A 56601-nucleotide genomic window follows, 5' to 3' on the forward strand; every position below is an offset into this window, starting at 1 on the left:
CGGCGGCCTCGAGGCGCGCGCGTACTTCGGCCTCCTGGGCTTCGAGGCCGTACTCGTTCAGTGGCTGTGGACTCGTCGTCATCTCGGCGTTGTGGAGGCCGAGTTCCTTCTCGAAGCCGACGAACTCGAGGAGGCGTCGCGGGATGCGCGCGAGCGACCCGTCGTCGGCGACGCCGTAGAACTCGTACTCGAGGCCGACGATGGCTTGGGGGTTGTCGAACGTTCCCGCCTCGATCTCGGCCTTGATGACTTCGGCGTCTTCGCGCACCCGCTCCTGGAACGCCTCCGGGTCCACGTCCAGCACCGCCTCCACGTCGCGTGCGAGTTCCGACTCGGCCATGGGGCCGCCTTCGTCCGGTCGCGACTTGAAAGGCCTGCCCGCGCGCCGGCTATGCTTCCTCGTAGGTCTCTCGGAGTTCCTTCAGGTGGCTTTCGAGCACGTGGAGGGCGGCGTCGGCGTCCGTGTAGCCGCGTTCGTAGTCCTCGTAGACGGCGTCCGCGCCCGCGAGGAACTGCTTGACCGCTTCGTCGAGGTCGGCGTCGTCGCTCACGTCGTCGCTCATACTCGCGTGTAGGCGCGGGTCCGTGTTGAAGGTTGGAGTGTCGGCCGCCGCCGTACGCGACGCCGCCGGAGCCGGACGGCACACCACGGGCCGATACTGATAGCCGCCGCAACCACCACTCGACATACTGATAGGGACTACCTATATTCAAGCAGATGTCGTTACCCCAGACACTCCCTGCTGGGGGGCAGGGAGCGGGAGTCGTGCCACACGTTCCGTGGGGGGACGTGGTGGCCACATCGGAACCGTCGACTCGTTCACCGTTCGCCGCGTCTCCGCCCCGCCCCTTTCATGTCGTTCTGTCGTCCCGCCTGTCGTCGAACAGGAGCTCCAGGACTTTCCGCTGGGCGACCCGAAGTTGCTCCGATACCGTCGGCTGTGAGACGTCAAGCATCTCGGCGACGTCGCTTCCCGTGCTCCGCCGCGGCGTCTGGAAGAACCCACCGTAGTACGCCGTCTCTAGGACCTCGCGCTGGCGCTCCGTGAGGTGCGCCTCGAGCTCGGCGTAGAGCCCCTCCCGCGTTCGTGCGGGGCGCTCGCGCTCGCGACGCGCGAGGAACTCCGCGCTCTCGTAGCGCGACTGGAGCCACTCGACGAACTCACGAACGTCCGCTGTCTCCGGCAGTTCCGCGCGTAGCTCGATACCGTCGCCGGAGAGTCGGAGCGAGCGGAGCGACGCGCCGTACTCCGAGAGCGCGCCTGCCACCGTCGACCCGGAGGCGACTGCCTCAACGAGGTGGCCCTCCTCCGAGGACGCGACGATGCGCCCGGAGTCGACGCTCACCGACTCCTCGAGGGCGTCTTGGACCGCGTCCGCGGCGACGTCCTGTACGACGAAGAAGACGCGCACGCGCTCGTCCGCGACCGGCGTCATCCCCTCGAACGCGACGGTGCAGTCGAGGTCGCGCGCGAGCCGGCCGAGCAGGGATGTCGACTCCTCCGCGAGGCGGACGTCCACCTCGACGAGCCGGTCGCCGAGGAGCGCGCGCTTCGTCTCGACGGCGTGAATCGCGTTCGCGATGGTCTCGCCGAGTTCGCCGAACACCGACTGCTCCATCTCGTCGAACGCCCCCGGCCGGTCCGCGTAGACGGCGAGGACGCCGTAGGTGACGTCACCGTATCGCAACGGCACGCCGATGGCGGACTGGAACTCCCGGGAGAACGCCTCGCGGCGCCACTGGCCGCGTCGGAGGTTGTCCGCGACGTTCGAGACGACTGTGGCCGCGCCAGTGGCAAGCGCGCGGACTGCGGGTTCGGCCGTCTCCACGCCCGAGAGCGCCAGGTCGACGCTGTCGAGATAGCCGCGTGCGTCCCCGCTGCGTGCAGCCGGGACGAGTTCCTCCTCGACGTCGTCCGGCGCGCCGACCCACGCGAACTGGAACCGCTCGCTCTCCGTCAGGCGCTCGCAGACGACGCGCTGGATCTCCGCGCGCGTCGTCGCGCGGACGAGCCCCTGGTCGACCTCGCGGATGAGCGTGTTCACTTGGTTGAGACGCTGGAGGCGCTGGTTGCGTTCCTGGAGGAGTTCGTCGCGCTCGCGGAGCGTCTGCTGGCTCTCCACGCGGTCGAACGCCGCCTCCGTCGTCGCCGCGACGAGTTCGACGAGGCGCTCGGTGTCGTCGTCCAGTGACCCCGTCGAGGGGAGCGCGACGGCGAGGACGCCGTGGTCGCCGAGCGGCATGACCCGCGCGTCCCGAACGCCCCCGCCCGCGACGGGAACGGCGTCCGACACGACGGCCGCCTCGCCTTCGACGAAACTCCGCCATATCGGCGAGTCCGTCCCCGCCTCGAGCGACACCGGCCCGGGGTCGTGGGCGTCCGCGCCGTGGCCCAACCCGACCGCGTCGAGCGTGTTCTCCGTCGTGTCGAAGGCGTAGACGCGCGCGCCGTCGAGTGCGAGGTCGGTCGTGAGCATGTCGACGACGGTGGACCCGATTTCCGCGGGCGTCTCCGCGTGCAGGAGTTCGCGCGTCGTCTGCTGCAGCGCGGTCAGCGTCCGCTCGCGCTCCTTGCGTTCGAGCGCCGCGATGGCGTGACTGACCGTCTCCCCGAGTTCGCTCACGACGTCAATCTTCCGCTGGTCGAACGCCGTCTCGCTCTCCGCGTACACCGTGAGCACGCCGTACTCGGCGTCCTCGTAGACGAGTGGGACGGACACCGCCGACTCGTACCCCTCCGAGAGTGACGTCTCGCGCCACGGCTCGCCCGACTCGTCGCCCCGAAGGTCCTGCACCGGCTTGGCCGTCCGCGTCCGGAGGGCTTCCGCGCCGACACCCATCTCCGTCGGCGTCGTCTCCGCGTCCTCGATGGCTTCGAGGTACTCCTCGCTGATGCCGGCGGCCGTCCGGGGCGTCACCTCCTCGTAGTCGTCCGAGTACTCCGCAAGCCACGCCGCCGAGTACGTCTCGGAGCTCGCGAGGCGCTCACAGACCGCGCTCTCAATCTCGTCACGCGACGCCGCCGAGACGAGCGCCTGGTCGATGCCGCGGATGACTTCGTTTATCTGGGCGAGCTCGTCGAGTTCGTCGCGCTGCGTGCGGAGACGCTCCTCGTACTCGTGGCGCTCCGTCATGTCCCGCGTCACCTTCGCGTACCCACGAATCTCGCCGTCGTCGTCGTGGAGGGCAGTGATGGTGACGTTCGCCCAGAAGCGCGTCCCGTCCTGCCGCACGCGCCATCCCTCGTCCTCGACCTGCCCGTACTCCCGGGCCTGTTCGAGGTTGCGCTCGGGGCGGCCGGCCTCGCAGTCCGCCTCGGTGTAGAACGCCGAGAAGTGCTCACCGGTGATCTCCTCCTCCGTGTAGCCCTTCAGCTCGCGTGCGCCGTCGTTCCACGTCTGGACGTGCCCTTCGTCGTCGAGGAGGAAGATGGCGTACTCCGTCACCTCGCGCACCAGCGTCTCGAAGCGCTCCTTCTGCGTGCGGAGGCGCTCCTCGTACTCGTGGCGCTCCGTCATGTCCCGCGTAATCTTGATGTAGCCCCGAACGTCGCCGTCGTCGTCGTAGAGGGCAGTGATGGTGACGTTCGCCCAGAAGCGCGTCCCGTCCTTCCGTACTCGCCACCCCTCGTCCTCAATGCGGCCGTCCTCGCGCGCGCCGTCGAGGTTTCGCTCGGGGCGGTCGTTCGCGCGGTATTCCTCCGTGTAGAAGGTCGAGAAATGCTCGCCGACGATTTCCTCCTCGGTGTACCCTTTCAACTGGCGCGCGCCGTCGTTCCACGTCTGGACGCGCCCCTCGTCGTCGAGGACGAAAATGGCGTAGTCCGTCACCGTCTCGATGAGCTCGTTGAACTGGGCGCGCTCCAGGGCCGACTCGGGCTCTCCCGCGCCGTCCGGGACGCGCCACCAGATGCGTCCCCGCGCCCCGACCTTCTTCGTCTCCAACTCGCCGCGCTCCGCCAGCGTCTCCAGTTTCCCGTACGCCGTGCGGCGCGCACAGTCCAGTTCGTCGGCGACTTCGCTCGTCGTCAGCGGCGTGCCGGGCGCGTCCGTCCGCGCGAACACGTCCAGCGTCTCCTCCAGCGTGTGCCGCGACGACGGTCCCGGTGTACCCATGCGGACATGTCTGTCCCCGACACCGATAAACTATTCCGTCAACGGCAAGCCCATTCGCCTCCGCGTGGCTCACGGCACACTCCGTTCGGCGCTCGCTCTGCCCGCGGACGCCGAAGGCGTCCGCGTGCCTTAAGTCCGCACTCCGGCTACCACCACCAAATGGAGTTCGCCGAGTTCGCCGCGCACGCCGCCGACATCGAGGCCGAACCCGCCGACCTCGAAGTCGTGGCGCTCGTCACCGACCTCTTCGCCGACGCGGGCGACGACCTCTCGATCGTCGCGCGCTTCGTGCAGGGCCGCGTCTTCCCCGCCTACAGCGAGCGGAAACTCGACGTCGGGCCGAGCCTCTGCCACGAGGCCATCGCGCGCGCCGCCGGGCCGAACGTCGACGGCGACGACGTCGAAGCGCGCCTCGCCGAGGCGGGCGACATCGGCCGCGTCGCCGAGAGCTACGACTTCGGCGGGCAACGCGGCCTCGGGGCGTTCACGTCCGGCGGCGGCCGCGACAGTCTCACCGTTCGCGAGGTGTTCGACGAACTCTCCGAGTTGGCCGCCGCCGAAGGCGCCGGGAGCCAGGACGAGAAGGTCGCGACGCTCTTCGGGCTGTTCTCGCGATGTGAGGCCGACGCCGAAGCCCGATATCTCGCGCGCCTCGTCCTCTCCGAGATGCGCATCGGCGTCGGCGAGGGCACCGTCCGGGACGCCATCGCGGAGGCCTTCGACGTTCCCGTTGAGGCCGTCGCGCGCGCCCTCCAAGTGTCGAACGACTACGGTCTCGTCGCCGAGACGGCGCGCGACGACGACGAGGACGGCCTCGCGGCCATCCACCTCGAGGTCGGCCGGCCCGTGCAGGCGATGCTCGCACAGGCCGGGAGCGTCGCGGACGCGCTGGAGGCGTGGGAGACGGCGGCCGTCGAGACGAAGTTCGACGGCGCGCGCGTCCAACTCCACCACGACCCCGACGGCGAGACGTCGCTCTACAGTCGGAACATGGAGGACGTGACGGGTGCGCTCCCCGAAGTCGTGGAGTTCGCCGAGGCCCACCTCGACGTCCCCACCATCCTCGACGGCGAAGTCGTCGCCGTGGACGACGACGGCAGCCCGCTCCCCTTCCAGGAGGTGTTGCGGCGATTCCGTCGGAAGCACGACGTCGAGCGGATGCGCGAGGAGGTCACCGTCGAGTTTCGCGCGTTCGACTGCCTGCACGCCGCTGGCGAGGACTTGCTGGACGCGCCGCTCGTGGAGCGCCACGACGCGCTCGCCGACCTGCTCGGCGGGACGGGTGCCGTCTCCGACCTCCTGCGCTCCGACGACACGGCGAACATCGAGGCCTTCGAGGCCGACGCGCTGGAGGCCGGCCACGAGGGCGTGATGCTCAAGGACCCCGAGTCGGCCTACACGCCCGGCAAGCGCGGGAAGCAGTGGCTGAAGCGCAAGCCCGACGTCGAGACGCTCGATCTCGTCGTGACGGGCGCGGAGTGGGGTGAAGGCCGGCGTGCCTCCCTCCTCGGGACGTTCCTCCTCTCCGCGCGCACCGAGGCGGGCTACGAGACCATCGGGAAGGTGGCGACGGGCATCACGGACGAGCAACTCGCCGAACTCACTGACCTCATCGAGCCACACGTCGTGAGCGAGGACGGACAGACGCTCGACGTCGAGCCCGCCGTCGTCTTCGAAGTCGGCTACGAGGAGATTCAGCGCTCCCCGACCTACTCTTCGGGGTACGCGTTGCGCTTCCCGCGCTTCCTCGCTGTCCGCGACGACAAGGAACCGGAGTCGGCCGACTCGCTCGAACGCATCACTCGCCTCGCCGACCGCCAGTAATGCCTGTTCTCGACCCGCGCGCCGCCGTCGTCGACCTCGACGGCACGCTCCTCTCCGGCGACTCGCTCCTCCCCGGCGCGCGCGAGGCGATGACGACGATACGCGGGCGCGTCGAGGCCGTCTGCTTCGTCACGAACAACCCGACCGTCCCGCCCGAAGCCTACGCCGCGCGCCTGCGCGAGTGGGGCATCGAGGCGTCCCCCGAGGAAGTCGTGACGGCGGGTGTCGCCACCGTCACGTACCTCCGCGAGCACCACGCCGAGGACCGGATTTTCCCCATCGCGGGCGCGGACGTCGTCGCGCAACTCCGCGACGCCGACCTCTCGCTCGTCGACGACCCCGAACCGTCCGAATGCGTCGTCGTCGGCTACGACCCCGCGTTCTCCTACAACGACATGCGCGCGGCACTCCGCGCGTTCGCCGGCGACGGCGAGACGGGCTTCGTCGGCACCGACCCCGACCGCACGATACCGACGCCCGACGGCCCCGTCCCGGGATCGGGGGCACTCATCAACGCCGTCGCGGGCGTCGTCGACCGCGACCCGGACGCCGTCCTCGGGAAGCCCTCCGCGGAGACTGCCGACATCGTCCTCAACCGCCTCGGCGTTCCCGCCGAAACCGTCGTGCTCGTCGGCGACAACCCCGCGACGGACGTCGCGTTCGGCGAGCGCGCGGGCATGACGACCGTGCGCGTCGAAACCGGCCTCGGGACGGACGGCGGCGACGGCGCGCCCGACGCCGACTACGTCGTTTCGGACGTCGGCGGCGTCGCCGGCCTCTTCCGGGACGCGTAGCTTTAGGAGCGCGTCCGCACAGGTCTAGGTATGACCGTCACCTTCGGTTCGCACACGGTGGAGTGGCTCGGGTACGCGTGCGCGCGCGTCGAGACGGCGGACGGCACCGTCGTCTACACCGACCCCGGCCGCTACGGGACGCTCGACGACACGTGGGACGAGGAGTACGGCGACTACGCCCACCCACACGGACGGGAGTACGACGCGCGGGACGGCGACGTCGTCCTCGTCACGCACGACCACCACTACGACGACGACGGCGTGCGCCGCGTCGCTAAACCCGACGCGACCGTCCTCGTCTACGAGGCGGTGTCCGCGGAGGGTGTCGAAGAGAACTCGGGACGGGACGTCGCCGAACCCGAGGACCTCGACTACGACGTCCGGCGCGTCGCGTACGGCGACAGCCTCGACGTCGCCGGCGTCGGCGTCGACATCGTTCCCGCGTACAACCGCGAGGACAGCGGGCGCTCCGGGCATCCCTACGAGTTCGGCTGTGGCTTCCGCTTTACCGCCGACGAGCGCGCGTACTTCTGGCCGGGCGACTCCGACGTCGTCGAGGAGCACGACGGCCTCGACGTCGACGTCCTCCTGCCCTCGATCGCGCAGTCGTTCACGATGGACCGCCACGACGCCGCCGACCTCGCCGAGACGCTGCGCCCGGACCTCGTGCTCCCGATTCACTACAACACGTTCGATGCGCTCGCGGCCGACGACGAGGCGTTCGCAGCCGATGTCGCCGCCCGCGGGGTGCCCGTCGTCCTCGACCGACCCGACGCCGAGTAGGGCGGCTGGGCGACACCTAAAGTGCTAGGTGTTCATATCAACTACCACCGTCCCATACGAAGGAACGTGGCCGACGTACTGGCCACGTCTCGCTGGAGCTCGGTCGCTCCCCCAACCGAGTTCCCGTCCCCCCACTCGTCGCCGGACTCCCTACTCCCCACCCCCGGTCCGGCGCCGACTCCCCCTTTCGCAGCTCTCTCGTTACAGGATACCCATCTCGGTGAGACGCTCGGGCAGATAGGTGTCCGTCACGAAGTCGAGGCCGCGCGAGGCGAGCGCCTGCTGTTCGGCCTTCTTCCCGATGTCGAGTTGGAGCTCGATCTGCTCCGTCCAGAACTCCGACTGGAAGCGCGGGTCCTCGAGTTCGCTCTCGAGGGCGTTCACGTCCGAGTCGCTGAGCGGGTCGGTCGGCAGGTCGTACTCGACGATGTCCGCCGGACGGATGCCGATGAACTGTGCTTCCGGCGTCGCGAGGTACTCCGAGAGGTGTGCGGACTTGATGGAGCCGTAACTGACGGAGCCGAAGATACGGTAACTCCACGGGTCGCCGTCAGTAAAGACCGTGACCGGGAGGTCGAGCTCGTCGTGTAGGCGCTTCGTGAGACGGCGCGTCGCGCGCGCCGGCTGGCCGCCGAGGTGGACGACGAGCGCGTTGTACTCGTCGTCGAAGCCGTTCTCGACGAGGCGGTCTCGCATCCCACCGGTCTCCACGCAGAGGACGAAGTCGACGTCGTGCTCGAGGAACTCGATGGTGTCGGGGTTGTTCGGAATCTGGTAGCCGCCTTGCCCGACGTCGTCCTGACAGTGAATCTCGCGGTCCCCGCGGTTCGTCTGCTCGCGGATGCGGAGGGGGCCCATCACTTTCGCGCCGGACTCCTCGGGGCGCATGTGGAAGTCCTCGCGCTTCACGCCGGAGACGATTTCGAGGTCCTCGACGAGCTTGTCGGACTCCGACTGGTCGTTGAACTGCGCCTCCTCCTCACCCCAGGACTCGGAGAGGTAGTAGAGTTCACGCAGCGTCGAGGAGCGGTCCTCATCGAGCTGCTGGGCGAGGAAGTCGATCGTGTAGACGGCCTTCAGGAGCTTGCGCGCGCCGTTGACGGAGTTCGCGGAGCGCGTCGACGTCCGGTCGCCGTAGACCCAGACCCCGGCGTCGTCGTCGAAGACGATGTTCGACTTCGAGCGCGTCGGGAGCGTCATGGACGGGACGTCGCCCTCGGCGAACTGGTCGTAGAACTCTGCGGCCATGTCGATGAGGCGCTCGCGCGCCTCGCCGTCGGATGTGTTGTCTGAGCTCATTGGTTGACGGTGAGTTTTTCCTCTTCGACGCCGCTGACGGAGAGGTCGCAGTCCGCGTCCGCGGCGACGGTGTACTCGAGTGTCGCCTCGTCCCCACCGGAGACGGCGGGCGACCATTTCACGAACCACTCGCCGTCCATCTCGACAACGGTGCCCGCAGAGAGGTCCGCGGGTTCGTCGGAGACGATTTCGGTGACGTCGAGGTCCGCGCCGGTGCTCGTGTGGTTCTCGACGGTGAGCGTCACGCTCTCGCCGTCGCGCTCGCGCTCGACGAGGACGTTGTTCATGATGCGCGCGAGCGAGTCCTCGACGTCCACGGGTTCGCGCCCGGTCATCTCGGAGACCTTGTCGGCCATCTTCGGCAGCACGTCCATGATGACGTTCTGCTTCTCGCGGCGCTTCTGCATCGAGCGGCGCTTGTTCAGGAAACTCTTCAGCTCGCGGGCGGCCTCGCGGACCGCGAGTTCGATTTCGTCCTCGATTTCCGGCACCGAGGCGAGCGCGTCCTTCGACTCGCTCGTGAACGGGACGTTCGTGGAGGCGACGTGCACCATGATGACGCAGGGGCCGTTCGGCAGGCCGCTCCCGCCGGGTTGGTCGAGGCCGTAGTTGCGCCAGCCGATCTGCTTGAGGACTTTCGTGGTGGCACACGCGCCGCGCTGGTAGACGAGTGGGACGCGGTTCGCGAAGCGCATCACGTCCACTTTCCCCTCCGCTTTGAGGTCGCCGCCGTAGGCGATGCCGGCCTCGACGACGAACGGGTCGCCGCCGTGGACGTCCGCGTCGCGCGTCGCCGCCGCGTAGAAGTCCGCGTCGAACTCCTTGCGGAGGCCGGCCTCGATGAGGTCGGCCTCGATGGGCGCGAGACAGGACGTCGGGGGCGACATCACGTCGACGGCCTGCATCGCGGCGAGCAACTCGCGCGCGAGGTTCCGGTCGGACGCGACCTGCGAGGCGCTCGGGAGGTCGTCCGTGACGGTGTGTGCGTTCGTCCAGAGCTCCTCGGTGATGTTCTCGCGCGCCGTCTCGCCGACGGTCACGTCGTCGACGTCCTCGGTGGTCTCGGCGGCGCGCGCGACGAAGTCGTAGAGGTCGTCGCGCGTCAGGCGGTCGCGTGGCGTCTCCTCGCCGAACTTCGCGGCGAGGCGCTCGGCGAGCGCGTCGACGGTTGCGTCGTCCTTCTGGTTCGAGGTGGCGGCGTTGACGTGCCGGTAGAGGTCACTGCGTCGGTCTGCAGTGAGGGCGTCCCACGCGGCGTCGACGACGTGGCCCTGGACGGTCGCGCCGAAGGACGACCCGGAGGACTCGCCGACTTCTTCGGCGGCGTCCGCGACGAGCGTCTCGAGGTCGGTGTAGGAAAGTTCGCCGCGCTCGCGGATGGCGTCCGCGACGTGGTCGGCGAACGCCTCGGTGTCCGCGGCGGGCTTGTTCGCGACGGCCTCGCCGAGCGCAGCCTCGAGGTCCGTCTCGGTCTGCGTGGGTGGGCGCCACGCGAGCTCGCGGCCGTAGTGTCGGTCGCGGAAGGCGTCACAGATGTTGTCGGCGGTCTTCGCGCCGACGCGCGTGAACTCCTCCTGGAGGAAGCCCCGAATCGTGCGCGAGTCCGTCTCGCCGAGCATCTTGATGAGCGCGCCGAGTTCCACGCCGTGGGGGTGCGGGCGAATCTCCTCGGTCTCGGCGGGGAGCGTCGCGCCCTCCGCGCGCTCGAACTTGAACTGGCCCTTGGGTTCGCGGAGTTCGAGGCGTGCGTGCGGGTTGACGACGGCGGTGTGCTCGATGTAGTCGTGGAGCTGGCTGCGCGCGCGCATGTTCGCCTCCATCTCCAACTCGATGCGGGTGCCGTGCGAGCGGTCCCACGACGTCGTCTCCTCCTCGCTGATGACAGGTTCGTTCGTGTCGGTGTCGATGACGAGTTCGTAGTAGTTCGCCTCGCTCGCGCCCTGTGTGCGCGAGGTGATTTTCGCGGGCGTCCCGGAGGTGAGCTGCGAGTAGAGCACCGCGGCGGAGATACCGATCCCCTGCTGGCCGCGACTCTGCTCGCGGGCGTGGAAGCGCGAGCCGTAGAGGAGTTTCCCGAAGACCTTCGGAATCTGTTCTTTGGTGATGCCGGGCCCGTTGTCCTCCACGACGAGCGTGTAGTAGTCCCCGCTCTCCTGGATCTCGACGTAGATGTCGGGGAGGATGCCGGCTTCCTCCGTGGCGTCGAGGGCGTTGTCGACGGCCTCCTTGACCGCCGTGACGAGCCCGCGGGCCCCGGAGTCGAAGCCCAGCATGTGCTTGTTCTTCTCGAAGAACTCGGCGATGGAGATCTCGCGCTGGCTCGCGGCAAGTTCCTCCGCGATGCCGTCATCTCCGTCGGCGAGTGTCGACTGGAAGGACGTCATTTCCGTGTCTCCGACGTTGGGCATACGGCTATAAAACCCCGTGGGTACAGCGTGGTGAAAGTGAAGGACGGCGCGGGGAACGGGCGCGTCCGGCCCGCACGAACCCGCGACGGTCGACCTTTCACTCACACCGCGGGCACCGACAGAGTTGACACGGCGGCGCTCGCACGGACGGCCATGAGCGTCGACACGGTCGCCGTCACGGGCGGCAACGGCACCATCGGGCGGACGTTGCTCGCGGAGTTGAACGACCACGGCTACCACACTGTCAACCTGAACCGCGGGCGGCGCCGCGAAGACGAAGCGGACGGCTTCCGTCGGACGGACCTCACGGACGCCGGCGAGGTTTACGGGTCGCTCGCGGCCTGCGACGCGGACGCCGTCGTCCACCTCGGGATGATTCCGACGCCCGAGAACACCCCGGAGCACGTCACCTACGAGTCGAACGCGATGAGCACCTACCACGTCTGCGAGGCCGCCGCCGGGTTAGACATCGACGACGTGGTGCTCGCGTCGTCGCTCTGCGCGAAGGGCGCGGGCTTCGAGGACCGGCGCGTCCCCGTCGACTACCTCCCCATCGACGAGGCCCACCCGCTCCGTCCCTCGACACCGTACGGCATGGGGAAGGAGGCGCTCGAGCGCATCGCGGACGGGTTCGCGCGCCGCGACGGCGGTCCCGCGAACATCGCCTCCCTGCGCTATCCGTGGGTGCTCACCGAGGCCGACATCGAGGAGACGTTCGTCGGCGAGGACCGCTCGCTCGCGGGCATCGAGGACGTGCGCGGCCTGCAGAGCGAGCGCAACGCGATGTTCTCCTACTGCCACATCGATGATGCGATGCGCCTCACCCGCCTCGCGATGGAGGCCGACCACAGCGGGCACGAGCGCTTCTACGTCTCCGCCGACGACACGCTCACGTCGACACCGACGCCCGACGTCATCGAACGGTGTTACGAGGAGACGGACGTCGTCGCGGACCTGAGCGGGCACGACGCGCTCATCGACACGTCGAAGGCCCGCGAGCTGCTCGACTGGACACCCGAGCACTCGTGGCGCGAGTCCGTCTGAGCGCGCGGAGCCGCCCCCTCGCGCGCTGAAACAGTTGCAGCGGTGGTGGGTCTAGAGGGAGAGGCCGCGCACTTCGACGCTGTCGCCCTCCCGGACGGTGCCGATGCGCTCGCCGTCCGTCCCCGCGACGAGGTCGTCGGCCTCCTCCTCGGGGAGCGCGACGACGAACCCGGTGCCCATGTTGAACGTACGGTGCATCTCCTCATCAGAGACGTCGCCGCGCTCCTGCACGAACGCGAAGACGTCCTGCGCGGGGAGGGGGTCGGTGACGTCGTACTCGAACTCGCCCATCCGCGAGAGGTTCGTCCATCCGCCGCCGGTGACGTGCGCGGCGGCGTGGACGTCGAGGTCGTGGAGGAAGGGCAGTAGGTAGGTGTAGATACGCGTCGGCTCCAGCAGGGCCTCGCCGACCGTCTCGTAGCCCTCGTAGGGGTAGTCGTCGTGGTAGCTCCCCTCACCCTTCGTGGCGGCTTTCCGGGCGAGCGTGAGGCCGTTCGAGTGGATGCCCGACGACGCGAAGCCGACGAGCGCGTCACCGACTTCGGCGTCGCCCGGCAGGAGGTCGTCCTCGTCGGCGAGGCCGGCGACGGTACCGGCGAGGTCGAAGCCCTTCACGACCTCCGGCATGACGGCCGTCTCGCCGCCGACGAGCGCCATCCCCGCTTCCTCGGCACCGGCGGCGAGGCCCTCGCCCACTTGGGCGGTGAGTTCCTCGCTCGGTTCGTCGACGGCGAGGTAGTCGACGAACGCGGCGGGTTCGACGCCCGCAGCCGCGAGGTCGTTGACGTTCATCGCGATGCAGTCGATGCCCACCGTCGAGTAATCCTCGAGTGCGTCGGCGACGAGGAGTTTGGTGCCGACGCCGTCGGTCGCGAGCGCGAGGTACTGCTCGCCCATCGGGACGAGACCCGCGTAGTCCGTGGTGTTCCCGACGTCCGCGACGGCATCGACGAGCGCCGCAGTCGCGGCCTCGCTCGCGTCGATGTCGACGCCCGCCTCGGCGTACGTCATGCCCTCGGCATCGTCCTCGGTCATACACGACCGTGCGTAATCGGGGGCGAAAAGGATAGCGATGTATGCTCAGACGTACAACAGCGCGGCGGCCGCGAGCAGCACCGACGGCGCGGCGACGAGGACGTAGACGAGCTTGCTCCACGAGAGGACGCTCTTCCCGTCGAGCGGGCCGACCGGGAGCATGTTGAAGCCCGCGAGGAGGAGGTTGATGGAGAGCCCACGCCACGCGAGGTCGATACCGAGCACGGCGAGCGGCGCGAAAATCACGGCGAGCACGAGGTTCGTCACCGGCCCGGCGAGCGCGATGAGGCCGTTCTGGCGCTCGGTGAGCCGGCCCCGATGAACGACGGCACCCGGCGCGGCGAAGAGGAAGCCCGCCAACCCGCCCAGCACCGCGAGCGCGAGCATCCCGTAGTCCGCGCGGAACGCCGCGATTTGGCCGTAGTGGACGGCGACGACCTTGTGCGCGAGTTCGTGCAGGAGGAAGCCGATGCCGGCCGTGAGCAGGCTCGCCGCGAGCGCGACGAGGAACGCCTGCGAGCCGACGAACGCCGCAATCGACGTCGCAGTGACGCGCTCGTAGAAGAACGTGAACGCGACGCCGAGCGCGACCCACGCGAGGAGGAGGTCCTTCAACTCCTCCGTCCCGAACGTGAGACGCGACGCGAGCGACTGCGGCCGGCTCATCCGAGAACCCCCCGCAGGAGTTCGAGGCTGTTCTGCGCGCCCTGTAGGAGCACGGCGAGGATTTCCCCGACGCTGTCGAACGGCCCGCCGACGAGCGGGAGGACGAGCGGGATGAAGAGGAAGCTCGCAATCATGCTCCCGACGTTCGTGAGCGCGACGACGGCGATGAGTCGGAAGAGCGGGACGTCCGTCATCCGCGAGAAGACTTCCCGGACCGGGAGCGTCTCGTCGCTCAGGATTTCGTTCAGCGTCCCGATGTCGCTGATGCGCACCGGCGTGTAGCGGAGTTCGACGTAGCCCGCGAACCACCCGGGCGCGAGCAGCGGGTTGATGCTCGTCAGCCACGCGACGGCGCCGCCGACGCCCGCGGACGTCCAGTGCGCGCCGCCGAGGAGCGCGAGGCCCGCAGCGCAGACGCCGTTGAAGAGGAACCACGCGAGGAACAGTCGGAGGAGCGTCGCGTTGTTGACGCCCGCCATCAGCACGAGGCCGAAGAAGGCGAGGAAGACGAGCGTGAGCAGGGTTCCGACGACCTTCGCGACGGAGAAGCGCTTCTCGGCGCGGCCAGTCAGCGACTCCATCGGCGGGAGTTCCTCGGGGTGCTCGAGGTAGCGTTCGATGCCGGCCTTGTGGCCGGCGCCGACGACGGCGACGACGTGCTTGCCTTGGTCGCGCAGGTCGACGATGTTGTGCGCGAGGTAGGCGTCGCGCTCGTCGATGAGCGCCTCGGCGCCCTCGGGGCTGAACTCGCGGAACTCCTCCATCATCGCGGAGACGACGTCGGTGTCGGTGAGGTCCTCCATGTCGAGTTCCTCGCCCTCGGTCGAGCGGGTGCCGAAGAGCGCGCCGAAGACGCCGGCGAGCGCGAGGCCGCTCGCGCCCGCGACCGCGAGGATTTCGAGGAAGCCAGCGCCGAGGCCGAGGACGCCCCCGCCGGGGAGGAGGAACGGCCCGGCGAAGAGTTCGGCGACGAACATGAGGAAGCCGCCGACGACGGCGCCGAGGCCGAGGCCGACGCCGGGCGGCGTCGCCGCCTCGAACGCCAACTGGCCGACCATCCGCAGTTTCTCGAGCGCGCTCATCCGCGCCCAGAAGCGCTGAATCGTCACCTGGATGTCCCGGTCGACGAGCGCCACCTCCGAGCCGACCTCCTCGGCCTTCTCGACGGCGGCGAGCATGTCCGCGCCGGGTTGGATGTCGAAGCGCTCGCCCATCCGCTGCTGGACGTAGGACAGCAGCCAGTAGGCGAGGAACTGGAGCGCCATGCTCCCCTGCAGGAGGTCCGCGGGCGCGATTTCGTCGGGCGTCTCGCCCTTCATCTGCCGGTAGCGGCCCTCGTCGAGTTCGACCGCGACGGTGTCCGGCTCTTCCTCCTCGATGACGCGTTCGACCTCCGCGACGCTGTCCGCGGAGACGTGCGCGGTCCCGACGAGGCGCACCGACCCCTCGCCGTCGCGCGCGCTGTCACTCATTGCCGCGAGAGTAGTCACCACCGGGCCTTACGTGTGTCGTCACTCGGTGCCGACGGCCGACGCGCACGGCTCGGACGCGACCGGGGACCGTCAGTCGGCCAGCGCGGCGTCGACGACTTCGAGCGGGTGTTTGATCTCGTAGCCGGTGCCGTGTTCCATCTGCATCGCGCAGGTCGGACATTCGGTCATGCCGACTTCGCCCTCGACGTCCTCCATGTGGTCGAACATTTCCTCGCCGATTTGCATCGACGTCTCGTAGTTCTCCTCCTTCCAGCCGTAGGTCCCCGAGATGCCCGAACAGGAGTCGCCGACGTCCTCGGCGTCGACGCCCGTCAGGTCCTCGAAGAGGTCGAGCGCCTGCCCGTCGAGGCCCTGGTTGCGGGCGTGACACGGCGCGTGATAGGCGAGTTGCGCGAGGTGTTCGTCCTCGACGTCCGCGGCAGCGAGTTCGCCGGAGAGGTCCTCCTGCACGCGGAGGTATTCGAGGGCGTCCCAGGTGTTCGCGGCGACCTCTCGGACACCGTCGATATCGAACAGCTCGGGGTATTCTTGGCGAATCGCCATCGAGCAGGACGTGCAGGACGCGACGGCGTCGTAGCCCTGTTCCACGAGGTCGCTCATCGAGGAGACGTTCACCTTCGCGTGGCGCTCGGCGTCCTCGAGCATCCCGTTGGCGAACATCGGCGTGCCCGAGCAGCGCTGCTTCGGGACGACGAGCTCGTAGCCGAAGTGCTCGTAGACGCGGACGAGCGCCTTCGCGACCTCGGGCGTGTTGTAGTTCGCGTAGCAGCCGTGGAAGTAGGCGACCTTCTTGTCGGCCCCGACGTCCTCGCCACGACGTTCGCGGGCTTCGCGGGCGCGCTCGCGGGAGCCGTCGGCGCCGCCCTGTCGCGTCCACCACTCCCGGAACGTCTCGGTGGCGAAGTCGGGAAACTCGCGCTCGCTCGTGACGCCGAAGGCCTTCTCAAGCACCCAGCGCGCCGGCCCGAAGTCCATCGCGGCGTTCGCGAGTCGCGGGACTTTGCTCGCGAAGAACGCCGAGGTGCGGTAGTTCGCGAGGACGCGGTTGCGCCAGTACTCGACGCTCGTCTTCGACATCTCCTCCTCGACGTACTCGGCCCGCGCACTGTTGTGCATCTGGGAGAGGGGCACGTCGGAGGGACACGCACTGTCACAGCGCATGCAGTTCGAGCATTTCTTGATGGAGTCATCAACCGACGTGTCCTCCTTGCGCTTGAGGCGCCACTGCTCGGGGCCCTGGAACTTCGGGCCGGGGAAGTCGTCGTCGACCTCCGCGACCGGGCAGTTCGTGTCGCAGGTCGAGCACTTGTAACACGAGTCCGCGCCCGGCCGGAGGTCGGGCGAGTCCTCGTCGGGGAATACCTCTATCGGGTCGAAGTCGTCTGCTGGGGATTCTGCGTCACTCATTGTGTCTCTTGGCCCGCGGCGCGTCCGGCGGCGTCGCCCGTCGCGAGGCTGACGCCCGTCCCGGAGCACTCCGCGGCGAAGTCGTAGCCGCCGACGATACTCCCGGCGGCGCGGAGGTTCTCAAACTCGATGCGTCCCTCGTCGTCGCGCGGCCGCAACTCGTCGTCCACGACGACGCCGAAGCGCGCGTAGGGTTGGTCGCCGAACACCTCGTCGACGAACCACTCGTAGCGGTCCGCAGGGTGGGGGACGTGGCAGTCGAAGACGGGCTCGCGGACCGCCTCGCGGTCGGAGTCGAGGCCCTTCCCGACCAACCCGCCCGTCGCGAGGACGAACGAGTCGGCGTAGTGGGGGATGTGCTGGCCGTTGCGCTCGACGACGGCGGCCGTCAGGCGGCCGTCATCGTCCGTCTCGTAGTCGACGACGGGGTTGCGGACGGTGTGGACGCCCGCGTCCTCGAGCGCCGCGCGGAAGGCGTACTCCAACCTGATGCCGGGGAGGCTCGGGGGCCCCATCGGAACCTCGAAGACGTCGGCGTCGAGTTCGGCTTCGAGGGCGGTGCGGACCTCGGTCGGGTGGTCCGAGCCGAGGACGGCGGGGAAGCCGACGCGCGGTTCGCCGTCGTGGACGCGCGCGACGCGCCGCGCGAGGCGCTCGCGCTCGCCGTCGGCGTTCTCGTCGAGCAGGTGCGCGTAACGCGTCACCTTCGCGTCCGCCCGGAGGTCGCCGGGGAACGCCACCGTTTCGCCGCGCGCGTCGAAGGGCACGCCCGCCGCACCGAGGTGCTCGGCGGCGAGCGGCGCGTCGAAGTCCGTCAGCGTCGCGAAGCCGACGAGCAGGGCGTCCCGGTCGTCGCTCGCGAGGCCGGCGGCGGCGCTCGCGGGGTAGCGCGCGGTCGGCTTCACCGTCCCGCCGTGCGTCGGCAGGAGGGCGTTCGTCTCCGTGTGTCCGCCCCGGTACAGGTCGCCGGCGACGGCGTCGAAGCGTTCGAGGCCGCGCCGAATCGCCGCCGTGCCGACGAGCGAGTAGGGGTGTTCGGCGGGGAGGTCCGCGATGGCCTCGAAGGGGTCGGCGAGCAGTTCGCCGTCGGGAGAGTACCCCAGGACGTCCACGAGGCCGCTCGCGTGCCGGAGCGTGCTCTGCTTCTTCGTGACGAGGCGGACCGACGCACCCTCGTCGGCCGCCGCGAGCGCCGCGGTCATCCCGGCGACGCCGCCGCCGACGACGAGGACGTCGTCCTCAATCGCCATGCTCGCCCTCCGGGCCGCCGTCGAAGGCGTCCCAGTCGACCGTCTCGCCGCTCGCCGCGGGGTCGTTGTCGCGGTTCATCGTCGCGCCGTGGAGCGCGTGGTTGAGCATCGCCTGCGAGAGCTGTTCGCCCCAGAGCGCGTGGCGCTGGCCTTTCCAGCGCTCCTGCCAGAGCTCGTCGAGCGCCGCGCGCGCGGTCGCCTCGTCGTGCTCGGGGTGGAGTTCAGCGGCCATCCGGTGCGCACACCGCCCACCCTGACAGTTCCCCATCGACGCGCGCGTCCGGATGCGCACGGCGTTCAGGTCCGTGCCGGCCTGCTCGATGGCGTCCTGCACTTCCGCGCGCGTGACGGCCTCGCAAGCGCAGACGACGGGGTTCGGGTCGGCCGACTCGAGGACTTCCTCGGTTCGCGAGCCAAGCCGTTGGGCGCTCCGGCGGGCGACCGGCGAGCGCAGGCCGAAGCGCTCCATCGCCGCCTCCAAATCGCCCGGGTTCTCGCTGCCCGGGAGGGGGACGTCCGCGGTGTCGCACTCGGCCTCGACGCCGAGTTTCTCGCAGACGTGGTCGGTGATGGACTCGGCCATCATCCGGTAGGTGGTGAGTTTCCCGCCGACGATGCTCGTCATGCCCGGCAGGTCGTCGCGCTCCTCGTGGTCGAGCGTGAAGTAGTCGCGCGTGATGTCCGTCGGGTCCTCGGTGCCCGTCCCCGGCGGCTCGTAGAGCGGCCGGACGCCCCAGAAGGAGCGAATCGTCCGCGCCTCCTGCAGGATGGGGACGAGTTCGCTCAGGGTGTCGATGACCAAATCGACCTCCCACTCCTCCTCGGGGTAGTCCTCGGGGTCGCCGACCTCCTCGTCGGTCGTTCCGAGGATGCAGGCCGTCTCGTGGGGGACGATGATGTCCGCGTCACCCTTCGGCCGACAGCGATTGACGACGGTGTCGACCTGCCGGGTGTTCATCACGGTCATCACGCCCTTCGAGGGCCGGACGGCGACGTCGAGACCCGCGAGGTCGCCGATGCGACCCGCCCACGCGCCCGCGGCGTTCACGACGTGGTCGGCGTAAATCTCCTCGACTTCGCCGGGCGTCCCGTGCTCGCGTGGCCCCTTCCCGGAGGCGTGCGTCACCTCCGCGCCGGCGATTTCGCCGTCCTCGACGAGCAGGTCGGTCACTTCCGCGTGCGTCTCGACGCGCGCGCCGTGGTTCTCGGCGTCGACGGCGTTCGCGACGCAGAGACGGAAGGGGTCGATGGCGGCGTCCGGCACCGCGATGGCCTTCTCGACGTCCGTCGCGAGGTAGGGCTCGCGCTCGCGGGCCTCCTCGCCGGTGAGCACTTCCGCGGGGATGTCGCAGTCCCGACAGCCCTGAAGTTTCTCCTGGAAGTACTCCTCCGAGTCCTCTGGGCGCTTGACGAAGAGGCCGCCGGTCTCCTCAACGCAGTGGCCGGCGATGTCCCGGAGGACGCGATTCTCCTCGATGCACTCGCGCGCGCTGGCCTGGTCGGAGACGGCGTAGCGGCCGCCGGAGTGGAGCAGGCCGTGCATCCGACCGGTCGTCCCGTTAGTGAGGTTGCCCTTCTCGACGAGGGTCACGTCGACGCCGCGTCGCGCGAGGTCGCGGACGACGCCACAGCCCGTGGAGCCGCCGCCGATGACGAGCACCTCCGTTCGCGTTCCCATACAGTTCGTGCGTACGTCACACTCACGCACCTTATCTTTACCCCTGTTTCGGGGGTGCGAGTAAACGACCGGGAGGGCAACCTACTTCGGCCAGCGCGCCCTTCGTGCGGTATGAGCCTCGACGTCGAGACACCCGACCCACCCGAACTCGAAACCGACGCCGACCTGAGCGACTACGACGACGTGGACGTCGCCGGCGCGAACGACACTCACCGCGACGACCTTGACGCGTTCCTCCAAGAGGGCGCGTGGGAGGACGGGTTCGCAGAGTGGGCCGAGCAGAGCGACCTCGACGAGGCGGAGTGGCAAATCGTCGAGGACCTCGGGCTCGTCGAGGACTTCGACTTCTTTTGGGACGACTTCGCGGACCGCGTGGGCTACCACGCGCCCGGGCTCCCCGAGGACTGGAAGGAGCGCGACCTCCACCCCGACCTCGACTCGTGGAGCACCGTCTCGGCCATCAACGCCGAACTCACAGAGCTGGGTCGTATCGTCTCCGACCGCCTGAAGGCTGACTACGTCGACTGGGACGCCGACTACGAGGCCCCCGACGACCTGCCCGATTTCTGAGGGGTTTATCGGCGACGCCGGAGCGACGGTATCGACGTCGCGCACGGACTGACGACGGAGCGGTCGCCGGACGACTCGACGACCGACCCCGTCCCGCTGTGACGATGGCTGAACGACACGTTTTCTCGGCCGGACGTCTCCACCGACGCGCGATAGTGTATGAGGAAATACCTGTACCGACGGCAGCGCAGCAGCAGTAATCTTTATTATTGTTAATTTGTATTGACCACTAGGGCGGCGATGGTGGTAAAGAAACTGCCGTCCGACGGAACACAACCCATGGCAGACACATACGTCGGTTCGATCGATCAGGGGACGACCGGGACTCGCTTCATGGTCTTCGACCACAGCGGCGAGGTCGTCGCGAACGCCTACGAGAAACACGAGCAGATCTATCCCGAACCGGGATGGGTCGAGCACAACCCGGTCGAGATCTGGGAGAACACGAAGGAAGTCGTCACGCGCGGGCTCGAGGAAGCGGGCCTCGAGGCCACACAACTGGAGGGTATCGGTATCACGAACCAGCGCGAGACGACGCTCGTCTGGGACGCCGAGAGCGGTAAACCCGTCCACAACGCGCTCGTCTGGCAGGACCGCCGGACGACCGACCGCGTCGAGGAACTCGAAGCCGAGGGCAAAGTCGAGTGGATTCGCGAGAAGACCGGCCTCGAGGCCGACGCCTACTTCTCCGCGACGAAGACCGAGTGGATTCTCGACAACGCCGAGCCGCTCAAACTCGAGTCCTCCCGGACGCAGGACCTCCGCGACCGCGCCCGTGAGGGCGAACTCCTGATGGGCACCATCGACGCCTGGCTCATCTACAACCTCACCGGCGAGCACATCACGGACGTCACGAACGCCTCGCGGACGATGCTCTTCGACATCCACGAGATGGACTGGGACGAGGAACTCCTCGCGGAGTTCGACGTCCCCGCGGAGATGCTTCCCGAGGTCCGCCCGTCCTCCGACGAGAACTACTACGGCCACACCGACCCCGACGGCTTCCTTGGCGCGGAAGTCCCCGTCGCCGGCGCGCTCGGCGACCAGCAGGCCGCGCTCTTCGGGCAGACCTGCTTCGACGCCGGCGACGCGAAGAACACCTACGGCACCGGGTCGTTCTACCTGATGAACACCGGCGAGGAGGCCGTCGAGTCCGACCACGGCCTGCTCACCACCGTCGGCTTCCAGATGTCCGGCGAGCCCGTCCAGTACGCCCTCGAGGGCTCCATCTTCATCACGGGGGCCGCCATCGAGTGGCTCGAGGACGTCGACCTCATCGACAACGCCGCCCAGACCGCCGAACTCGCACGCTCCGTTGACTCCACCGACGGCGTCTACATGGTTCCGGCGTTCACCGGCCTCGGCGCCCCCCACTGGGACGGCCGCGCGCGCGGCACCATCGTCGGCATGACGCGCGGCACGAAGAAGGAGCACATTGTCCGTGCGACCCTCGAATCCATCGCTTACCAGACCCGCGACATCGCCGAAGCCATGGAGGCGGACTCCGGCGTCGAAACGACGAGTCTGCGCGTCGATGGCGGTGCGGTGAAGAACAACTTCCTCTGCCAACTGCAGGCGGACATCATCCAGACCGACATCGCGCGCCCCGAAGTCGACGAGACCACCGCGCTCGGGAGCGCGTACGCCGCCGGCCTCGCCGTCGGCTACTGGGACACCATCGACGAACTCCGCTCGAACTGGCAGATCGACCGCGAGTTCGAACCCGAGATGGCGCCCGAAGAAGCGAACCGGATGTACGGCCGCTGGGACGACGCCGTCGAACGCTCGCTCGACTGGGCGCAGGAGGAATAATCGATGTTCGTACCACTCCAAACCGTCCCGGTCATCGGGATGGAACTCGAGTCGTTCCTCGTGCTCGCGCTCACCGCGCTCGCCGGCGGCGCGTTCGGTGCGGCACTCGGCGCGCTCCCGTCCTTCGTCTTCACGGGCTTCGTCGTCTTCCTCGGTGAAGGCATCGCCATCCTCGAACGAGAGCTCGGCGGCCTCGACGTCATTCCGAAGGGCGAACTCGCCGCCGGAATTACTGGCGTCATCGGCTTCGGCGCCATCACCGGCCCGCACATCGCGTTCGCCGGCGGCGTCGCCGCCTCCGCCTACGTCGGGAAGAAGTACCCCGAGATGAACCCGAAGGGGTGGGACTACCACCTCGGGAAGAACATCACCGAGGCCTACGGCACCAAGCCGGACATCCTCGCCGTCGGCGCGATATTCGGCCTCCTCGGCATGCTCATCGCGCGCGTGAGCGGCGGCCTCGGCCTCCCGACCGACGGCATCGCGCTCTCCGTCTTCCTGACCGCCGTCATCGCGCGCGTCGTCTTCGGCTACCCCATCCTCGGCAAACCCGCCGGGAAGGGCTACTTCGACATGGGGCCGTTCGAGCGCGAGGAGCCGCGCGACCAACCCGAGGACGTGCCCGACGGGAACGCCGGCCGCCTCGCCGTCGAACCGTGGCTCCCCCACCAGTACAAGTGGCTGAACGTCGCCGTCATCGGCGTCGTCGGCGGCATCCTGGGTGGCTACATCTGGCTCCAGACGGAGAGCATCTTCCTCGGCTACGCCATCTCGGCGATGAGCCTGCTCTTCCTCAACCTCGGCGTCGCGAAGATCCCGGTCACCCACCACATCACGCTCCTGGGGTCGGTCGGCGCGGTGCTCGCGATGCCGATGTTCGGCAGTCCGTTCGTCGCGCTCGTCATGGCCGGCGCGTTCGGCGCGCTCACCGGCGTCGTCGGCGAGGCCTCCCAGCGCGTCTTCTACTCCCACTCCGGGACGCACGTGGACCCGCCCGCGATGGCCATCGCCGCGATGATGCTCGTCGTCGGCGTGCTCTACATCGTCGGCGTGCTCCCGAACGCAGGCTATCTGGGCCTCTAAGCCGGTACCCATCGCCTTTTCACCACGCAGTTGATACCCAAGACAACAACTCACGATGGACATCGACGCGAGGATACGGCGGCGACGACAGGGCGCTGACTCCCGGCGGCTCGTGCGGGACTACGACGCGCTCTCGCCGGTCGCCCACACCGACGAGCCGGCCGGGCGCGGACCGGTCGTCGAGCGACTGCTCGACCATCTCGACCCGGTGTTCGACGGTACGCTCCCGCCGAACGCGTACGTCCACGGGCCGTTCGGCTCGGGGAAGAGCGCCGTCGTGAGCGCGCTCTTCGAGCACCTCGGGCGACACTCGACACGGTCTCGGGAAGCCATCTACACGACGACACGGGCGCGCTCCTCGGCGACGCCGTGGTTCGTCTACGTGGACCTCCGCGAGACGTCGAGCGAGTTCGCGTTCTACCACCGCGTCCTCGACGCCCTCGTCGACGAGACGGTCCCGGAGCACGGCGTCGGCACGGACGACATCCGCTCGCGCCTCCACGACGTCCTCGGGGAGTCCCGGACGGGCGCCGTCATCGCGGTTGACCACATTGACGCGCCCGACGTCGAGGACGCCGCCCTCGTGGAGTGGTTCGCGGGCCTCCCGAGCAACGTCAGTTGGTTGGCGGTCGGCCGCGGCCACCCCGCCGAGGTCGCGCTCTGCGAGTACACCGCGCGCGACATCGGCATCGAGTCCTACCAGCGCCGCGTGCTCATCGACGTCCTGATGACGCGCGCGTCGAACGCCCTGACACGACAGGCGCTCGACCACCCGATGGCCCGCCGTCTCGCCGGGTGGGCGGACGGGAACGCTCACGACGCGCTCGCGGCGCTGTTCGTCGCCGTCGACCACGCCGAGCGGGCGGACCGGGACCACCTCGTCGAGGCGGACGTCTCGGCCGCCATTGAGGACGTCCCGCACCCCTCGGCGTCGCTCGGCGTCGTGTTGACGCTCTCGACGAACAAGCAACTCGTCCTGCGGACGCTCGTGGACCTCGACCGGGAGGAGCGCCGCTCGGTCACCGCGACCACGGAGGCGATTTCGGCTGCCCCCGACGTCGACCTCTCCCCTGGCACCATCAAGCGCTACCTCTACGAGATGGCGGAGGTCGGCATCGTCGAGCGCGTGCAGGCGACGGCTCGACCCGGGAAGGGGCGCTCGCCGAGCCGGGTCGAGCTCCGCTTCTCCCCGACGGCCTTCCGGAAACTCTACGACCTCCGCCAGTAGCGCACCCCGGTCCGTCCGCGCCGTCACACGTCCGAAGTATCAGTAAAGAATACACCAGCGAGCGCGCTCTCTGCGGAACCCCGAACGGCGGAAAACCTTAAGCATCTATGGTTATATCCACATACCATGTCTCACTCACCGGAGCAAGTGGCGCGCTACATCTGTAGTAGTTGTCAATTAGTGCACGCCGGCACACCGAGCCGGACGCCGGCGGGCAAACGACGCTTCGACCCTCCGGAGGCGTGCGGGGGCTGCGGGGAGGAGAAGCTCGTCCCCCTCGAAAACTGGATCCACTACAGCTCCGAAGAGTAGCCCCCTTTTCGCGCCGCGTCAGCGCCCGAGGACGAGCGGCACGTCCTCGACGTCGTCCGCCTGGTCGTCGGTGAACGCCGCGGCGTGCGCCGCCTCCGCGGCGGCGCGTTCCTCATCGCTCCAGTCGAGGCGGTCCGCGAAGTCCGCCCACACGCGCCCGGACACCGAGAGGTAGTAAGCGTCCGACGTGCGCTCGACGAGCGGGTCGTCGCGGAACGCCGTCCGCCACTCGTAGACGAGGTCGTCGACGCTCTCGACGCCGGGCGAGTCGCTCGCGAGCGACTGGAGCGCGCCGAGTGCGTCGGACAGGTCGGCGACCGAGAGCGGCGCATCGGCCGCGACGGCCTCGACGGTCGCGCGCGACACCGGCGTCTCAGGGTTCGGCTCGGACATACAGGAGCGAAGGCGCTCGACGACCTTGAGGCGTTCGCCGCCCCGTCAGTCGATGACGACGCCGCCGCCTGCGCGTTCGAGCGCGACGATGACGACGATACCGAGGAGCGCCGGCCCGGCGAACGCGAGGGCGACGCCCACGTCCACGGTCGCAACGTCGGCGAGCGAGAGGCGAATCGGCGCGCGGAGCGCGCCCGCCATCAGCGCGACGAGGAAGGTCAGCGTCGCCGCGTGGTAGTGCTCAAGCGCCCACGCGACGACGCGTGCGAACGAGAGGAGGCCGACGACGGCCCCGACGGTGAAGACAAGGAGCGTCGTACCCGAGTCGCCGAGCGCGCCGAGGTTCCCCGAGAGGACGGCGCCCGTCGCCTCGTGGACGGCACCAGTCATCCGGTCGTACTGGCCGAGCGTCAGGAGGATGAGCGACCCCGAGACGCCCGGGAGCACCATCGCGCAGATGGCGAGCGCGCCGACGAGGAACGTCACGACGGGACCCGTCGGCAACTGGCTCTGCGCGGGGCCGCTCGCGAGGAACGCGAGCACGAACCCGAGGACGGCGACGACGATGCGCCGTGGCGTCTCGAGGTCCACCTCGTCCAGGAGGACGAGCACGGACGCGAGCACGAGGCCGAAGAAGAACGCGTACGTCGCGACTGGATGGGTGTCGAGGAAGTACTGCACGAGGTTCGCGACGGTGACGACGGCCGAGACGAGGCCAACGCCGAGCACGGCGAGGAAGTGGACGTCCATCCGGACGAGTTCCCCGCGCACCGTCGCGCGGGCCTCCGCGTCAACGGGCGCGCGAACGGCCGGGCCGACGAGCGCGAGACACGCTCGCGGGTCGAGGCTGGCGACGGCGGCGACGAGCCGGCCGTAGATGCCGGTGATGAGCGCGATGGTGCCGCCCGAAACGCCCGGGACGGCGTCAGCCGCGCCCATCGCCACGCCCCGCAGGTAGACGCCCAGCCACTCGCGCGCCGTCATCGCGCGTTCAGGCCTCTGCCTCGCTCGGCGAGACGGACGGTTCGGCGAGCGACTGCGTTGAGGCGTTCCGCTCGACCGTCTGCAGTTGGCGCTGCTGGAGTGAGACGGTGACGTCCGTCTCGTTCGCGCCGTTCACCTGGCCCTCGGAGACGTGCGTGGAGCCGGTCCAGTAGCTTCCGTTCCCGATGGCGGTGAACTGGTAGGGGCTCTCAGCGCGCACGCTGACGTTCGTGTAGCCGTTCTCCGGGCCGTACTGGTCGTAGCCCGTCGTCGAGTACGGGAGCGTCATCGTGAACTCGCCGTCGGGGCCGGTCTGCGCACGCTGCGTGTAGGTGAAGTTCGAACCCACCTGCGTCGCCTGCATCGTCACGGACGCGGTGACGGTGGCGTTCGCGGGCCCGGTGCCGTGCACCGTCGCGCCGGGGACGCGCTCGTAGAGCTTCGCCCAGTAAGGCAGCTCCTGGAAGTACGAGCCACCGAGGCGCTGCTGGAGCGAGATCGCCTGGTCGCTCAGGCCGACGAGCCGGTAGTGCTGGAGCGCGGGGACGTACTCACTCGGGTAGCGCCCGACGCCACCGAGTTGCGACGTCGAGTCGTTCGCGACGTACGCGCGAGCTTCAGCGGTCGAGTTGAACTGCTTGACGACCTGCGTGCTGCTGTCGGCGACATAGAGGTCACCCTGCGTCTGGCCCCAGTCGAGGACCACCGCTTGCGGGCTCATCGCGGAGCCCTGATAGCGGAACAGGCGGACCATCATCGAGTCGTAGTACTTCTGGGTGTGTGCGTACGTCCGGAGGCTGTAGCCGGCCGTCCGGTTGCCCTGGTAGATGGGGTGGTAGAACTCGAACTGGCTCGCGTTCTCCGCGAAGACGATGGGCGCCGTGTACTTCGAGTAGACGGACGCCATCTGCCAGTCGACGGCGACGTAGCGGGTGCGCTCGTTCGGTGCGCCCTTCGAGTCGAGGATGTTGTTCGCCGTCGTCTCGTTGCCGGCGAGCAGGTAGTTTGCGGCGTAGCGCGCGTTACCCTGGAACGGGTTGGCGACCGGGATGCGCTCGCCGAGCACCGTAATCCAGTGCCCGTAGTCCCACCAGCTCATCACGCCGTAACTGCCGTTCGGATAGGCGTAGTCGCTGGTCTCCTGATAGGTGCCGTAGTAATCGAGCTGCGCCGCGTTACCGGCGCCGCCGAGGTTCCCCTCCTCGGGGGTATTGTTCTGCATCCAGTCGAGCATCGGGTTCCACCCGAGCACCGACCCGGGCTGAGCGGAGCCACCCACCTGTGCGGCGGTGTTCGTCTGAAGCTGTCCCTGCGGCGTGCTGAGGCTCACGGACATCGTGAGCGGCGCGACAAGCAACAGCAGGACGGCGACGACGGCGATGACCTGCGTCGACTCCACGTTCTGCACGGCGTCGCGGGCCGAGCCGAGATCGACGTACTCCGAGTGGAGGACGGTCGCGCCGGCGTAGCCGCTGAGAACCGCGACTGGCACTGCGAGGTAGTAGTTGAAACGGATCTGCGTGAACGCCGCCGCGATGAGGAACAGCGTCCAGACGACGACGAAAGACTGCTCGGCGTCGTGGTCGCCGAGGACGAGCGAGGCGAGCAACAGCCCGCCGACGATGACGAGCCCCGCAATCGTCGGGGAGAGCGCGCCGCCCGCGACGGTCGAGTTCAGCCAGCCGACGATGCCCGGAATGAGGCTGGGCACCGCGACGACGATGCCGGTGACGACGAACGCGACGACTGCGAACCAGCGCTCGCGGTCGTTCCCGGTGCCGTAGAATGGCCGCCAGATGAGCCACGCGAGCGCGCCCAGCATCGCGAAGAAGCCGAGACCGTAGTAGCTGAAGAACATCGCGAAGCGCGACCCGCCGTAGCGCGAGAGGCTGGAGAGCCACGGTTGGGCCTCACCGACGGTGCGCTGGGCGGCCGTGCCGCCGAACCCGACGAACCGCATCAGGTTCTTCACAAGGCCGCTGAAGACGTCGGGCATGACCACGGAGACGAGTCCTGCGCCGACGAGGACGATGCCGAAGACAGCCACGGGGTAGAGCGAGCGGTCGACGTTCCGTGCCTCGAATTCCCGTGAGAGCCACGCGAGGAAGACGCAGGCGACGGCGACGCCGAGGGCGCCGACGACCTGCAGGAGCGAGTACTTGACGGCGACGAAGCCGACGGTGCTGAACGGCACGAACATCAGAACGCCCGCGACCGCCATGCTCGTCACGCCGACGAACGCGAGGTGGTCGGGGCTCCGGCCGTTGTAGTGGACGCTCGCGAGTTTCACGAGGAAGAAGGTGCCGACGATGCCGACGAGCAGGACGCCGGGTGGCCACGCCCACATGTAGAGTGCGGCAATAATGCCGGCGAGTGCGCTCCAGCCGAGGACGGGCTTCAGGGCGGCCCATTCGCGTGCGAGGACCTGCTCCCAGACAGGACGGTCGCGCTCGGCGACGTGGAGCGCGACGAGGAGGGCGACCACCGCCGACGCCTGGAAGAGCGGTTCGGCGATGTTGTGGTCGGCGGTACCGACGAGGCTGCGCTGGAGGAACATCCCGGGGAGCACCGCGAGGACGGCGGCGGCGATGACGCCCGCGGAGCGGCCCGCGAGACGCTTCCCGAGATAGTACGTCGGAATCGCCACGAGCGCGCCGACGACGACGGGCGTGAACAGGACGGTGAGGCCGACGAGGTGCTCGCTGGGACTGCCGAGCCCCAGAATCAGGGCGGCCGTCGCCATTAGCTGGTCGAACAGCGTGCCGAACTGGTCGACGCTCGTCCCATACGGGAACTCCGTCCACGGGTCGAACGGCATCGTCTGCGGCCAGTGTTTGACCGTGTACATGGTGTTCCGGTAGTGGTACCATGGGTCGTTCCCGCCGAAGAACACCTGTCCGTTCCGAACGAACTGTTGCCAGGACTGTGCTCGGACCCACAGCATGAACGCCATGAGGAGCGCGAGCACGGGGACCTGGTACCAGTCCGCCGCTAAATCGAGGACCGAGCGCCCGGCGATGGAGGGGCCGCCGGACCGGTCGGTATCGTCGCTCATTGTGTTCGTGGAGACGCAAAGTGAGGATAAGCCTTGTCATATGCCTACGGCGGAACCCGTCCGTCTCACGTCCGTCAGACGATGTGTCCGGATTCTTCACTCGCCCGACGGCGGTAGAAATCCCTTTGTCGACCCCTCCATTAGGTGGAGGAAACGATGCGCGTCTCCGTCGTCCTCTGCACCTACACGCTCGAGGAGTACGACCACTTCCGCGAGGCCGCGAACAGCGTGCTCGCCCAGACCCACGAGGACGTCGAACTCGTCGTCGTCGTCGACGGCTACGAGGACGTCTATGACGTCGTCGCCGACGACTACGGCGACCACCCCGACGTGCAGGTCCACTGCAACGACGAGAACGAGGGCCTACTCGTCAGTCGTAACCGCGGCGCCGAGTACGCCACCGGCGACGTCGTCGCGTTCATCGACGCCGACGCCGTCGCCGCACCCGACTGGGCCGCCGAACTCGTCGCGAGCTACGAGGCCCACGACGCCATCGCGGTTGGCGGGAAGATGACGCCGCGCTGGGTCGCCGGCAAGCCCGCCTTCCTCCCCGCGGAGTTCTACTGGCTCGTCGGCGTCACCCATCGCGGCTTCGCCGACGGCGAGGGCGAAGTCCGGAACACCTTCGGGTCGAACATCTCCTTTCGTGCGGAGGTCTTCGGGGAGCTCGGCGGCTTCGACCCCGAAATCGGTGGCCGAAAGGGCGAGAAGAACCTACAGGGTGGCGAGACCGAACTCTGCGCGCGCATGCGTGAGGAGTACGGCGAGGGCGTCTGGTACAACCCCGACGCCGTCGTCGAACACAAGGTCTTCGACTACCGCACCGACCCGCGCTGGCTCGCCGACCGGGCGTTCTGGCAGGGCTACTCGAAGCGCGCGATGGAGACCATCCTGCCCGAGACTGGCGGCGAGGAGGGAGATTTCTTGAAACACCTCGTCACCGACGCGACGCCCGCACACGCTCGTGACGTCGTCCGGCAGCCGTCGTTCGCAAGCGTCGCACAGTTCGTGATGCTCTACGTCTTCACGGCGCTCGTCGGTGCAGGGTATCTGTACGGGACCGTGGACTACTCGGCGTAGCCGAGCATTCGGAGGCGCTCGTTCGTCTCCTCGCTCACCTCGCGGTCCGTGCGCGTCGGCTCCTCGGCCGTCACGGACCGGCGCTCCCCGTTCTGATGCGTGAGCCACGGGACGTCGGTGAGTGCCGGAATCAACACGCCGAGCGGGTGGCCGTAGACTCGGACCGGGAACGGCCACGCGCGCTCGCCCATCGCGTTCCCGTGGTCCGACGTCACGGCAATGCGGCCGTCGAGTTCCGTGAGGAGGAGACGAACGGACGGCCACGCGTACTCAAGATTCGCCCGGTACGCCTCCCAAACCTCCTCGTAGGATGCCTCGCCCGCCTCCAGCATCTCGAACGGCGTCCGCTGGCGCCGTGTCGAGTCCTCGTTCCCGAGTGCCTGCTCGCGGATAGCAACGGTGTCTCGCTCACCGAGTCGGACGTCGCCGACGAACGGCGCGTGGGGCTGGAGGAAGTGGCTGATGATGCGCTTGTCAGGATACTGTTCGGCGACGTCAAGAGTACGATCAGCCATCGTCTCAGGCGTGACAGTCTGGCGGTCGTCGTCCCACCCATCCTTCCAGACGGACTCGACGGCGTGGAACGTCCCCTCGGGAAGATCCGTGTCGACGTAGGGGTTCCCCGTGACGTAGACGATGTCGTGGAAGGTACCGTCGCCGAAGTTCTCCGCGAGGAATCCCGGCGTTCCCGACTGGACGCTCGTCCGCCGGTCAAGCGTTCCGGGAAGTGGGTCGTCCTCGTACACGTCCTCGAAGAGGTCGAACCGGCAGGCGTCGAGGACGACGAGGTGGTCCCAGTCTTCCTCGACAACTGGGTCGGCGTCGGGGCGGCCAGGGCCGGTGAAGTAGCGGCTCACGGCGTGCGTCAGGAAGCGCTTTCGCCACCACGTCCGATCAGCGCCGTGTTTCCGAATCTCTGAGAGGGCGTACCGGAAGTTCATACACCCGCGTAATGCTGGTGGCATTAAGTCGTTGTTCCCCTGTTCCAGCAGAATTATGCCGAGTCGGTGTCGGTTGAGAACTATGTCCGGCACCGTCCTCCTTGTCTCTAACCGACGCCCGACGGACTCGGGTGGCCGTGCGGAAAAAGTCGCCACCCGCAAACGCCTCTTGGAGAACCACGGATGGCACGTCGTCGTCGCGCACGCGCCCGAACCGTACGTTTCGGGGTTCCCCGAAGCGCTCGCCCGCTGTCTCCGCACCGGATATCGCGAGGGCGTCGACGCCGTCGTCTCCATCAACAACCCGTTCCACTTGCATCTCCTCGGCTACCTCACGAGTCGCGCCCTCCGAACGCCGTGGCTCGCGGAGATACGGGATCCCATCGCCACGCATCCGGACCGCGACCCGGATTCGCCGGTGACGTGGGCGGCGAAGGCCGTCGAACGTCTCGTCGTCCGCGAAGCCGACCATGTCGTCTGGTTCGACGGCATCCAACTTCCCGACGACTACTTCGAACGCTATGACGTCCCCGACGAGCGAGTCGTTCAACTCCCACCAATAGGCTACGAGAAGGCGAAGTTCGACGCCGCGGGCAGGGCCGACTACGAGACGTTCACCGTGACGTACGCCGGGTCGTTCTACGAGGGATGGATCGAGCCGTACACGTTCATCGACGGGCTCGAAACGTACGTCGAGCGGACGGGTGAGCGCGATCTCCGCGCCCAGTTCTACGGCGATTGGAATGACGACTATCAGCGCGCCGTCGAACGCGCTGGCGTCGCGGACCTCGTGGAGACACACGACTTCGTCCCCCACGAGGAAATCGTCCCCGTGCTGAAAGGCACGGACGTCCTCCTCTACGTCGGCGGTGACGACCCCGGAAATCGTCTGAACCTCCCGTCGAAACTCTGGGACTACGTCGGCGCTCAGCGTCCGATACTCGCCGTCGTCGACCCGTCGTTCCGCGTTGCCGACTTCATCGAGACACACGGTCTCGGCCTCGTCGCGGACGTGGACGACCCCGACGCCGTCGCGGACGCTCTCGTTGCGTTCCGCGACGACTACGAATTCACGCCGGACGACTCGGTATTCGAGGAGTACACCCGCGAGCGGAGCGCTGAGCGCATTGCGGGCGTTCTCGACGACATCACGGAGTCCTAGTGGGGCAGCGGGCAATCGTCACGTTGAAGCGCGGTAGACGAGAGTCGTATGTCAATGGCGGACTCTTCGGAGGTGGTCGTCGGCATTGCCACCTACAACAATGTCGACACCATCGATCGGACGATGGAGATGGTGCTCGGGCAGACGCGGCCGCCGGACCGTCTCGTGTTCTGCGACAAGAGCACCGACGGGACGCGCGAACAGATCGAATCCTACGCGGACTCGGATCGCGACACGACTATCGAGGTTATCGGCCAGTCCGGTGACGGGGTCGCAGACGCGTACGACGAGATACTGAATCACATTCAGGGCGAATACGACGTCTTCGCCACGGTCCAGACGGACCTCATCGTCGACGACGAGTGGCTGGAAGATCACCTCGACGTACACGCCGAGCACCCTGAGATAGACATGGTTATGGGTGACTACAAGGGAAATGAGCCGACCGACCGCGAGGTCGAGCCGGACGAGCGGCCGTATTACGTCGGACGGAACTTCTCTGCGAAGGCCGGCGTACTTGAGCGTATCGACGGCTGGGACCCGAACTTCCTCCGTGGGGAGGACTGGGACATGCGCATCCGTCTTGCCGGCGCGGGGACGCGCGTCTACGCGAAGACTGAGCTCGGCTACGAATGGCAGCAGGGGACTGACGACCCCTACGTCACGCTCTCGAAGGCGAAGCGAAAACCCACCTCGGTGACGTTCCTCTCGAAGTACGGGCCGTGGTACGCGCGCTTCCACCCCTCGCACGTCATTTCGGACGGGCTCAGTCTCGCGTCCGTCCTCGGCGCAGTCGGCACTGTCGGCTTCCTCTCAGTCTCGCCGACGCTCGCAGCGCTCTCGGCAATCGTCTTCTCGCTCTCCGTCGTCGTTTACTGGGTCGCCCACCTCGCTCTGCGCGGCGGCGTCGACGAGGACGTCATCGTCGGCCCGACGCGTAAGCAACTACTGAACGGTATCGCCGTCCTCTACGCGTACAATCGCGTCGTCCGCGGAGACGTCGACTGGAACACGAGTGGGTTCGACCCGGAGAACATCCCACGCTACAAGTTCTGAGTGGGAAGCGAGAGTCTGAAGTTCACACCGCATTGACTCCCCATAATGGGTGACGAGAAGGGAGACTCGACGGACGAGTTGAGTACGTCCGACGCGTTCAACTCCGTTCGGACGGTCTTCAAGGGCGGCGGAATCATCTTCGTCGGCCTCATTCTCGAGCTCGGCATCTCCTTCGTAGGTAAACTCATCATCGCACAGGAACTCGGTCCTGTCGACTACGGAGGTGTCTCGCTCGGCATCACGACAGCGTCAATCGGTTCGATACTCCTTACACTCGGGCTCAGGCAGGGTATCGGGCGTTACCTCCCGCGGTATACTGCCAACAGTGAACGTCGCTCGATTCTCGTTTCGTCGTTCCGGGTGGCAATTCCGGCATCTATCTCCGTCGCCACGCTGGGGGTACTGGTTGCACCGACAGTAGCCAGGTACGTCTTCGACGATCCAGGTCTGGCGCCGATACTCCGAATATTCGTCATCGCCGTTCCGTTCGGCGTCGTGATGCATCTCGCCCTTGGAGCAGTACAAGGGTCACAGCGGACGCTTCCGAAGGTTGCCATCCAGAATATCACGTATCCGTCGGTGCGCTTTCTCGGTATCATCGTCGCGGTGCTCTTCGGACTCGGTTCGATTGGTGTCTCCTACGCCTATCTCGCGTCGTATATCTGTGCGGCCGCGGGTGGCATCTACTATCTCTATACGCGAACCACGCTGTTCGACACTGACATCCCCGTCGAGAACAGCACGCGAGAGCTACTCTCCTTTTCACTTCCACTCGTCGTCAGTAGTGCGATGAGCATCATTCTGGCCGACCTCGATATGTATATGTTAGGTATATTCGATGGGACAGGTGCTGTCGGCCTCTACAACGTCGCCTATCCACTCGCAAATCTGCTAACGGTAGGTATCGGTGCCTTTGGGTTTCTCTTCATGCCCGTTCTGTCGGAGATCGACGCGAGCGGTGACACCGAGCAGATGTCGAACCTCTACCAGCTTGTGACGAAGTGGATCGTGTTCGCGATGTTCCCACTCTTCCTCGTCCTCGTCACCTTCCCCGAATGGACCATCCAGTACACGTTCGGTGCGGAATACGTTCCGTCGGCAACGGCGCTGGCAGTGCTGGCAGTTGGGTTCTTCGGTCACACCGCCTTCGGCTTGAACAAGAACGCGCTCACGTCACTGGGCTACACCCGTCTCGTGATGATCGACGACGCTACTGTTGCTGCCTGCAACGTCGTCCTCAACCTCCTCCTCATTCCGGACTACGGGCTCCTCGGCGCCGCCGTCGCTACTACTCTCTCCTACGCCCTGCTAAACACCCTCTACTCCTTCCAACTCTACCGGCGAACGGGTGTCCAGCCGTTCACCCGTCGTCTGGTTATCGCCCCGGTTGTCGGCGCTGCTGCTCTCTGGGGCGGGTTCGTCGTTCTCCGTCTGTACTGGAACGGCTCGTTCGTATCAATCGTCTGCCTCCTCACGTTCGCGTTCATCATATACGGGGTAGCAGCCGTCCGGTTCGGACTCGATGCAGAAGACGTCCGACTCGTTCTCAGCTTCGAGGAGCGGTTCGACGTTGACCTCGGCCCGGTCAAAATCGCTGCACGCTTCCTCCGTTAGCACGCAGACATTAGGATTAATGGGGTTGTCACCATTCTTCGAGTATGAGCCAGTTACTCGGTCAAGTCCTTTCGCTCCTCCCAGGGAACACCATCGATACCGGCCTTCGAACGCTCCGGAAACTCCGCCTCAGGAAGGGACGTCACGTTCTTGAATACGACTGGGACGTCCTCGTCATCCTGGACGCTTGTCGGTACGACATGTACCAAGACATTATCGGGCGTGGTGAGGCAGTCCTCTCACGTGCGAGCACGTCGACAGAGTGGATGGATACAACGTTCGACGACCGACACGCTGACGAGTTCGACGACCTAGCCTATATCTCTGCGAACCCGTTCTCAAAGCGCCTCGATGAGTCGAAGTTCGGCCTCGTCGATCACGTATGGCGCGAGCATTGGGACGACGATATTGGGACGATACCCGCCGGCCCCGTCACAGACCACGGTATCACGGCCGCTCGCTCGGAGCAGTTCGACCGCGTCGTCCTCCACTACATGCAACCCCACTTCCCCTTCATCGGGAGCGAACAGTTCGGCCGCCTCGGGCGGGCCGGGTTCGGAATGGAAGGGGAGGAGAGTCAGAACGTCTGGCATATGGTACAGGATGGCGAGGTCAAGGCGGAGGACGCAATCGAGGCATACTACGACAACCTCCGTTACGTCTACGAGTACGTGGAAACGCTGCTCGAGAACGTCGACGGGCGCGTGGTGATAAGTGCGGACCACGCGAACGCGCTCGGGGAGTGGAACCTGTGGGGGCATCGCGCGTACGTTCCGTTCCGCGCCGTGCGCGAGGTGCCGTGGGACGTCCGCGACTGTGAGGACGAGCGGACGTACGAGCCCGATGCGTCGCTCGCCGACCTCCGCGGCAGCGGTGCCGACGAGGACGTCACCGAACGCCTCCGCTCGCTCGGCTACGTCGACGAGTAGCGACTACTCCACTGTCACGCTCTTCGCCAAATTCCGGGGCTTATCTATCGCCCGTCCCTTCAGGTTCGCGACGTGGTAGGCGAAGAGTTGCATGTAGACGTTCGCGACGAGTGGTTCCATCTCGCCGAGGTCGGGGATGTCGAACGCGGCGTCGATGAACTTCTCGCCGTGGCCGGCGGAGTGGCAGCCGATGACGGGTGCGCCGCGGGATTCGGCTTCCTTGACGCTGTTGAGTGTGGCGTCGGGGCGCGCGCCCTCGGTGAGGACGGCGAGCACCGGCGTCTGGTCGGTGACGAGCGCGAGCGGGCCGTGTTTGAGTTCGCCGGCGGGGAAGCCTTCGGCGTGGTCGTAGCTGATTTCCTTGAGTTTGAGCGCGCCCTCTAAGGCGACGGGGTGACCGAGGCGGCGGCCGATGAAGAAGAACGCCTCGGAGTCGGCGTACTCCTCGGCGACGGCGCGGACGCCGGCGTCGGCGTCGAGCGCCTGCTGAACGGCACCGGGGAGACCCCGAACGTCGCCCAGTATCTCGCTGGCTTCGGTCGCGGAGAGCGCGTCACGCTGGCGACCGACGTGGACGGCGAAGAGTGCGAGCGTCGCGACCTGCGAGACGAACGTCTTGGTGGCGGCGACGCCGATTTCGGGACCGGCGCGGATGTAGAGCGTCTCGTCGGCGGTCCGGGTGACGGAGGAGCCGACGGTGTTGGTGACTGCGAGCGTGCGCGCGCCGGTGCGGGCGGCGTCGCGGAGCGCACCGAGCGTCTCGGCGGTTTCGCCGGACTGGGTGACGGCGACGACGAGCGTCCGCCACGGGTCGCGCCCGCCCTTGAACTCGTACTCGCTGGCGACGTGGACGGTGACCCGAACGTCAGCGTGTTCCTCGAGGAGTTTCGCGGCGTAGAGGCCGGCGTGGTATGAGGTGCCACAGGCGACGATCTGTATCTCCTCGAGCGAGCGCAGGTACTCCTCGGGGAGTTCGAGGTCGAGGTCGACGGTCCCCTGCATCTCGTCGACGCGCCCGGAGAGCGTCTGGCGGAGCGCCTGCGGTTGCTCGTGAATCTCCTTGAGCATGTAGTGGTCGTAGCCGCCCTTCTCGGCGGCGTCGGCCTCCCACTCAATCTGTTCGACGCCGCGCTCGACGGGCTCGCCGTCGTGTTCGACGGTGACGCCGTCCGGGGTGACGACGGCGACGTCGCCGTTCTCGAGGTAGGTGACTTCGCGGGCGTACTCGAGGAAGGCGGTGACGTCGCTCCCGACGAACGTCTCGTCGTCGCCGTGGCCGACGCAGAGCGGCGAGTCTTGCCGCGCGAGGAAGATTTCCTCGCTGTCGCCGACGACCATCGCGAGCGCGAAACTGCCCTCGAGGCGCTCGACGACCGCCGCGAAGGCCTCCTTCGCGGACGCGCCGTCCGCAAGTTCGTCCTCGACGAGGTGGGGGACGACTTCGGTGTCGGTCTGGCTCGCGAAGGTGTGGCCCGTCGCTTCGAGGTCCTCCTTCAGGGCGTCGTAGTTGTCGATGATGCCGTTGTGGACGACGGCGACGTCGCCCGTGCAGTCGGTGTGCGGGTGGGCGTTGGTGTCCGTGGGTTCGCCGTGGGTCGACCAGCGCGTGTGGCCGATGCCGACCGTCGCCTCGGAGGACTCGGGAAGCGACGCGCGGAGTTCCGAGACCTCCCCGACGGTCTTGTAGACGGTGACGTCGTCGCCCTCGCGGAGCGCGACGCCCGCGGAGTCGTACCCCCGGTATTCGAGGTTCGAGAGGCCGCTGGCGAGGCGCGGGAGGGCGTCGCGGTGGCCGGCGTAACCGACGATTCCGCACATGGGTTAGGCCCTCCGGACGAGCGCGCCCGACGGAATCGTCCCGTCGACGTGTGCGCCCGTCTCGACGTCCACGCGGTTGCCGACGACGGTGCCGGGTGCGAGCGTCGAAGCGCCGCCGATACGGGCGTTGTCGCCGACGACGGCGCCGAGCCGGACGTCCTCGTGGACGTGGCCGTTCACGGCGACGTCGGCCTCGCCGCCTTCGATAGTGGCGTTCGCGGCGATAGTGGCGTTCTCGCCGACGACGGCGTCCCGGACGACGGCGCCGGCGCCGATGGTGGCGTCCGGGAGGACGACGCTGTTCGAGACGACGGCGTTCGCGCCGACGTCGACGTTGTCGCCGAGCGACGTCCCGGTGAGGACACGCGCGCCCGGTCGGACGCGGGCGTCGGCACCGACGGCGACGTCGCCAACCACGGTGGCGTCCTCGGAGACGCGCGCGGAGTCGGCGGTCGCCGCCTCAACGACGTGGTCGTTCACCCGCAGCAGGTCCCAGAGATAGGAGACGTCGAGCCACCGTCCGCGGAGCATGACGGCGGTGACGGTGTCCTCCGTGGCGAGGCGTTCGAGGGTGTCCGTCACGGCGAGCTCGCCCTCGGAGTCCGTCTCGCGGAGCGCGTCGAAGACGTCGGCGGTGAAGCCGTAGATGCCGGCGTTCACGACGTCCGAGGGGGTCGCGTGGCGCGGCGGTTTCTCGACGATGTCGACGACGGTGTCGCCCTCGAGGGTGACGACGCCGTAGTCGCTGGGGCGTGAGGCGCGCGCGACAGCGAGCGTCGTCGCCCCGCTCTCCTCGAAGGAGTCGACGACGCGCGCGATGTCGTCGGCCTCGATGATGCGGTCGCCGTTCAGCGCGACGAACGGCTCGTCGACGTACTCTTCGGCCTGCAGGACGGCGTGACCGGTGCCGAGCTGTTTCTCCTGGACGGCGTACTCGATGTCGACGCCCCAGTCGTCGCCGTCGCCGAAGTAGCTCTGGATGCGCTCGCGCCGGTAGCCGACGACGAGGACGATGTCGTCGATGCCTGCCTCGGCGACGGCGTCGACAACGTGCTCGAGGAGCGGACGGTTGCCGACGGGGAGCATCGGTTTCGGGCGCGTCTCGGTGAGCGGTTGGAGGCGGGTGCCTTCGCCCGCCGCGAGAATCACGGCCTTCATTGTGCCAACAGCTCCCTGACGGTCTCCTCGACGGTGTGTTCGGCCTCGAAGCCGATGACGTCCTCCGTCTTCGAGGTGTCGACGGTGAAGTCCTCGCCGGCGGCCTCGGAGCCGCGCGGGTTCTCCACGATGTCGACGTCAATGTCGCGGTCGAGGACGTCCGCGGCGGCGTCCTGGACGAGCTCGGCGATTTCGAGGATGGAGTACTCCTCGCCGCTCGCGATGGGGAGGGTGGTCGCCCCGGCGTCGGCATCCATGAGCGCCTCGAGCGAGAGCGGATACGCCCGTGCAACGTCCTTCACGTGGACGAAGTCGCGGGACTGCGTGCCGGGCGCATGGACTTCGAGGGGCTTGCCCTGTTTCGCGCGGTCGACGAAGATGTTGATGACGGTGTTCTTCCCGATGCTCCGGCCGTTCATCTCGTGGTGGCCGTAGAGGTTCGACTTCATGTAGACGTGGGCGGGGAACTCCCCGCGCGCGAGGTCGTGGATGTCGTCCTCGCTCATCTTCTTCGTCAGCCCGTAGTGGTTCACGGGTGCGCGCTGGTTGTCGGCGGTGATGGGGAACTCCGTGGGTTCGCCGAGGATGGCCATGCTGCACGGGAAGACGAGCGGGAGGTTCCGTTCGCGCGCGAGCCACGCGACGGTCTCGGTGCCCCGGACGTTCACGTCGAACGCCTTGCGCTCGTTTTCCGCACAGGACTGGACACCGCTGATGGCGGCGAGGTGCATCACGGCGTCCACGTCGTCGAAGGCGTCGCGGAGCGCCGCCTCGTCGCGAACGTCGAGTTCTCGGACTGTACGGCCGTCGATTTCGGTGACGTCACCGTTGCTGAAGTCGTCCACGGGGACGACGTCGTGGCCGTCGGCGAGCAGTTCGCGCGTGACGCGCGACCCGATGTAGCCGGCGGCGCCGGTGACGCCGATGGTGTGTGTCTCGGTCATGCTTGGAAGCGCTCTTTGAGGTCGGCGATGCCCTCGCTGAGGTCGTGGGTCGGCTCGAAACCGCGTTCGCGCATCTTCTCGAAGCGGACGTGGTAGGACGGGCCGGGGTCCTCCCCCGCGAGGTAATCGGTCTCGACGTCGCGCTCGGCGACGTCGGCGACGGCCTCGGCGATATCCTCGATACGGAAGTTGTCGAGGCCGACGTTATAGGTGCCGGCAGGCCAGTCGAGCGCGGCGGCGAACGCCCGCGCGGCATCCGTCACGTGGAGGAACGGCCGCCAGTTCGTCCCGTCGCCGTAGACGGTGAGCGGTTCGCCCGCGAGCGCGCGGAAGACGAACGTGTTGACGACGAGGTTGAAGCGGACGCCGGGCGAGTAGCCGAAGTTCGTCGCGAGTCGCAGGCTCACGTCCGTGCACTCGCGCTCGGCGACGATGTCCTCGCAGGCGAGTTTCGACTCGGCGTAGGGGTTGCCGGGTGCGGGTTCGGCGTCCTCGTCGAGTTCCTCCGCGTAGGTGTCGCCGTAGACGTTACAGGAGGAGGCGAGGACGAACGTCTCGACACCGGCGGCTTCGGCGGCGTCCGCGACGACTTCGGTGCCGTGGACGTTGACGTCCTCGACGCGTTCGCGCATCTCGTGGGACTGGGCGGCGCCCGTGACGGCGGCGAGGTGAATCACCGCCTCGACGCCGTCCATCGCGGCCTCGACGTCGTCGGGGTCGCGGATGTCGCCGCGGTGGAAGTCGACGTCGGGGAGCGACGTCCCCATGAGGTTTCGCGGACTGGAGAGGCTGAAGTCGTCGAGGACGCGCACGTCGTGGCCCGCCTCGAGGAGGTGGGGGACGAGCGCGCTCCCGATGTAGCCCGCGCCGCCGGTGACGAGGACGTTAATCGGAGAGCACCCCCGGCAGGAAGCGGTCCTCGTGGGCGGCGATGCGCTCCTCGTGCTCGACGAGCGTGCCGAGCACCTGGCGGATGCCCGCCTCCAGACCCATCTCGTCGTCGACGAGCGACTGGAAGTTCTCGTTGTCCATCTCCATCTTGTGCTCCTCGTCCTCCTCGCGCGGGTTCTCGAAGTGCTCGACGTCGGCGTCGAGGCCGAACTCCTCGCCGACCTCCGCGATGGTCTCGGCGAGCTCGACGATGGCGACGGGCCGGTTCACCTGGTTGTAGACGGTGACGTCGTCCTCGGCGTCCGGGCCCTCCTCGACGAGCGTCACGAGGCTCTCGACGGTGTCCTCGAGCGTGACCATCGGCTTGCGCTGTTCGCCCTTCCCGTAGACGGTGATGGGGTAGCCGGCGACCGCCTGCGCGCAGAAGCGGTTGACGACGGTGCCGAAGTAGTAGTCGAAGTCGAAGCGCGTCGGGGAGTCCTGCGCCTTCGTCTCCTCGGTCTCGGTGCCAAAGACGATGGCAGTGCGGACGTCGCTGATGGGCATGTCCCACTCGCTGCTCGCGAGGCGCATGTTGCCGGCGTCGAAGGCCTTCGTCTGGTGGTACCACGAGCCGCCCATCGCGGGGAACGGGACGTCGTCGGACTCGCCGCCGTTCGACATCTCCGCCTCGCCCTCGGGGATGGGGAACTCGGGCGCGCCGTAGACGCCGGTGGTCGTCGTCTCGATGAAGTGCGTGTCGTCGAGGCCGGCCTCGTGCAGGCAGTGCAGGAGGTTGAGCGTCATCGAGACGTTGTTCCGCTGGGTGAAGAGCGCGCGCTCGCCGTTGATGCCCGCGTAGACGGCGGAGGGCTGAGCGGCGGCGTGGAGGACGGTGTCGGGCTCGTAGACTTCGATGAGTTGCTCGACGAACTCCCGGTCGGCGAGGTCACCCTCGACGTAGGAGAGCCCCTCGACGTCCTCGAAGCGTTCCTCGGGCTCCTCGATGGGGACGGCGGAGACGCTGCCGGACTCGGCGACCCACTCGCGCCGATAGCCGTTGTCGACGCAGACGATGCGGTCGTCGAGACGCTCTGCGAGTCGGAGTGCGGTCGGCCAGCCGACGTAGCCGTCGGCACCGGTGAGGAGTACCGTCATGGTTACTCAGAATGTGAGTAACTACGGGCATAAGTCTTCCGTCCGTTCGCACGGCGCCGTCACGCGCCACTTCAGGGCGATTCGCGCCCCTCAGTCGAGGACGGCGTCCGGGTCGGTGGCCTCGTACTCCCAGACGAGTTCGAAGAAGCGCTCGAGGCCCGCGACGAACGACCCGTTCTCCGTGACCGCGGCCTGCCGCATCGAGAGCGGGACGTCACGTTCCTCGACGAGGAGGATGGCCCGGCCCGTCTCGTAGTCCATGCTCGGGTCCGCGAACGTCCCGCGCCACGGCAGCTGTTCGCGGCTGAAGCGCAAGTCCACCTCGGGATAGGTCTCGCGGACGTACGCGACGATGTCGCGCTGGACCGCCCGGTTCGACTCGTCGAGGTGCGAGGGATGGAGGAAGAGGACGTCGACGTCGACGCCGCGCTCGAGCGCGTCGGCGAGCGCCGGCTCCACGCGCTCGAAATACTCGAAGGACTTCGTGATGACCGAGACGGAGTCCTCGGCGTTCCGGTAGAGCGAGCGCGTCTCCTCCTCGGAGGGCTCGCCGACGTCCACCACCCAGAAGAGTTCCTCCGTGGGCGTGACGTCCTCGCTCGCCTGCTCGTACATCGGCTCGAACGTCTCGAGGAACTCCTCGCGCATCGCCTCGACGTCCTGCCGGTAGCGCTCGAAGGCCTGCCGTTCGTTCTCGACGGCGCGCTCGAGGATGCGCTCGGGAGGCTTGGGTTGGTAGTGCTTCGGACGGCCGGGGATGATCTTCACATAGCCCCGGTCGGCGAGGGCGTCGAGGACGCCGTAGATGCGGGCTTTCGGGATTCCGGCCGCCTCCGAGAGGTCGGGCGCGGTCGTCCGGCCGAGCGCGAGCAGTTCGGCGAGCGCCGTCGCCTCGTACTCGGTCAACTCGAGTCGTTCGAGGACGGCCGCGGGCGCGTCGTCTCCGGTCATACTGCCACGTAGGGGGGCTGTCGCGCAATAACGTGGCGGTCGAGTGGCACAACGTTTATCTTCGAGAACCGAGTTACTCGATGTATGAGTAACCGAGACGACACACACCTGGACGACGTCGAAGACGGTGCGGGCTGCACCGAAATCTGGGAGCGGCTCAGCGAGAGCCGCGAGGAATAAGGCGACGCCGAGCGTCAGCGAGTCTGTTCTCCCCTTGTCGACACGGCTCGGGCGCTGGTGTCGGTGCGGCGACGTTCGATGACCGAACACGGAACGCTTTTTCCCTCTCCGCGTGGCGTTTGAGTCGATGCCGGACTACTCGGACGTCTGCGTCCTCATCCCGACGCTCGACGAGGCGGAGACTATCGGCGAGGTCATCGAGTCCTTCAAAGACGAGGGCTTCGACGAGTTCCTCGTCGTCGACGGCCATTCGACGGACGACACTCGCGAGATTGCGCGCGCGAAGGGCGCGCGCGTCGTCGAGCAGTCCGGCGCGGGGAAGGGACAGGCCGTCCGAGAAGGCGTCGGCTACGTCGAGCGGCCCTACGTGTTGATGCTGGACGGCGACGGCACCTATCGCGCCGCGGACGCGGACGCGATGCTCGAACCGCTCCTCGAGGGGCGCGCCGAGCACGTCATCGGCGACCGGTTCGCGGACATGGAGGAGGGCGCGATGAGCACGCTGAACGGCATCGGGAACTCGATCATCAACCGGGCGTTCTCCTTCATCCACGGCCACGACTTCCGCGACATCCTCAGCGGCTATCGCGCGTTCACGACGGAGTCCTTCGATCGGATGCACCTCACCGCGGACGGGTTCGCCATCGAGACGGAGATGGCCGTCGAGTGCGCGAAACTCGACATCACGACGCGCGTCGTGGACATCACCTACCTCGAACGCCCGGAGGCCTCCGACACGAACCTCCGGCCGTTCCGCGACGGCGCGCGCATCATCTTCGCGCTCTACAAGCTCGCGAAGACGAACAACCCGCTCTTCTACTTCGGGAGCATCGGCTTCGGGTCGACGCTCGTCGGCCTCCTGATGGCGGTCTACGTCGCCGTCGAGTGGGTGACGCAGAACGTCTCCCACGAAGTGCTCGCGGTGTTCTCCGCGTTCGCCATTCTACTCGGCGTTCAACTCCTGATGTTCGGCGTCCTCTCCGACCTGCTCGTCACGCTCCACCGCGAGCAGCTGCGCCGCCTCGAGGACGACTAGCCGAGGACGTTCCGGAGGGTGTTCACCAGAACGCCGGGCGCGTTCCGGCGGGAATGCTCGAGCGCGTAGCGGAGGCTGTCGGTCGCTGCCTCGTGGACGGGGTGACCGTGACCGACGAGGACGCGCTCGGGCCGGAGGCCACGAAGCGCCGAGGGCGGCGTGAGGCGGAGCATCGGATGGACGCCCACCTGCTCGTCGGCGCCGCGGAAGAAGTCGGCCGTCCCGACGGCTTCGGGGACGACGAGCGTCTCGCCGTCGAAGAGCGCGGCCTCGTGCCAGACTGGCGTGTCGAGGACGCGAATCAGGCTGTAGTCGGTGCCGGGGAGCATGCCGCTGAAGGGCTCGGTCTGGACGCCGACGTCCCGCGTGAGGAACGACGGCCGGTAGACGGGGACGTCGTGGCGCGTCGCGACGGCGGCGCTGTCGCGTTCGTGGCGGTCGAGCAGGAGGACGACACCGGCGACCTCGCCGAACTCGGCGACAAGCTCGTCGGTGCCGGGTGCGTCCACGGGGTCGACGAGGAAGACGCCGGCGTCGGTGTCGAGGACGTGGCTCGCGCGCTGCATCGGCTCCTCGGGGTGGGCGAGCCACGTCGTCCCGCCCGCGAACCGTCCGTGCTCCTCGAAGTCGTCGTCGGAGTCGTCGGCGCGCATCGACATGGGCGCGAGGTTCGCGCGGCGCGCACAAGAGCGTTCGCCATGTGGCCGCCGTCGCCCCTGCCCCGTCGGCGGTTCACGTTCGACTGTCTCAGTTGTCTTTTTGCGCCTGCGCGTCCACCACTTCGCATGGGACTGGACGAAGACGCGCTCGAGTACCACGAGCGCGAGCCACCCGGAAAGTTGGAGATCGCGACGACGAAGCCGACGAACACGCAGCGGGACCTCTCGTTGGCGTACTCGCCCGGTGTCGCCGCGCCCTGTCGGCGCATCGCGGACGACGAGAACGACGCCTACCGGTACACGGCGAAGGGGAACCTCGTGGGCGTGGTGTCGAACGGTTCGGCGGTCCTCGGTCTCGGTGACATCGGCGCACAGGCCTCGAAGCCCGTGATGGAGGGGAAGGGCGTGCTCTTCAAGCGCTTCGCCGACATCGACGTCTTCGACATCGAGTTGGAGCACGACGACGTGGACGCGTTCGTCGAGTCGGTGGCGGCGATGGAGCCGACGTTCGGCGGCGTCAACCTCGAGGACATCGCCGCGCCCGCGTGCTTCGAAATCGAGGAACGCCTCCGCGAGCGCATGGACGTCCCCGTCTTCCACGACGACCAGCACGGCACCGCCATCATCAGCGGTGCGGCGCTCCTGAACGCCGTCGAACTCGTCGAGAAGGACCTCGAGGACCTCGAAGTCGCCTTCTCGGGCGCGGGCGCGGCCGCCGTCTCCTGCGCGAAGTTCTACGCCTCGCTGGGCGTCCCCCACGAGAACATCACGATGTGCGACATCGACGGCGTCCTCTCACAGGAGCGCGCGGACGCCGGCGACCTCAGCCCGCACGCCGAGCCGTTCGCGCAGGGCGTCGAACCCGGCGAGTTGGCGGACGCCATCGAGGGCGCGGACGTCCTCGTCGGCCTCTCGGTCGGCGGCATCGTCTCCCAGGAGATGATTCGCTCGATGGCCGAGAACCCCATCGTCTTCGCGATGGCGAACCCCGACCCCGAAATCGGCTACGAGGAAGCGAAGGCGGCCCGCGACGACCAGGTCATCATGGCGACCGGGCGCTCGGACTATCCGAACATGGTCAACAACGTGCTGGGGTTCCCGTTCATCTTCCGGGGCGCCCTCGACGTCCGGGCGACCGGTATCACCGAGGAGATGAAGGTCGCCGCCGCCGAGGCGCTCGCGGAACTCGCGCGCGAGGACGTGCCCGACCAGGTCGTGAAGGCTTACGGCGACCAGCCCCTCCAGTTCGGCCCCGAGTACATCCTCCCGAAGCCGCTCGACCCGCGCGTCCTCTTCGAGATCGCTCCCGCCGTCGCTGAGGCCGCGATGGAAGTCGGCGTCGCGCGCGACGAGGTCGACCTCGCGGCGTACCGCGAGCGCCTCGAGGCCCGCCTCGGCAAGTCGCGCGAGATGATGCGCGTCGTCCTCAACAAGGCCGAAAACGACCCGAAGCGCGTCGCGCTCGGTGACGGCGACGACGAGAAGATGGTGCGTGCCGCCTACCAGATGCAGGACCAGGGCATCGCCGAACCCGTCCTGCTCGGCGAGGAGGAGACCGTTCGGTCGGTGGCGGACGACCTCGGCCTCGACTTCGACCCCGACGTCCTCGACCCCGCGGAGCGCGCGACCGACCGTTACGCCGAGCGCCTCTACGAACTCCGCAAGCGCAAGGGCGTCACGCGCAGCGAGGCGAGCGAACTCATCGAGCGCGACACGAACTACTTCGGGAGCGCGATGCTCGAAACCGGTGACGTCGATGCCTTCCTCACCGGCCTCACGAACCACTATCCCTCGGCGCTCCGCCCGCCGCTGGAAGTCGTCGGTACCGCACCGGACACGGACATCGTCGCCGGCGTCTACATGCTGACGTTCAAGAACCGCGTCGTCTTCTGCGCCGACACCACCGTCAACACGTCGCCGAGCGCGGACGAACTCGCGGAAATCACGCGTCACGTCGCCGGCCTCGCGAAGCGCTTCGACGTCGAACCGCGCGCGGCGCTCCTCTCCTACTCCGACTTCGGGAGCGTCGAGACCGACGGCACCGCGAAGCCACGCGACGCCGTCGCGATGCTCCATGACGACCCGGCCGTCGACTTCCAGGTGGACGGCGAGATGCAGGCCGACACCGCCGTCCTCGAGGGCGTCCTCGAGGACACCTACGACTTCGCGAACCTGGACGGCCCCGCGAACTGCCTCGTCTTCCCCAACCTCGAAGCCGGAAACATCGCGTACAAACTCCTCCAGCGTTTGGGGGGAGCGGAGGCCGTCGGCCCCATCCTCGTCGGGATGGACGAACCGGTCCACGTCATCCAGCGCGGCGACGAGGTCAAGGACATCGTCAACCTCGCGAGCGTCGCCGTCGTCGAAGCCCAAGAGGACTGAGCGGTTTTCCCTCCAGGGTTTTCGCCCCCTCGGGGCGAAAAAGGTGGAAGCGATATCGTCAACCTCGCGAGCGTCGCCGTCGTCGAAGCCCAAGAGGACTGAGCGCCCTCAGTAGTACCAGGGGTAGTCCTCGAAGTCGGGGTCGCGACCCTCGAGGAAGGCGTCGCGGCCCTCCTGTGCCTCGTCGGTCATGTACCCCAGTCGCGTGGCTTCGCCGGCGAACACCTGCTGGCCGACCATCCCGTCGTCGGTGGCGTTGAAGGCGTACTTGAGCATCCGCATCGCCATCGGGCTCTTGTCGTTCATCCGCTCGGCCCACTCGAGCGCCGTCTCCTCGAGGTCCTCGTGGGGGACGGCTTCGTTCGCCATCCCCATCTCGACGGCCTCCTCGGCGTCGTAGGTCTTCCCGAGGAAGAAGATTTCGCGGGCCTTCTTCTGCCCGACCTGCTTGGCGAGGTAGGCGGAGCCGAACCCGGCGTCGAAGGACGCGACGTCGGGGTCGGTCTGGAGGAACTTCGCGTGCTCCGCGGAGGCGAGCGTCATGTCGCAGACGACGTGGAGGCTGTGGCCGCCGCCGACCGCCCATCCGGGGATGACGGCGACGACGGGCTTGGGCATGAAGCGGATGGCGCGCTGGACTTCGAGGATGTGGAGGCGGCCCGCTTCGGCCTTCTCGACTTCCTCGCCGTCCTCATCCTCGTGATACTCGTAGCCTTCCTTCCCGCGGACGGACTGGTCGCCACCCGAGCAGAACGCCCAGCCGCCGTCCTTCGGGCTCGGGCCGTTCCCGGTGAGGAGGACGCAGCCGACGTCCGCCTGGCGTTTCGCGTGGTCGAGCGCGGTGGCGAGTTCGTCCACCGTCTGCGGCCGGAAGGCATTGCGGACCGCGGGGCGGTCGAAGGCAATGCGGAGCGCGCCGACGTCCGTCGCGCGGTGGTAGGTGATGTCGTCGAAGTCGAACCGCTCGACTGCCTCCCAGCGCTCGGGGTCGAAAACCTCGGAGACCGAATCCATGTGCGTGTGGCGGGGTGGCGCGCGCTAAAAGCTTCCTCTCCCCGCCCCCACGAAAAGCCCCTTACAGGCCAGCACCACCTTTTTTCAGCGCGAGCACGTCCTAGTTATACGACTCCCGAGAGGGGGTGGGGAGCGCGTCATGGACACCACGACGGTTCGCCGACTGACACTCGTCGAGTTCGTGCTCGGCCTCTGGATACTCGCCGCACCGACGGCGACGGACGCGCCGCCGCCAGCCGCGTGGAGCGGCCTGCTCACCGGCGGCGTCGTCGTGTCGCTCGCCATCTACGACTACGTCCTGACGTCCGGCGACGCCGTCCCGCATCCGTGGGCGCCCGGGACGATGGCCGTCGCGGGCGCACTCGCCGCCGCCACGGCCGTTCTGCTCGGCCCGGTCGGGGCCGTCACGTGGTCGGTGACGCTCGCCGGCGTCGTCGTCGCGGGCGCCGCGGCCTACAGCGGCTACTGGGCGGACGCTGGCCGACCGGAACACGGGACGCGGGTCTGATTACCCGCGCTCGTTTCGCTCGCGCGTCTCGTCCGCGGTCTCGGGCTCGCGTCCGTCCGCATCTGTCGCCGTTCCGACCGGTAGGAGCGTCGTGTCCGGCGCGTCCAGCGGGCTGTCGTGGCCGGTGACCCACGCAGTCAGGTAGACGACGCAGGCGGCGACGACGGCGGCGGGCAGTTGCAGGGTGAACGCGCCGTAGACGACCGTGACGGCCATCGTCGCGAGGACGAGCGTCCGTCGGGTCGCGCCGCCGTAGTAGACGAGGCCGGCGAGCGCGAGCAGGCCGACGAACGCGCCCGCGCCGACGAGGACCTGGGCGACGACGAGTAAGCTGTACAGTAGGGCGAACACGCCGACGAGAACGAGGCCAGCGCTGAGTACCGTGCGGGCGTTCGTGGAGGGCATCGGCCGACGCTCTCGTACGCGAGTGCAAAAAGATGTGGGTGGGCGTCAGGCGAGGCGCTCGTGGACGCGCGCGGCGATTTGCTCGCGGACGCGGTGGCTCGCCTCGGCGTCCGAGGCGACCTCGATGACCTGGGTGCCCTCGCTCTCGACGCTCGCCCGGTAGAGGTTCTCGAACGTCTCGAGGTGCTCGGTGCGGGTGAACGAGAGGCCGTAGAGTTCGGCCGTGGGCGCGAAGTCGAGGCCGTGGGGCGTCTTGAACTGGCCCTCGAACGGCGGGTCGAACGCCTCGATGGGGAGCATGTGGAAGATGCCGCCGCCGTCGTTGTTCACGAGGACGACGGTGGCGTCGACGCCGCAGCGTTCGAGCGCGAGCAGGCCGTTCATGTCGTGGTAGTACGCCAAATCGCCCGTCAGGAGGACGAGCGGGTCGTCGGTCGCGCTTCCCGCGCCGAGCGCGCTAGAGGTGATACCGTCGATGCCCGACGCACCCCGGTTGCCGAGGACGGAGAGTGATGCGTCGCGCACCGCGCCGTAGCGGTCGACGTCGCGCACGGGCATGCTGTTCGAGACGAAGAGCGTCGCAGGGTCCGGGGCGTCCGCGACGACGCGGCGCGCGACTGCTCCCTCGAAGAACGCCTCGGCGGCCTCGACTTCCGCGGCGTGGACGCGTTCGGCCTCGGCGAACGCGGGCCAGTCGGCGCTCTCGGTCTCGACGCGCGCGGCGAGTCGGTCGGCGAACACGCCGGGGTCGGCGACGACGAGGTCCGTCGCGGTGAACGTCGCCTCGCGCCACTCGCCCGCCGGGTCGACGACAACCTGCCGCGTCCCGGTCCGTGCGAGGTACCGGCGGAGCGGCTTCGAGGTCGGCGACGCGCCGAACCGAACGACGAGGTCCGGGTCCGGCCAGTCGGCGGTCACGTCGGGGTCGAGGTAGCCGTCGTAGCCGCCGTAGACCGGCACGTCGTCGGTGTGCGGGCCGTAGCGGAGCCCGGAGAGCGGGTCGGCGAGTATCGGGAAGCCGGTCGCGCCCGCGAGCGACGTGATTGCCCCAGTATCGTCCCGGTCGGTCGGTCCGGCGACGATGAGGCCGCGTTCGGCCGTCTCGACGGCGTCAGCCAGGTCCGCGAGCGTCGCGTCGTCGGGCGCGAGGCGACCCTGCGCCGTCGCGACGAACGGTCCGTCGCGGCCCTGTGCGGCGAGGGCGTGCTCGCTCTCCCAACCATCCGGAACGCCGTGGGGCGACTCGGGTGGGGCCGGCGTCTCGGTCGGTTCGAGCGGCTTTGCGAACGGGACGTTCAGGTGGACCGGGCCCGGGTGCGTGCCGGTGGCGGCCGCGACGGCGCGGTCGGCGGTCACGCGCACCGAGCGGAGCGTCCGGGCCTCGACGGCGGGCTCGGGCAGGTCCGTGTAGTAGCGGACGGCGTCGCCGTAGAGCTTCTCCTGGTCTATCGTCTGGTTCGCGCCGCTGTCCCGGAGTTCGGGCGGGCGGTCCGCGGTCAGGACGACGAGCGGCACGCGCGACTGGTTCGCCTCGATGACCGCCGGGTGGAAGTTCGCCGCCGCGGTCCCCGACGTGCAGACGAGCGCCACCGGCTCGCCGGCGCGCTTCGCCCGGCCGAGCGCGAAGAAGGACGCCGAGCGCTCGTCAAGGTGCGAGTAGGTCGTCACGCCCTCGTGGGCGTCGAACGCGACGGTGAGCGGCGTCGAGCGACTCCCTGGGGCGACGCAGACGGCGGACACGCCGGCCTTCACGAGTTCGTCGACGAGCACGCGCGCGTGGAGCGTCGCTCGGTTCGGCGCGGCGTCGCCGCTGTCGTCGGTCATGGCTCGCCCTCCTCGCGTTCGAAGACGTCGAGTATCGGCCGATACTTCAACTGGACCTCCTCCCACTCGGCGTCCGGGTCGGAGTCCGCGACGATGCCCGCGCCCGCGAACGGCCGGACGTGTTCCGCCTCGGCGAGCGCCGTCCGAATCGCCACCGCGAACGTCCCGTCGCCCGCCCGGTCGAACCACCCCACCGGGGCCGCGTACCAGCCGCGGTCGAACGTCTCCGTCTCCCGAATCACGTCCAGCGCCGCGTCCGGCGGCAGCCCGCCCACCGCGGGCGTCGGATGGAGCGCCTCCGCGAGCGAGAGGACGTGCTCGTCCGTCTCGCCGACGATGGGCGTGAAGAGGTGTTGGACCGTTGCGAGCTTGCGGACCGTCCGCTCCCCCGTCGTGACGTCCCCGGCGACGCCCCGGAGTTGCTCGCGGATGCGCTCGGCGACCACCTCGTGCTCGTGGCGATACTTCGCCGACGAGCGCAGGTCCGCCTCCAGTTGCTGGTCGACGTCCGGCGTCTCGCCGCGCCCCACCGTCGCCGCGAGCGCGCCCGTCTCGAGGTCGCGCCCGCGCCGCGAGACAAGGCGCTCCGGGGACGCCCCGAAGAACGTCGCGCCGTCCGTCGGCCGGAACGCGAACCGGAAACATTCCGGGTAGGTCGCGCCGAGTCGGTCCAGGGCGTCCGGCAGCGAAAACGGCGCTTCGAGCGTCACGTCGAGTGCCTGGGCGAGCACGACCTTCTCGAGTTCGCCCGCGCGAATCCGCTCGGTGGCGGCCTCAACCTGGTGACGCCACTCCGCGCGGCTCGTCGTTCTGGCCGTCGCCGCGACGCCCGGCGGCCGGCCCGCCGTCCGCTCGTCCGGGTCGAACCGCTCGCGCACCGAGTTCAGCGTCTCCTCGACGCGCGGCTCGCTCGCGCGCGGCCCGTAGGCGTTCACCGTCAGCCACGTCCCCTCCGTGGTGGTCACCACCTGCACGTGCGGGAGGACGAACGCCGCCGTCGGGAACCCGGCCCAGTCTTCGGTCGCCGAGTGGCCGTCGTGGAACGCAAACCCGCCGACGAAGCGCGGGCGCGCTGCCGCTGGCGCGTCGGTCGGACGGTCGACGGATGAAAAGACGTCGCTCGCACGCTCGCGGACCGCCGCGAACCGGTCGGGACCGTCCGCCGTCACTTGCGCCGCCGCACCGTAGCCCGTAAACGACGGCTCGCCCGGGGCCGACCACACGACGTTCGGCCGGCCGAGCGTCCGCAGCAGCCCCGACAGCGACGCGTCCGGCAATCGGACCGTCCGACTGACGAGTCCCGCGGTATCGGCCCGCGCGACGCCCTCGCGTGAATCCATCTACTCACACTCGGAGTGGGCACGCCTTAGCCCCTACGACCTTTTCCAGCGAGCGACGGACGAGCGCGAGAAGACGCGTCTAGCTATAGCGCTCTTCGTTCCACGGGTTCGCGGTGTTCGAGTAGCCGCGTTTCTCCCAATAGCCGCGTTCGGGCTCGGTGAGGAAGGTGACGCCGTCGACCCACTTCGCGCTCTTGTAGGCGTAGCGGTGTGGAGTGACGACGCGGAGCGGCCCGCCGTGCTCCCGAGGGAGGTCGTCGCCGTCGTAGCCCCACGCGAAGAGGACTTCCTCGCGGTTCACGACGTCGAGCGGGAGGTTGGTGGTGTAGCCGTCGAGGCCGTGGAACATGACGTGGACGGCGTCGGACGTGACGCCGGCGCGCTCGGCGACAGTCGGGAAGGTGACGCCGGTGAACTCGCAGTCGAGCTTGCTCCAGCCGGTGACGCAGTGGAAGTCCTGTCGCTGGGTCTCGCTCGGGAGGTCGCGAAATTCCTCCCACGAGAGGTCGAACTCCTCCGCGACGGCGCCTCGGACGCTGAACGTCCACGTCTCGGGGTCCCAGTCGGGCGTCCCGCTCTTGGAGAGGACGGGGAAGGCGGTGGTCTCGGTCTGTCCGGGCGGGAGCCGCTCCTCGCCGAACTCCCGGTAGAGGTCCGTGACGTCCTTCACGCTCATACGCTCGAGTAGTGCGTCGGCGACCCTGAGGGTACCGGTATCGAGAAACCGACCGTCCAGAATAGGGAAAGTAACTTTCGGTCTGTGGAAGGAATAGTTTCTGTACCGAAAAATCACCCCGCCAAGTTTATACCGGGAGGCACCAAAACTCGGGCTAGACGAATGCCCAAGGTGGAAATCAACATCCCCGACCACATCGAGATGCAGATAGCCCAACTCGTCGAGCAGGGCGAGTTCCTCACGCGGGAGGACGCCATCGAGGACCTCCTCTCCGCCGGCATCAAGGCGTACAAGACCAGCGGCCCCATGGAAGACGACGAACCCGGCCTCGAAGACGAGGGCATGATGGGGCACGACGACGAGTACGTCTTCTAACTGCCTTTTTGAGTGTGTGACGCGCTGGCGAGCAAGGTTTAACCCGTCCTATACCCAAACTCGTCTATGCACAAGGACGAGCTGCTCGAACTCCACGAGCAGATGGTGGAGATAAAGGAGAAGTTCTCGGAGTACGACAACGTCGACGCGAGCGTCTTCGACACCTACGACGAACTCGACATCGACCCCTCCCACGTCCACAAGTCCAAGAGCGAGCACAAGCACGCCGTCTTCGTGCTCGGTAACGCCCTCGCGACGGCGATGAGCGAGGACGAGTTCTCGAACGCCGGCCGCATCAGCAAGCGCATGGAGGAGCTCGCTGACGACGCCGGTAGCAAGCTCTGAGCCGGACGCCGCGGACTCGTTTCTGAACACGACAGGCCGGCGACACGAGCGGGCTCCCGGACTGAGTCGCCGGAAAACGTTTTACGTGGCTGTCGCCACGTCACGCACATGCAGACACGTACAGTCGAGCGCGTGGAGACGTGGGACACCCGACCGTTCTCGGGTGGGGCCGCGGCTCTCACGTCGCTCGCAGACGCGGACTTCTCCGGCGCCGTCGTCGCCGACGACGTCTGGCTCTTCTTCGTCAACGGCCGCCCAGTCGGCGTCTACGGCGGCACGACCGAGGACGTCGCCGCCGCCGCGTCCGGCACGGTCTACGAGGCCCCCGACCTCGCGCTCCCGCTCCTCTTCGCGATGCAGGAGGCCGACGGCGAGACGCGCGCACGCTACTACACGAACGACACGCCGCTCACGGAGACCGACGACACCCTCAAGAACGCGGGCTTCACCGGCTACGTCGAGCTCTCCGAGAACGTCCTGAGCGGGGACTACTACGTCGCCTACTACGGCGGCCGCCCGCTCCCCGCCGCCTTCGTCGGCAACACGCCCGAGGTGTTGACCGGCGACGAGGCCTTCGAGCGCGCCGCCGACGAGGTGGGGCTCTACGAAGTCGTCTCCGTCGACCTCGAGTTCCCCGACCTCCCCGACGCCGACGAGGGGACGACGACTTCGGGCGCGTCCGACTCGGCGGCCGCTGCGGCCGCGAGCACCACGTCAGCGAGCGCCGCGACGCGCGAGGGGCCGTCCGAGGAGTCGTCGGACGGCGGCGTCACCGAACCCTCCACGACGCCCGAGACGGACACCGACGCGGCTACCGTGGACGACGCGGCAGCGGAATCGGCCGACACCAGCGGAGCCGTCGAGGCGTCGGAAGCAGACACTGCGGACACCGCGGACGAAGCGGAAGCGACCGAGGATGGGGCCGGCGTGACCGTCGACGCGGGTGCTACCGAGGAACGCGACGCGGCCGCCGAGCACGAGGAGGACGCCGACGAGTCTGAGGAACCCGACGACCAGGTGGACGCGACAGCAGCCACGGCGGACACCGACGGTGTTGACGCGACAGTCACCGCCGCCAACACCGAACCGGAAGAGCCGACGGGCGAGACGTCGTCCGCGCGGCCGTCGGTGGAGTCGCCCGGCGCGGAAGCCGTCGAGCAGACGCCGACAGCGCGCGCGACCCGGGAGTCGACGAGTGAGCCGACCTCGGAGACGACCGAGACGGCGACCGGGTCGTCCGACGTCTTCCACGAGGAGGAGGCGTGGCGCGAGACGACGCGCGTCCCCACACTCGCGCCCGACGAGGAGGCAGAGGACTCGTCGGCGGCCGGTGCCGAGGCGGCCGAGACGGGGAGTGCGACGGCGTCGCGCCCGACGCGGGCGGCGCAGACGGCTGAGGCGCGGTCCCGGACGTCCCGTGAGTCGCGCGAGGAGACGGTCGAGGCTGAACCCGCGCGGGACGGACGCCTCGAAACGCTCGAGAGCGAACTCGCGGCGCGCGAGGAGCGTATCGAGGCGCTTGAGGAGCGCCTCGAGTCCGCACAGGATGACGTGGCGGCGCGCGAGCGCGACCTCGAGGACGTGCGCGCGGAGCGCGACGACCTCCGGGAGACCGTCGACCGACTGGAGGAGCGTATCGCGACGCTCGAAGCCGACCTCGAGGCCGCACGCGAGAGCGCGCAGACCGGGGCGGGCGACCTCTCGCCCGTCGAGGCAATCGCGGGGACGAACCTCTTCGTGCGCTACGAGTCGAAGGCCGAACCGACGCTCGAGGACCTCGGCGAGGCGGAGCCGTCCGCCATCGACGCGAACCTCACGCTCGAACACCACACGACGTTCGACGCCGCGGACGCCACCGTCGAGGGCGAACCCTACGAGGCGTTCCTCCACGGGACGGCGGCCTACCGCTTCGTCTCGTGGGCAGTACGCGAACTCCCGGTCGAGGTGCTGGAAACGGGTCATCGGAAGGGCCTCGCGGACCTCTACGAGGCGATTCCGTCGGTTGACCGCGCGGAACTCGGCGGCACCGTCGAACTCTCGGACGAGGAGGGCGAGACGGTCCGGCGCGACTTCGACGTCGTGCTCCGCGACCGGATGGGCGACCCGCTCGCCGTCGCGGCGCTCAACACGTCGCGTGACCCCGTAACGGGCGACGAGATGGAGACGCTGACCGAGTCGGCGTCCGCCGTCGGCGAAGTCGCGGAGTCGCTGGGTGCGGCACTCTACGTGACGGCGTCGTTCTTCGAACCGGACGCGCTCGAAGTCGCCGACGAGGCGGCGGCCTCCGGCGGGTTGTTACGTCGAAGCGAGAAGGAGAGTTACGTGAAAGTCTCGCGCAAACGCGGATACCACCTCTGTCTCGTGGAGGACCGGAACGGGTCGTTCCACGTGACCGTGCCCGAACTCTAGTTCTCGGCTTCGGCTTCCTCGGCGGACTCGATCTTCATCGATTCGAGTTTGTCGACGATCTCGTCCACCTTCTCGTCGAGTTCGTCGACGAACTCGTGGGTGCGCTCAGTCGTGATGGCGCCCTGGCTGGACGGCTCGATGAGGTCTTCCTCTTCGAGCACGCGCAGGGAGTAGCGGACCTTGTGGTGGGGATAGCCAGTCTCGTTGGACATCTTGACGATGCCGATGGGCTCGTTCTCGATGACCATTCGGAGCACTTCGAGGTGGCGTTCGAGCATATCGACCTCTTTCTCAAGTCGGTCTATCATGGCATTTGTTAACTTGTCCGGGCAGGCTTTAAAGGTTGTCCTACGGCCGCCCGGTCCCCAAAGGCGCCTCTCTGCGGCGATTTCGCACCCGGTGGATATACGTCTTTCTGCCCGGCGTTGCCGACGGCGATGGCGTCGTTCGTGGGCACCGACTCGATTCGCCACGCAGTTAGTGTACACGTCAGTGCATATTTTCGGGGCTGGGGACCGTAACGGGTTTCACCG

47 protein-coding genes (1 of these 47 only partly in view) are annotated in these 56601 nt (G+C 68.1%); 19 read left to right on the forward strand and 28 right to left on the reverse strand.

Annotated elements, in window-relative coordinates:
• The 3 genes from ACQUS8_RS02035 to ACQUS8_RS02045 form a co-directional block, all read right to left on the reverse strand.
• A protein-coding gene (locus tag ACQUS8_RS02035; RefSeq protein WP_435096177.1) for a hypothetical protein crosses the window boundary here: on the reverse strand, nt 1-340 show its start. It extends 1217 nt beyond the left edge of the window; 340 of the gene's 1557 nt are visible here — the first part of the coding sequence; the start codon lies at nt 338-340; its stop codon lies off the left edge, out of view.
• A gap of 49 nt (nt 341-389) precedes the next feature.
• Nucleotides 390-563, reverse strand: a complete 174-nt coding sequence (locus tag ACQUS8_RS02040) for a hypothetical protein (RefSeq protein WP_435096180.1) — start codon at nt 561-563, stop codon at nt 390-392.
• A gap of 289 nt (nt 564-852) precedes the next feature.
• Nucleotides 853-4116: a PAS domain S-box protein gene (locus tag ACQUS8_RS02045; RefSeq protein ID WP_435096183.1), complete on the reverse strand. Its 3264-nt coding sequence runs from the start codon at nt 4114-4116 to the stop codon at nt 853-855.
• Between the two features lie 6 nt (nt 4117-4122).
• Here ACQUS8_RS02045 and ligA point away from each other — a divergent pair, with 6 nt between their 5' ends.
• From ligA to ACQUS8_RS02060, 3 genes are read left to right on the forward strand one after another with little or no spacing between them, the layout of a single operon-like run.
• Nucleotides 4123-5940: an ATP-dependent DNA ligase LigA gene (ligA, locus tag ACQUS8_RS02050; RefSeq protein ID WP_435096186.1), complete on the forward strand. Its 1818-nt coding sequence runs from the start codon at nt 4123-4125 to the stop codon at nt 5938-5940.
• Nucleotides 5940-6734: an HAD-IIA family hydrolase gene (locus ACQUS8_RS02055; protein WP_435096189.1), complete on the forward strand. Its 795-nt coding sequence runs from the start codon at nt 5940-5942 to the stop codon at nt 6732-6734. Before ligA ends, ACQUS8_RS02055 begins: the two co-directional genes overlap by 1 nt.
• A gap of 30 nt (nt 6735-6764) precedes the next feature.
• Nucleotides 6765-7517: an MBL fold metallo-hydrolase gene (locus tag ACQUS8_RS02060; protein ID WP_435096192.1), complete on the forward strand. Its 753-nt coding sequence runs from the start codon at nt 6765-6767 to the stop codon at nt 7515-7517.
• A gap of 201 nt (nt 7518-7718) precedes the next feature.
• Here ACQUS8_RS02060 and ACQUS8_RS02065 read toward each other — a convergent pair whose 3' ends face one another.
• Nucleotides 7719-8816, reverse strand: coding sequence for a DNA topoisomerase IV subunit A (locus ACQUS8_RS02065; protein ID WP_435096195.1), 1098 nt, complete (start codon nt 8814-8816; stop codon nt 7719-7721).
• Nucleotides 8813-11200: a DNA topoisomerase VI subunit B gene (locus ACQUS8_RS02070; protein ID WP_435099244.1), complete on the reverse strand. Its 2388-nt coding sequence runs from the start codon at nt 11198-11200 to the stop codon at nt 8813-8815. Before ACQUS8_RS02070 ends, ACQUS8_RS02065 begins: the two co-directional genes overlap by 4 nt.
• Nucleotides 11201-11377: 177 nt before the next feature.
• Between ACQUS8_RS02070 and ACQUS8_RS02075 the strand changes: the two genes are divergently transcribed.
• The gene (locus tag ACQUS8_RS02075) at nt 11378-12268 is read left to right on the forward strand and encodes an NAD-dependent epimerase/dehydratase family protein (protein ID WP_435096198.1); all 891 of its coding nucleotides are present in this window, start codon (nt 11378-11380) and stop codon (nt 12266-12268) included.
• A 51-nt stretch (nt 12269-12319) separates the two neighbouring features.
• Here ACQUS8_RS02075 and purM read toward each other — a convergent pair whose 3' ends face one another.
• The 6 genes from purM to glpA all read right to left on the reverse strand — a co-directional run bounded on the left by purM (nt 12320) and on the right by glpA (nt 19797).
• Nucleotides 12320-13303: a phosphoribosylformylglycinamidine cyclo-ligase gene (gene purM, locus ACQUS8_RS02080; protein ID WP_435096201.1), complete on the reverse strand. Its 984-nt coding sequence runs from the start codon at nt 13301-13303 to the stop codon at nt 12320-12322.
• A 45-nt stretch (nt 13304-13348) separates the two neighbouring features.
• Nucleotides 13349-13969 (reverse strand): metalloprotease, encoded by a 621-nt coding sequence (locus tag ACQUS8_RS02085; protein WP_435096204.1) that lies wholly within the window; start codon nt 13967-13969, stop codon nt 13349-13351.
• The gene (locus tag ACQUS8_RS02090; RefSeq protein ID WP_435096207.1) at nt 13966-15441 is read right to left on the reverse strand and encodes a TraB/GumN family protein; all 1476 of its coding nucleotides are present in this window, start codon (nt 15439-15441) and stop codon (nt 13966-13968) included. Before ACQUS8_RS02090 ends, ACQUS8_RS02085 begins: the two co-directional genes overlap by 4 nt.
• Nucleotides 15442-15531: 90 nt before the next feature.
• Entirely contained in the window at nt 15532-16869 is a 1338-nt protein-coding gene (locus ACQUS8_RS02095; RefSeq protein ID WP_435096210.1) for an anaerobic glycerol-3-phosphate dehydrogenase subunit C, read from the reverse strand.
• Complete coding sequence (glpB, locus tag ACQUS8_RS02100) at nt 16866-18119, reverse strand: glycerol-3-phosphate dehydrogenase subunit GlpB (protein ID WP_435096213.1); 1254 nt, start codon at nt 18117-18119, stop codon at nt 16866-16868. The genes ACQUS8_RS02095 and glpB overlap by 4 nt, the downstream gene beginning before the upstream one ends.
• Entirely contained in the window at nt 18109-19797 is a 1689-nt protein-coding gene (gene glpA, locus ACQUS8_RS02105) for an anaerobic glycerol-3-phosphate dehydrogenase subunit GlpA (RefSeq protein WP_435096216.1), read from the reverse strand. Before glpA ends, glpB begins: the two co-directional genes overlap by 11 nt.
• A 111-nt stretch (nt 19798-19908) precedes the next feature.
• Between glpA and ACQUS8_RS02110 the strand changes: the two genes are divergently transcribed.
• The 4 genes from ACQUS8_RS02110 to ACQUS8_RS02125 all read left to right on the forward strand — a co-directional run bounded on the left by ACQUS8_RS02110 (nt 19909) and on the right by ACQUS8_RS02125 (nt 24490).
• Nucleotides 19909-20367, forward strand: a complete 459-nt coding sequence (locus ACQUS8_RS02110) for a hypothetical protein (protein ID WP_435096219.1) — start codon at nt 19909-19911, stop codon at nt 20365-20367.
• 279 nt (nt 20368-20646) lie between these two features.
• A complete protein-coding gene (gene glpK, locus ACQUS8_RS02115; RefSeq protein WP_435096222.1) occupies nt 20647-22179 on the forward strand; it encodes a glycerol kinase GlpK in 1533 nt (510 codons plus the stop codon).
• Nucleotides 22180-22182: 3 nt separating this feature from the next.
• Nucleotides 22183-23262 carry a hypothetical protein gene (locus ACQUS8_RS02120; RefSeq protein ID WP_435096225.1) on the forward strand — a complete coding sequence of 360 codons (1080 nt, stop codon included), beginning with the start codon at nt 22183-22185 and terminating at the stop codon, nt 23260-23262.
• A gap of 55 nt (nt 23263-23317) precedes the next feature.
• A complete protein-coding gene (locus ACQUS8_RS02125; RefSeq protein ID WP_435096228.1) occupies nt 23318-24490 on the forward strand; it encodes a Cdc6/Cdc18 family protein in 1173 nt (390 codons plus the stop codon).
• A 330-nt stretch (nt 24491-24820) separates the two neighbouring features.
• On the opposite strand, the gene ACQUS8_RS02130 is transcribed toward ACQUS8_RS02125, so the two are convergent.
• From ACQUS8_RS02130 to ACQUS8_RS02140, 3 genes are read right to left on the reverse strand one after another with little or no spacing between them, the layout of a single operon-like run.
• Nucleotides 24821-25195: a hypothetical protein gene (locus ACQUS8_RS02130; RefSeq protein ID WP_435096231.1), complete on the reverse strand. Its 375-nt coding sequence runs from the start codon at nt 25193-25195 to the stop codon at nt 24821-24823.
• Nucleotides 25196-25240: 45 nt separating this feature from the next.
• Nucleotides 25241-26179, reverse strand: a complete 939-nt coding sequence (locus ACQUS8_RS02135; protein WP_435096234.1) for a DUF368 domain-containing protein — start codon at nt 26177-26179, stop codon at nt 25241-25243.
• Nucleotides 26180-26186: 7 nt separating this feature from the next.
• Nucleotides 26187-29234, reverse strand: a complete 3048-nt coding sequence (locus tag ACQUS8_RS02140; RefSeq protein WP_435096237.1) for an oligosaccharyl transferase, archaeosortase A system-associated — start codon at nt 29232-29234, stop codon at nt 26187-26189.
• Between the two features lie 156 nt (nt 29235-29390).
• On the opposite strand from ACQUS8_RS02140, the gene aglG reads away from it, so the two are divergent.
• Nucleotides 29391-30314, forward strand: a complete 924-nt coding sequence (gene aglG, locus ACQUS8_RS02145; protein ID WP_435096240.1) for a glucosyl-dolichyl phosphate glucuronosyltransferase — start codon at nt 29391-29393, stop codon at nt 30312-30314.
• Here aglG and ACQUS8_RS02150 read toward each other — a convergent pair.
• Nucleotides 30302-31255: a hypothetical protein gene (locus tag ACQUS8_RS02150; RefSeq protein ID WP_435096243.1), complete on the reverse strand. Its 954-nt coding sequence runs from the start codon at nt 31253-31255 to the stop codon at nt 30302-30304. The two genes, aglG and ACQUS8_RS02150, sit on opposite strands and share 13 nt — an antisense overlap.
• A gap of 82 nt (nt 31256-31337) precedes the next feature.
• On the opposite strand from ACQUS8_RS02150, the gene ACQUS8_RS02155 reads away from it, so the two are divergent.
• From ACQUS8_RS02155 to ACQUS8_RS02170, 4 genes are read left to right on the forward strand one after another with little or no spacing between them, the layout of a single operon-like run.
• Nucleotides 31338-32417 (forward strand): hypothetical protein, encoded by a 1080-nt coding sequence (locus ACQUS8_RS02155; protein WP_435096246.1) that lies wholly within the window; start codon nt 31338-31340, stop codon nt 32415-32417.
• A gap of 54 nt (nt 32418-32471) precedes the next feature.
• Nucleotides 32472-33473, forward strand: coding sequence for a glycosyltransferase family 2 protein (locus ACQUS8_RS02160; protein WP_435096249.1), 1002 nt, complete (start codon nt 32472-32474; stop codon nt 33471-33473).
• 45 nt (nt 33474-33518) lie between these two features.
• Nucleotides 33519-35087 carry a flippase gene (locus ACQUS8_RS02165; RefSeq protein WP_435096252.1) on the forward strand — a complete coding sequence of 523 codons (1569 nt, stop codon included), beginning with the start codon at nt 33519-33521 and terminating at the stop codon, nt 35085-35087.
• A 44-nt stretch (nt 35088-35131) separates the two neighbouring features.
• Complete coding sequence (locus ACQUS8_RS02170; protein WP_435096255.1) at nt 35132-36016, forward strand: hypothetical protein; 885 nt, start codon at nt 35132-35134, stop codon at nt 36014-36016.
• A gap of 3 nt (nt 36017-36019) precedes the next feature.
• On the opposite strand, the gene glmS is transcribed toward ACQUS8_RS02170, so the two are convergent.
• The 6 genes from glmS to ACQUS8_RS02200 form a co-directional block, all read right to left on the reverse strand.
• Nucleotides 36020-37834: a glutamine--fructose-6-phosphate transaminase (isomerizing) gene (glmS, locus tag ACQUS8_RS02175; RefSeq protein ID WP_435096258.1), complete on the reverse strand. Its 1815-nt coding sequence runs from the start codon at nt 37832-37834 to the stop codon at nt 36020-36022.
• Between the two features lie 3 nt (nt 37835-37837).
• The gene (locus ACQUS8_RS02180; RefSeq protein WP_435096261.1) at nt 37838-38992 is read right to left on the reverse strand and encodes a sugar phosphate nucleotidyltransferase; all 1155 of its coding nucleotides are present in this window, start codon (nt 38990-38992) and stop codon (nt 37838-37840) included.
• Nucleotides 38989-39936, reverse strand: coding sequence for an NAD-dependent epimerase/dehydratase family protein (locus ACQUS8_RS02185; protein WP_435096264.1), 948 nt, complete (start codon nt 39934-39936; stop codon nt 38989-38991). Before ACQUS8_RS02185 ends, ACQUS8_RS02180 begins: the two co-directional genes overlap by 4 nt.
• Complete coding sequence (locus ACQUS8_RS02190) at nt 39933-40826, reverse strand: NAD-dependent epimerase/dehydratase family protein (RefSeq protein ID WP_435099246.1); 894 nt, start codon at nt 40824-40826, stop codon at nt 39933-39935. Before ACQUS8_RS02190 ends, ACQUS8_RS02185 begins: the two co-directional genes overlap by 4 nt.
• Nucleotides 40822-41964: an NAD-dependent epimerase/dehydratase family protein gene (locus tag ACQUS8_RS02195; RefSeq protein WP_435096267.1), complete on the reverse strand. Its 1143-nt coding sequence runs from the start codon at nt 41962-41964 to the stop codon at nt 40822-40824. Before ACQUS8_RS02195 ends, ACQUS8_RS02190 begins: the two co-directional genes overlap by 5 nt.
• Nucleotides 41965-42054: 90 nt before the next feature.
• Nucleotides 42055-42915 carry a TrmB family transcriptional regulator gene (locus ACQUS8_RS02200; RefSeq protein WP_435096270.1) on the reverse strand — a complete coding sequence of 287 codons (861 nt, stop codon included), beginning with the start codon at nt 42913-42915 and terminating at the stop codon, nt 42055-42057.
• A gap of 307 nt (nt 42916-43222) precedes the next feature.
• Here ACQUS8_RS02200 and aglJ point away from each other — a divergent pair, with 307 nt between their 5' ends.
• Nucleotides 43223-44131: an S-layer glycoprotein N-glycosyltransferase AglJ gene (aglJ, locus tag ACQUS8_RS02205; protein ID WP_435096273.1), complete on the forward strand. Its 909-nt coding sequence runs from the start codon at nt 43223-43225 to the stop codon at nt 44129-44131.
• On the opposite strand, the gene ACQUS8_RS02210 is transcribed toward aglJ, so the two are convergent.
• Entirely contained in the window at nt 44128-44790 is a 663-nt protein-coding gene (locus ACQUS8_RS02210) for a hypothetical protein (protein WP_435096276.1), read from the reverse strand. The genes aglJ and ACQUS8_RS02210 overlap by 4 nt on opposite strands.
• Nucleotides 44791-44916: 126 nt before the next feature.
• Between ACQUS8_RS02210 and ACQUS8_RS02215 the strand changes: the two genes are divergently transcribed.
• On the forward strand, nt 44917-47172 hold the full coding sequence (locus tag ACQUS8_RS02215; protein ID WP_435096279.1) for an NADP-dependent malic enzyme: 2256 nt from the start codon (nt 44917-44919) through the stop codon (nt 47170-47172).
• 108 nt (nt 47173-47280) lie between these two features.
• On the opposite strand, the gene ACQUS8_RS02220 is transcribed toward ACQUS8_RS02215, so the two are convergent.
• The gene (locus ACQUS8_RS02220; protein WP_435096282.1) at nt 47281-48186 is read right to left on the reverse strand and encodes a 1,4-dihydroxy-2-naphthoyl-CoA synthase; all 906 of its coding nucleotides are present in this window, start codon (nt 48184-48186) and stop codon (nt 47281-47283) included.
• A 139-nt stretch (nt 48187-48325) separates the two neighbouring features.
• Here ACQUS8_RS02220 and ACQUS8_RS02225 point away from each other — a divergent pair, with 139 nt between their 5' ends.
• Entirely contained in the window at nt 48326-48694 is a 369-nt protein-coding gene (locus tag ACQUS8_RS02225; RefSeq protein WP_435096285.1) for an SPW repeat domain-containing protein, read from the forward strand.
• Here the strand turns inward: ACQUS8_RS02225 and ACQUS8_RS02230 are convergent, their stop codons facing one another.
• The 4 genes from ACQUS8_RS02230 to ACQUS8_RS02245 form a co-directional block, all read right to left on the reverse strand.
• Nucleotides 48695-49099, reverse strand: coding sequence for a hypothetical protein (locus tag ACQUS8_RS02230; protein ID WP_435096288.1), 405 nt, complete (start codon nt 49097-49099; stop codon nt 48695-48697).
• A gap of 45 nt (nt 49100-49144) precedes the next feature.
• Nucleotides 49145-50923, reverse strand: a complete 1779-nt coding sequence (menD, locus tag ACQUS8_RS02235; protein WP_435096291.1) for a 2-succinyl-5-enolpyruvyl-6-hydroxy-3-cyclohexene-1-carboxylic-acid synthase — start codon at nt 50921-50923, stop codon at nt 49145-49147.
• Nucleotides 50920-52263 (reverse strand): isochorismate synthase, encoded by a 1344-nt coding sequence (locus ACQUS8_RS02240; protein ID WP_435096294.1) that lies wholly within the window; start codon nt 52261-52263, stop codon nt 50920-50922. Before ACQUS8_RS02240 ends, menD begins: the two co-directional genes overlap by 4 nt.
• A 79-nt stretch (nt 52264-52342) precedes the next feature.
• Nucleotides 52343-52939, reverse strand: a complete 597-nt coding sequence (locus ACQUS8_RS02245) for a sulfite oxidase-like oxidoreductase (RefSeq protein ID WP_435096297.1) — start codon at nt 52937-52939, stop codon at nt 52343-52345.
• Between the two features lie 162 nt (nt 52940-53101).
• Between ACQUS8_RS02245 and ACQUS8_RS02250 the strand changes: the two genes are divergently transcribed.
• From ACQUS8_RS02250 to ACQUS8_RS02260, 3 genes are all read left to right on the forward strand, one after another.
• Nucleotides 53102-53314, forward strand: coding sequence for a DUF7120 family protein (locus ACQUS8_RS02250; RefSeq protein WP_435096300.1), 213 nt, complete (start codon nt 53102-53104; stop codon nt 53312-53314).
• 66 nt (nt 53315-53380) lie between these two features.
• On the forward strand, nt 53381-53659 hold the full coding sequence (locus ACQUS8_RS02255; protein ID WP_435096303.1) for a UPF0058 family protein: 279 nt from the start codon (nt 53381-53383) through the stop codon (nt 53657-53659).
• 108 nt (nt 53660-53767) lie between these two features.
• Nucleotides 53768-56068 carry a DUF7527 domain-containing protein gene (locus ACQUS8_RS02260; RefSeq protein WP_435096306.1) on the forward strand — a complete coding sequence of 767 codons (2301 nt, stop codon included), beginning with the start codon at nt 53768-53770 and terminating at the stop codon, nt 56066-56068.
• Here the strand turns inward: ACQUS8_RS02260 and ACQUS8_RS02265 are convergent.
• Complete coding sequence (locus ACQUS8_RS02265; RefSeq protein WP_435096309.1) at nt 56065-56376, reverse strand: hypothetical protein; 312 nt, start codon at nt 56374-56376, stop codon at nt 56065-56067. The genes ACQUS8_RS02260 and ACQUS8_RS02265 overlap by 4 nt on opposite strands.
• Between the last annotated feature and the right edge of the window lie 225 nt (nt 56377-56601).

Source organism: Halarchaeum sp. P4, assembly GCF_051195175.1.
GTDB lineage: Archaea > Halobacteriota > Halobacteria > Halobacteriales > Halobacteriaceae > Halarchaeum.

Bases quoted from the DNA above. Each gene is read 5' to 3' on its own strand.
- ACQUS8_RS02040 (WP_435096180.1), bottom strand. From the start codon at position 563: ATGAGCGACGACGTGAGCGACGACGCCGACCTCGACGAAGCGGTCAAG.
- ACQUS8_RS02045 (WP_435096183.1), bottom strand. From the start codon at position 4,116: ATGGGTACACCGGGACCGTCGTCGCGGCACACGCTGGAGGAGACGCTG.
- ligA (WP_435096186.1), top strand. From the start codon at position 4,123: ATGTCTGTCCCCGACACCGATAAACTATTCCGTCAACGGCAAGCCCAT.
- ACQUS8_RS02055 (WP_435096189.1), top strand. From the start codon at position 5,940: ATGCCTGTTCTCGACCCGCGCGCCGCCGTCGTCGACCTCGACGGCACG.
- ACQUS8_RS02060 (WP_435096192.1), top strand. From the start codon at position 6,765: ATGACCGTCACCTTCGGTTCGCACACGGTGGAGTGGCTCGGGTACGCG.
- ACQUS8_RS02065 (WP_435096195.1), bottom strand. From the start codon at position 8,816: ATGAGCTCAGACAACACATCCGACGGCGAGGCGCGCGAGCGCCTCATC.
- ACQUS8_RS02070 (WP_435099244.1), bottom strand. From the start codon at position 11,200: ATGACGTCCTTCCAGTCGACACTCGCCGACGGAGATGACGGCATCGCG.
- ACQUS8_RS02075 (WP_435096198.1), top strand. From the start codon at position 11,378: ATGAGCGTCGACACGGTCGCCGTCACGGGCGGCAACGGCACCATCGGG.
- purM (WP_435096201.1), bottom strand. From the start codon at position 13,303: ATGACCGAGGACGATGCCGAGGGCATGACGTACGCCGAGGCGGGCGTC.
- ACQUS8_RS02085 (WP_435096204.1), bottom strand. From the start codon at position 13,969: ATGAGCCGGCCGCAGTCGCTCGCGTCGCGTCTCACGTTCGGGACGGAG.
- ACQUS8_RS02090 (WP_435096207.1), bottom strand. From the start codon at position 15,441: ATGAGTGACAGCGCGCGCGACGGCGAGGGGTCGGTGCGCCTCGTCGGG.
- ACQUS8_RS02095 (WP_435096210.1), bottom strand. From the start codon at position 16,869: ATGAGTGACGCAGAATCCCCAGCAGACGACTTCGACCCGATAGAGGTA.
- glpB (WP_435096213.1), bottom strand. From the start codon at position 18,119: ATGGCGATTGAGGACGACGTCCTCGTCGTCGGCGGCGGCGTCGCCGGG.
- glpA (WP_435096216.1), bottom strand. From the start codon at position 19,797: ATGGGAACGCGAACGGAGGTGCTCGTCATCGGCGGCGGCTCCACGGGC.
- ACQUS8_RS02110 (WP_435096219.1), top strand. From the start codon at position 19,909: ATGAGCCTCGACGTCGAGACACCCGACCCACCCGAACTCGAAACCGAC.
- glpK (WP_435096222.1), top strand. From the start codon at position 20,647: ATGGCAGACACATACGTCGGTTCGATCGATCAGGGGACGACCGGGACT.
- ACQUS8_RS02120 (WP_435096225.1), top strand. From the start codon at position 22,183: ATGTTCGTACCACTCCAAACCGTCCCGGTCATCGGGATGGAACTCGAG.
- ACQUS8_RS02125 (WP_435096228.1), top strand. From the start codon at position 23,318: ATGGACATCGACGCGAGGATACGGCGGCGACGACAGGGCGCTGACTCC.
- ACQUS8_RS02130 (WP_435096231.1), bottom strand. From the start codon at position 25,195: ATGTCCGAGCCGAACCCTGAGACGCCGGTGTCGCGCGCGACCGTCGAG.
- ACQUS8_RS02135 (WP_435096234.1), bottom strand. From the start codon at position 26,179: ATGACGGCGCGCGAGTGGCTGGGCGTCTACCTGCGGGGCGTGGCGATG.
- ACQUS8_RS02140 (WP_435096237.1), bottom strand. From the start codon at position 29,234: ATGAGCGACGATACCGACCGGTCCGGCGGCCCCTCCATCGCCGGGCGC.
- aglG (WP_435096240.1), top strand. From the start codon at position 29,391: ATGCGCGTCTCCGTCGTCCTCTGCACCTACACGCTCGAGGAGTACGAC.
- ACQUS8_RS02150 (WP_435096243.1), bottom strand. From the start codon at position 31,255: ATGAACTTCCGGTACGCCCTCTCAGAGATTCGGAAACACGGCGCTGAT.
- ACQUS8_RS02155 (WP_435096246.1), top strand. From the start codon at position 31,338: ATGTCCGGCACCGTCCTCCTTGTCTCTAACCGACGCCCGACGGACTCG.
- ACQUS8_RS02160 (WP_435096249.1), top strand. From the start codon at position 32,472: ATGGCGGACTCTTCGGAGGTGGTCGTCGGCATTGCCACCTACAACAAT.
- ACQUS8_RS02165 (WP_435096252.1), top strand. From the start codon at position 33,519: ATGGGTGACGAGAAGGGAGACTCGACGGACGAGTTGAGTACGTCCGAC.
- ACQUS8_RS02170 (WP_435096255.1), top strand. From the start codon at position 35,132: ATGAGCCAGTTACTCGGTCAAGTCCTTTCGCTCCTCCCAGGGAACACC.
- glmS (WP_435096258.1), bottom strand. From the start codon at position 37,834: ATGTGCGGAATCGTCGGTTACGCCGGCCACCGCGACGCCCTCCCGCGC.
- ACQUS8_RS02180 (WP_435096261.1), bottom strand. From the start codon at position 38,992: ATGAAGGCCGTGATTCTCGCGGCGGGCGAAGGCACCCGCCTCCAACCG.
- ACQUS8_RS02185 (WP_435096264.1), bottom strand. From the start codon at position 39,936: ATGACCGAGACACACACCATCGGCGTCACCGGCGCCGCCGGCTACATC.
- ACQUS8_RS02195 (WP_435096267.1), bottom strand. From the start codon at position 41,964: ATGACGGTACTCCTCACCGGTGCCGACGGCTACGTCGGCTGGCCGACC.
- ACQUS8_RS02200 (WP_435096270.1), bottom strand. From the start codon at position 42,915: ATGACCGGAGACGACGCGCCCGCGGCCGTCCTCGAACGACTCGAGTTG.
- aglJ (WP_435096273.1), top strand. From the start codon at position 43,223: ATGCCGGACTACTCGGACGTCTGCGTCCTCATCCCGACGCTCGACGAG.
- ACQUS8_RS02210 (WP_435096276.1), bottom strand. From the start codon at position 44,790: ATGTCGATGCGCGCCGACGACTCCGACGACGACTTCGAGGAGCACGGA.
- ACQUS8_RS02215 (WP_435096279.1), top strand. From the start codon at position 44,917: ATGGGACTGGACGAAGACGCGCTCGAGTACCACGAGCGCGAGCCACCC.
- ACQUS8_RS02220 (WP_435096282.1), bottom strand. From the start codon at position 48,186: ATGGATTCGGTCTCCGAGGTTTTCGACCCCGAGCGCTGGGAGGCAGTC.
- ACQUS8_RS02225 (WP_435096285.1), top strand. From the start codon at position 48,326: ATGGACACCACGACGGTTCGCCGACTGACACTCGTCGAGTTCGTGCTC.
- ACQUS8_RS02230 (WP_435096288.1), bottom strand. From the start codon at position 49,099: ATGCCCTCCACGAACGCCCGCACGGTACTCAGCGCTGGCCTCGTTCTC.
- menD (WP_435096291.1), bottom strand. From the start codon at position 50,923: ATGACCGACGACAGCGGCGACGCCGCGCCGAACCGAGCGACGCTCCAC.
- ACQUS8_RS02240 (WP_435096294.1), bottom strand. From the start codon at position 52,263: ATGGATTCACGCGAGGGCGTCGCGCGGGCCGATACCGCGGGACTCGTC.
- ACQUS8_RS02245 (WP_435096297.1), bottom strand. From the start codon at position 52,939: ATGAGCGTGAAGGACGTCACGGACCTCTACCGGGAGTTCGGCGAGGAG.
- ACQUS8_RS02250 (WP_435096300.1), top strand. From the start codon at position 53,102: ATGCCCAAGGTGGAAATCAACATCCCCGACCACATCGAGATGCAGATA.
- ACQUS8_RS02255 (WP_435096303.1), top strand. From the start codon at position 53,381: ATGCACAAGGACGAGCTGCTCGAACTCCACGAGCAGATGGTGGAGATA.
- ACQUS8_RS02260 (WP_435096306.1), top strand. From the start codon at position 53,768: ATGCAGACACGTACAGTCGAGCGCGTGGAGACGTGGGACACCCGACCG.
- ACQUS8_RS02265 (WP_435096309.1), bottom strand. From the start codon at position 56,376: ATGATAGACCGACTTGAGAAAGAGGTCGATATGCTCGAACGCCACCTC.